The following is a 44,545-nucleotide window of genomic DNA, read 5'->3' as shown; positions in this document are numbered from 1 at the left end:
TGTGGCGGGGGGAGAAATCCATGCCCCACACTGTTTTAAAATAAATTAGCTCGAAAGCAAACCATCCAGAGCCAAATTCACCTTTAAAACGTTGACGGCCGGTTCGCCGATCACCCCAAGGAAGGGTCCGCTTGTATAGGTCTGAATGATACGCCTGACCTCTTCTACCGGCACATTTCTGGCGGCGGCGATTCTGGCCGCCTGATATTCCGCCGCCGCCGGAGAAATATTGGGGTCCACGCCGCTGGCGGAGGCCGTCACCAAATCCATCGGGATATCCGCTGTGTTGCCGGGGTCGAAGGAATGCCACCAGTCAATGCGCTCCTCCACCAGCTTTTTCTGCTCCTCGCTCGTGGGGGACAGGTTCGTCACACCGGCAGGTCTGCCGACCAGGTATTCCGGCCTGGTAAATTCCTGCGCGATCAGCTCGGAGCCGTATTCTTTTTTCGTTCCATCCTTGAGGGTAACGGTAATGATGCTGCCGTTCGCCTGATTGGGGAACAAGAGCTGGGCTGCGCCCGTGATCACCGCAGTGTAAAGAACACCGCACAAGAGCGTCATCAGGGCAAAACACACGAGCGCGGGCCTGAGTAATTTCATGCTTTTCATCGGTTCTCTCCCCCTTTTATGCCAGACCGCAAACGGTCAGAAGAATGTCGATCAGCTTGATCGCGAGAAAAGGAGCGGTAATCCCGCCCAGCCCGTAAATCAGCAGATTCCGTTTCAGCAGCTTTCCGGCGGGCAGCTCGCGGTATTTTACTCCCTTGAGTGCCAGGGGAATCAGCGCGACAATAATGAGCGCATTATAGATGATCGCCGACAGCATGGCGCTTGCGGCGCTGGTCAGGCCCATAAAATTCAGGGCTGCAAGCTGCGGATAAATCCCGAAAAACAGCACCGGAATAATAGCAAAATACTTGGCCACGTCGTTGGCCACGCTGAAGGTCGTCAAAGAGCCCCGGGTCATCAAGAGCTGCTTGCCGATCCGCACGATGTCGATCAGCTTGGTGGGGCTGGAATCCAAATCCACCATATTGCCCGCTTCTTTGGCGGCCTGCGTGCCCGTGTTCATCGCGACCGCCACATCTGCCTGCGCCAGTGCGGGCGCGTCATTCGTACCGTCGCCCGTCATGGCGACCAGATGCCCCTTGGACTGATAGTCCCGGATGAGAGAGAGCTTCGCTTCCGGCGTGGCCTCCGCCAGAAAATCATCTACGCCCGCTTCGGCGGCGATTGCCGCGGCGGTCATGGGGTTGTCGCCGGTGATCATAATGGTTTTGATACCCATCCGGCGCAGGTCCTCAAAGCGCTCTTTGACGCCGTTCTTCACAATATCCTTTAAATAAATCACGCCCAGCACCTGATTGTTCTTCGCAACGACGAGCGGCGTGCCGCCCGCGCCCGCCACGCGCTGTACCAGCTGCTCGCATTCCTGCGGGTATTCGCCGCCCTTTTGCAGCACAAACGCTTTGACGGTATCGGCGGCGCCTTTTCGGATCTCATTCCCCTGATAGTCGATGCCGCTCATTCTGGTTTTTGCCGAGAATTCCACAAAGTTTGCTCCCAGAGTGGAAAGTTCGCGGCCGCGGATTCCAAACCGCTCCTTGGCCAGCACCACAATGCTTCTGCCCTCCGCGGTTTCATCCGCAAGGGAGGAGAGCTGCGCGGCGTCTGCCAAATCCCGCTCCGAAACGCCGTTCACCGGCAGAAACTCGCTGGCTTGGCGATTCCCCAAGGTAATGGTTCCGGTCTTATCCAGCAGAAGCACATCCACATCCCCGGCGGCTTCGATCGCGCGCCCGCTCATGGCCAGAACGTTGGCCTGATTCAGGCGGCTCATGCCCGCAATGCCGATGGAGGAAAGCAGCGCGCCGATCGTGGTGGGCGCAAGGCACACGAGAAGCGCAATGACGTTGGTGATGGAAATCGCCGAGCCCGCGCCGGCCTGCGCGCTTGCAAAGCTGGTAAAGGGCAGCAGGGTCGCCGTGACCACCAGAAAAATAATGGTGAGGGTAATCAGCAGAATCTGCAGGGCGATCTCGTTGGGCGTTTTCTTTCTGGCGGCGCCCTCCACCATCGAGATCATTTTATCGAGAAAGCTTTCTCCGGCCTCCGCCGTCACCCGGACGATCAGCCAGTCGGACACCAGGGTCGTTCCGCCGGTCACCGCGCTCCGGTCGCCGCCGGATTCGCGGATGACGGGCGCGGATTCCCCGGTGATGGCGCTCTCGTCCACGGAGGCTGCCCCGTCAATCACTTCTCCGTCCATCGGGATCTGCTCGCCCGCCTTCACGTACACAATATCTCCCTTTTTCAGCGCGTTGGAGAGAACTTCAGTATATTCCTCAGTATTGGCCGCAGATTTCAGCTTTTTGGCCTTTACGTCTTTTCTCGCGCTGCGCAGGCTGTTGGCCTGGGCGCGGCCGCGCCCCTCGGCTATAGCCTCCGCAAAGTTGGCAAACAACACGGTAAACCACAGGATCAGCGCGATGGCGAGGGTATAGCCCGCATTTTCATCTTTGAGCCCTGCAAACGAGAGAAAATACAATACAGTCGTCAGGATCGCCCCGATATAAACCACCAGCATCACAGGATTTTTCACCTGCACGCGGGGAGAAAGCTTCGCAAAGGATTGCCGGAGCGCATCCGCAAAGATGTTTTTATCTACATTCTTCTTTTCCATTTGAATCCCCTTCTAAGATCGCGTCGTAAAGAAATCGGCAATCGGGCCGAGTGCCAGTGCGGGCAAAAAGCTCAGCGCGCCGATGATCAGGATCACTCCGATCAAAAGCCCGACAAAGGTGCCGTTGCTGGTGGATAAGGTTCCTTCCCCCGCGGCCACCGTTTTCTTCTGCGCCATATTTCCGGCAAGGAAGATCACCGCCGTCATGGGAATGAACCGAACCAGAAGCATAATCACCCCGCCCAAAACATTGGTGAATACGGTATCCGCACGAAAACCGGCAAAAGCGCTGCCGTTGTTATTCGCCATGGAGGAGAAAGCGTAAAGGATCTCTGAAAATCCGTGAGCGCCCGAATTGGTCAGCCACGAGACGGCGCCGGGACTGACGACGGCGGCCGCGGTGCCGAGCAGCGTCAGCAGCGGGGGCGCCAGAACAATCAGGCACACCATCTTCATATCGAACGGCTCTACCTTTTTGCCCAAATACTCCGGTGTGCGGCCGACCATCAGACCCGCGATAAACACCGTAAGCAGCACGAACGCAAGCATGCCGTAAAGCCCGCTGCCCACACCGCCAAACACGATCTCCCCCAGCTGCATCAGGAACATGGAGACCATCCCGGCCAGCGGGGTCAGGCTGTCGTGCATCGCGTTGACTGAACCGTTGGAGGCTGCCGTGGTGACAGCTGCCCACAAAGAGGAAGCGCCGACGCCGTGGATCACTTCTTTCCCCTCCATACTGCCGGAGGCCGCCACCCCCTGAAATGCAGGGGCGGCAAACTGTTCGCTCACTGTGGCGGCTACAAGCGCCGACGCAAAGAAAATCATCATGGTAATATAGATCGTTCTCCCCTGCTTCCCGTTCTTTACGGCTTTTCCAAAGCTGACACAAAGAGCAGCCGGAATCAGCAGGATAGACAGCGCCTGAATGAAGTTGGAAAAGGGCGTGGGGTTTTCCAGCGGGAACGCGGAGTTCATCCCGAAAAATCCGCCTCCGTTTGTGCCAAGCTGCTTAATGGCGATCTGGCTGGCCGCGGGGCCCAGCGGAATTGTCTGCGCGGCCCCGCTTTCGAGCATGGCAGCCTCGTGATAAGGGCCGAAGGTCTGCACCACTCCCTGAGAAATCAAAAGCAGAGCAACGACGAAAGAAAGCGGGATGAAAATATAGAGAGTCGATCTTGTCAGATCGACCCAAAAGCTGCCGAGGGTCTTTTTCTGCTTTAAAACAAAGCCCCGGATCAGCGCAAAAAGAACCGCGATTCCCGTTGCGGCCGATACAAAATTCTGAACGGTAAGCCCTAAAAACTGCGTCAAATAAGACAGTGTGGATTCGCCCGCATAGGCCTGCCAGTTTGTATTGGAAACAAAGCTGGCGGCTGTATTAAACGACAGGTGCCAGCTGGTGCCGTTCATCCCTTCGGGATTCAGCGGCAGAAAGCCTTGAATCAGTAGCAAAAGAAACAGGAAAAGAAAGCCGGCCGCACTGAACAGAAGAACGGAAAGCGCATATCTTTTCGCGCTCATTTCTTCGTCCGGCGCAGCGCCCATCATCCTGTAAATTCCCTTTTCCACGGGGGCAAGCGCCCGCGTTAAAAACACCTTCTGCCCTGTCATCACCTTATAGATATAGCTGCCCAGCGGAACGGACAATCCAATTAAAATAGCGATATAAAGGATGTCCTGCAAAACCATACGACTCATAACTCATCACCTCGAAACAGAACGTAAAACAGATAGACCAACAGGGCCACGCCGATCAGCCCTACCGCGATAAAAACGATCCCCATTCTTTCATCTCCCAATATCTCTTTCTTTGCACACATAGACCATCTAAATCCTTTCAGGCATTTTCAACCACCAGGATTTCAAAACCGGATGAACAATGACCCGAATTTCGGAGGCCTTAAAATCTGATTCGACTGTCTCTATTGTTCTACCCTCACATCCTCACTATTCCGGTAGTTTCCATCCTATCAGAAAAGGAATCAAAACGGTGTCAAGATGAAAACGCCCCGCGTCAAGAAATTGGCAAGATGGTGTTTCAAGAGATCGTTCTATATCAAAAGCGCTGTTCATAAACTCGCGAAAGCCGGAGCAGACGACCCGAAAAGGATCGCTGCCCCGGCTTTTGTCTTAGACTTTTTGTGAGCTGAAATCAGAAGTTTTTAGAACGCAGAAAATTCAAGAGCAGGTCTCAACAGCTGACATGCCTCATAAATATAGGACAGGATGATCCGATACGGCGAGCCGGGTAACGCTGACCGAACCACACCCTTTGCAGTCATTTTCAATGACAGCATGGGGCTGCACCCCGCAGAGCCAGTTGAACCGGTATCCAGCCGATTCATCCTCTCGTATTGAGAAAAACAGGAGGGAAGTATTCATGAAAAAACTGTTGGGAGTCCTGATGACTTTGTCCTTGCTGATGTCCGTTACCGCGTGCGCATCCGGCGGTTCGGCGGCAGGCGCTGCTTCTTCGGGGGGCTCTTCCGGAGGAGATTCTAACGCCCCGATCCGTATTGGGTTTTTCACACCGGAATCCGCCGCCGCTGCCGCCGCCGATGGCCAGAGCGCGCGTCAGTCCGCCGAACTGGCTGTGAAAATCGCCAACGACGCCGGTGGCATCAATGGCCGCAAGCTTGAGCTGGTGGCCTATGACGACGGTCTGGACAACACCCAAGCGGCGAATATCGCCGAAAAACTCTCTACCGCCGACAAGGTGGACGCTGTTGTCTCCGGCTCTTATTCCGGCCCCACTCGCGTTGCCGCTCCCATCTTTCAGGATGCGGGAATCGTGATGGTCGCCGCCTACGCGATTCACCCCGACGTGGTCAATGCCGGCGATTTCATTTTCTCGCAGTCCTTCCCCGGCTCGGTACAGGGGACTGCCGGCGCCAAATTTGCCGTGGAGAACCTGAAAGCGAAGAAGATCGCGATTATCGGGGTGGATTTGGATTTCGGCAAGGAGCTTTCGAAATACTTTAAGTCCTATGCCGAAGCCAATGGCGCAAAAATCGTTTCGGAAGACTATGTGGCAATGTCCGACAATGATTTCACGTCCATCATCTCTAAAATCAAAAGTCTGAATGTCGACATGATTTACAGCGCCAACTACTATGCGCACGCCTCCGAAGTGGTGCGGCAGGCCGCGCTGCAGGGCCTGAAGGTTCCTGTTCTGGGCACGGAGGGGGCCGACTCCTGGCAGCTGCTGCAAACAGCCGGCGAGTATGCCAACGGACTGTACATCACCACCAATATGAACCGCGACGACAAGCTGGAAAGCACGCAGAAGTATATCGAAGAATACGAAGCCGCGTACAAAATGCAGCCCGACATGGTAGGCGCATCCGTATATGACGCCTTTCAGGTGCTGTTTGCCGGCTTTGAGTCAGTGGGCACCGGCGACAGCGCCGCACTGCGCGATTACATCAGCAGCATGAAGGACTTTGAAACGGTTACCGGCAAGCTGCTCTACTACACCAAATCCCGCTCGGCCGTAAAGACCGTTCAGATTCAGCAGGTGCAGGAAGGCGCATTCCATGGATTTGCTGTGATCGATGATTCCAAGATCATTGACCCGACCAACTATTAAACCGAAATCGCTCCCATAAACCAAAATGGAGAAAGAGGCGTCGCCAATCGCGGCGGTGCCTCCTTTTTGTAAAAAATCTCCCAAAGAGAAGTGGTGCACGAAAATGATTACGCAACAGTTAATTAATGGACTGATGATCGGCAGTCTCTATGCTCTTACCGCTTTGGGCGCGACACTGATCTACGGTATCCTCAGAATTCTTGATATTGCGAACGCGGCCGCTTACCTGATCGGCGCTTATGTGGGCTGGTACATCTACCTTTCTACCGGCAACATTATCCTGACCTTTCTCGGCGCGATCCTGCTGGCAGGGGGGCTCGGCGTACTGCTGCAGAAAACAGTTTACAGTCCGATTCTTGCGAAGCCGCAGGTGATTGCGATCATTCCTCTGGTGGCGTCGGTCGGCCTGTTCACCATCAGCAACGATTTGGTTCGCCTCATTGCGGGGCCCGGAACCAAAGCGTATAACTTTTCTTTTCCTGTAGAGTCCTACCGCATCGGCGGTCTGGTGATACTGCCCAGCTGGATCCTGATTTTTGCGCTCACGGCAGCCCTGCTGCTGATCCTGTGGTTTATTCTGAACAAAACCAAGCTGGGTCTGGCCTGGCGCGCTACCGCGCAAGACAGCGAGATTGCCAGAGCGGTCGGTGTGGATACCAGTTCGGCAATGGCGCTCTCTTACGTTCTCGGTTACGGGTTTGCTGCCGCCGCGGGCATCATGGTCGGTATTCTTTACAATTCGATCACTCCCGCTCTGGGCGAGGTGCCTTCTTATAAGATGCTGGCCATCATTGTGCTGGGCGGACTGGGAAATCCCTTTGGAACCGTCATTGCCGGAATCTTCATCGGCCTGACCGAGGTGCTGGCCTCCGTATATACCCAAATCCCCATCCCGAAAGATGCCATTGCCTTTGTCGTATTAATCATCGTGCTGTTGATCAAGCCCTCCGGTCTGATCAGTCAGAAAAACAAAACATAAGGGGGTGGGGAAATGACCAACTATCTGTTTTCGATCGCCTCAAATGTCGCCATTTTCAGTATTTTGGCGCTGTCGCTCAACATCATCACCGGCTATGCCGGGCAGGCCATGATGGGCCACGCCGCCTTTTTCGGCATCGGGGCCTATTCCGCCGCACTCCTGACGAACGCAGGGCTCAATTTCTGGCTTGCGCTGCCCGCCTGCCTGATCATTGCGGGAATCTGCGGCGCCATACTGGGTATCGCCAGCCTGCGCGTGCAGAATGACTTTCTGGCGATTACCACCATCGGCCTGAACTTCGTCATGGTGGCGCTGTTCAACAATCTGGAAATTTTCGGAGGGTCTTTGGGCCTTGCCACCAAGAAGCCGTATTTATTCGGGCAGCGCATGGGCAACCGGGAGTTTTTCTTCCTTGCAGTCCTGGTTGTAATTGCCGTATGCTTTTTGATCGTCAAGATGAGGCGTTCCTGGTTCGGCATCGCATTGGCCGCCATCAACAACGACGAAAAAGCGGCCAGCTCCTTCGGCGTCAACGTCAGCCAATATAAAATCCTCAGCTTTATCCTCGGCACCGCCATTGCCGGACTGGCTGGAGGAATCTACTCGCACCGTATGGGCTTCATTTTCTCTTCGGATTTTGCTTTCGTGATTTCCATCCAAATTCTTTCCATGGTGGTAGTAGGTGGTCTCGGCACGATCCGCGGCCCCCTGATGGGCGCGATTTTACTGGGAGTGGCGCCGGAGCTGCTGCGCTCCGCCTCGGATTACCGCAATCTGCTTTACGGCGGCCTTCTGGTGCTGATGGTGCGCTTTATGCCGGAGGGTCTGCTGGGCGACGGCAGTCCCCTGATGCGGGCCTTTGTGAAAATCAGGGTCTCCCTGTTCCCAAAGAAAGGGGGGCAGAGCCATGGATGAGCTGCTGCGCGTGGAAGACCTGAAAATGTATTTCGGCGGTCTGAAAGCCATAGACGGCCTTACTCTTTCTGTGTATGCCGAAGAGGTGCTCGGTATCATCGGGCCAAACGGAGCGGGCAAAACCACACTGTTTAACGCCATCTGCGGCGTGTATAAGCCCACCGGGGGTAAGGTGCTTCTTCGCGGAGCGGAGGTGCAGGGCCTGCCCGCACACGAAATGGCGCGCAAGGGCATCGCCCGTACCTTTCAAATCTCGAAGCCCCTGAAGGACCTGACCATTCTGGACAACGTGGTGGCCGCAGCCGGAATCCACGAATACACCGGTGTACGCTCTTATTTCAGGAAAAGCCATACCCCCGAAGTGGTGGAGAAGGCTGAGTCTGTACTGGAGCTGGTCGGGCTGGAAGAGCTGCGCGACAAAAAGGCCCGCGATGTATCTCTGGGCTACCTGCGCCGCCTGGAAATCGCCCGTGTTCTGGTCACCGACCCTCTTCTGATCATGCTGGATGAGCCTGCCGCCGGTCTGTCCAACTTTGCGATCAACCAGATCACGGAGCTAATCCTGCAGCTCAAGGAACAAAAAAAGACCATTGTCCTCATTGAACATAACCTCCCCATCACGATGAAAGTCTGTGACCGGATCGCCGTGCTGAACTACGGCAAAAAAATCGCTGAGGGCATTCCTGCGCAAATACAGGGTGACCCGCAGGTGATTGAAGCCTATTTAGGGGAGGAGGATGACTGATGCTGGAAATGAAAGATTTGTATGTTTCTTACGGGATGATGGAGGTCATCCATGGAATCAACCTGAAGGTCGATTCGGGCGAACTGGTGTCGGTCATCGGGCCCAACGGCGCGGGAAAAACCACGCTGATCAAAGCCACAATGGGTCTGGTTCCGCTTCATTCCGGCAGCATTTTGTACGACGGGCAGGACATTTCAGCACTGCCCGCACACAAACGGGCGGAGATGGGCATCGGTTATGTGCCGGAAGGCCGGCGCGTCTTCGGGGACCTGACGGTGGAGGAAAATCTGCGGATCGGCGCGTACCGTCTGCCGGATACCAAGCAGATACGGCCCAATCTGCAAAAGGTGTACGAGATGTTTCCCCGGCTGGGGGAACGTAAAAATCAACTGGCGCGCACAATGTCCGGCGGGGAACAGCAAATGCTGGCCATCGGCCGCGCTCTGATGCTCTCCCCTCGCCTGCTGCTGATCGACGAGGTGTCTATGGGGCTGATGCCCATTATGGTGAATACCTGCTTTCAGATCATCAAGGAATTGAACGAGTCGGGCATCACGATCCTGATGGTGGAGCAGAACGCCAACAAGGCGCTCAAGATCGCCAACCGCGGATATGTGATCGAGGCCGGCAACATCACTCTCGAAGGCACCTCGGAAGTACTGCGCAGCAACGACATGGTGCAAAAAGCGTACTTAGGGAGCTGAGATTTTAAAGTATCATCAAATCCGATATACCGATTAAGAATAAGGCCATTTGTGTTTATTTCCTTCCAAGCGCATATAAAAGCGGCTCCCCATATGGGGAGCCGCTTTTATATCAGACTTACTCTGCTGATGAACTGTTAAAGTTTGACTGGCGCAATATCGGCCTGCGTGCTATGGCGCACTCTGGTTTGCGGCTGCAAGCAACTAAGGGATCAAGCGGTATTTTTTCATTTTCCTCCAAAGCGTTGTGGTGCTGATATTCAGTTCTGCGGCAGCCTGTGCCCGGTTGCCGCCGCTGCGTGCCAAAAGCTCCTGTATTTTCTCCCGTTCATACTCCATTACGGATTCTCTGGGGGAAGGCGGCACCACAGCAGCCCGTGTATCACTGACCGCCGCGGGGCGGCGCCGGATCACTCCCTCCAAACAGTCCGGCCCGATACACGTGCTTTCGGACAGAGTAATCGCCCGCTCAAGAAGATTAAAAAACTGCCTGATATTCCCCGGATAGGCGCCCTCCTGCAGCAGCGTGACCGCTTCTTTGCTAAACGTGATCTCCGGGCAGTTTTTTCTGGTATAATGCTCGATCAGGCGGGGAATATCCTCTTTTCGTTCCCTCAGCGGCGGCAGATACAGCTCCAAAACATTCAGGCGGTAAAGCAGATCCTCGCGGAACTTTCTCTCCTGAACCAGCTCTTCCAGATTCTTGTTGGTCGCGCTGATGACCCGCACATCGATCGGAACAATCTTGTTATCGCCCAGTCGGCTGATCTCCTTCTCCTGCAGCACACGGAGAAGCTTTGCCTGAACATCGATATTCATTTCGCCGATTTCGTCCAGAAACACAGTCCCGCCGTGGGCCAGCTCAAACAGCCCCATCTTCCCTTCTTTGTTGGCCCCGGTGAACGCCCCTTTTACATAGCCGAACAGTTCGCTTTCCAGAATGGATTCCGGTAGGGCCGCGCAGTTGATCGCCACAAAAGGCTCGTTGGCCCGGCCGCTGGCGTTATGGATGCTTTGTGCAAAAACCTCTTTCCCCGTGCCGGTTTCACCGGAAATCAGAATTGCACTGTTACTTGCCGCATATTTTTTCCCGAGCCGGATCGTCTCTTTGATGGGAGCACTTTCTCCCACAATATCCAGGAAGGTATATCGGGCGGCCGGATATTTTTCACTCAGCTTCATGCGGATCTGTTTTTCCGCGGATTGAATTCGGTTTCCGCTGCCGACAATGATAACCACGCTTTTCAGCTGCGCATTCACAATGATCGGCCTGCAGTTCACCAGATACACGCGAGAGAACAGATTGACAATCGACTTCTGGATGGGTTCCTTTTGATTCAGGACCCGATCGGCCTCCTTCTCCGGAAAGAGAAGATGTAGAATTTCTTCCGATGACCGGTTGTGGAACAGGGCTTTGGCATTATCGTTCAGAAAAAGAAGTTCCCCTGTGGGGGAATAGTTCAAAATTGCGTCGGGTGTTCCGTTGATGGTGGCCAGAATCGTCTGAAGGTACTCATCCTTTGCCTCCATCGACATCAGAATATTCAGCGCCCGGTCAATGGCCGTTTCCACATTGCCGGAGTGAACCCGCAGCATCACATGGCGCAGCTCGTGAGCATCGGCGGCCTGCTTTACGGAAAATCCGCCGATCAGCAGGCGGGTACCGGGGCGAAGCTCGCCAATGATATCCTGCTCGACGGTATCCGGGGATTTGGGATCGATCACCTGCACATCCATGCCGGAAATCCGGCGGAAGCGCAGCATGGTATCATAGGCACTGTCGAACCCGATCAGCGCAATTTCCTCCGGCGCACAATCGCCCATCTGAACGGATTCATAGATTTCTTCGTAAAGATATGGAACATCCACCACCGGAATGGGCACATTCTCCTCCAGAAGCCGCACGTTGCGTCCTCTGGCAATCAGCACCTTGGCCCCGGCGGAAACAGCTTCTTTGGCATTGCGGATCGTATGCTTTCCGGTCGCCTCAATAATCCCCACCCGGCTGGTCAGGCGGCGCTTTTGGATAATCTGCCTTGCAACAGAGGTAAAAACATCGGATGCGGCAAATATCATAATGTCGCGAATCTCTTTCACGGGCAAGCCCTCCATTTCATATGAATTTCAAAAGTGAAATTCATATGAAAATGATACCACGATTTTTTAAAATGTTCAATCAGAAAATAAAACCTGTTTTTGTGTCCGAAAAGAAAAAACATGCAGATTTCATCCGCCTTTTCAGCGTTTTGTCAATATTTTTTAAAAATTTAAAATCAGTTGGCATAGAAATTGCGTTTCTATTGGAGTGTAACAAGAAAGGAGGCTACACAATGGCCTATCAGGTACTACTGCCACAACCTATTTTGAAAGAGGGATACGATTACTTACTCGAACATGGTTACGAGATCGTCGAGGGGAAAGGCCCCGGCGAAGAAGATATTCTCTCAGACATTGAAAAGTGTGACGCCATGATTGTCCGCACCGCAAAAATAACCGCCAGAATTTTAGATGCGGCGCCCAACCTGCGTGTCATCGCCCGGCACGGGGCAGGATATGACGGAATCGATCTAGAGGCGGCACGCCGGCATAACGTTCTGGTGATGAACGCGCCTGGTGTAAACAGCATTTCGGTGGCTGAGCTGGCGATCTTCTATATGCTCTACTGTTCCCGCAACTTTAAGACGGTGCAGAAGCTCTATCAGGAGGATTACAGCTACGCGAAATTTAAGGTTCCGAAAACAGAACTGAATCAAAAGACGCTGGGCCTCGTCGGTTTGGGGAATATCGGCAAGCTGGTCGCAAAAAAGGCCGCCATGGGGTTCGATATGAAGGTAATCGCCTTTGACCCCTTCCACCGCGGAGAGCTGCCGGATTACATCGAGATGACGCAGGACAGGGACGAGATTTTCCGCGTCAGCGACTATGTATCCCTTCATGTACCGGCTACAGAGGAAACGGTCAAAAGCATTGGCAGCCGTGAGTTTTCTTTGATGAAAAAAACCGCTTTCCTGATCAACACCGCCCGCGGCTCGATTGTAGACGAACCGGCTTTGATTCAGGCGCTTCAGGAAAAGCAGATCGCCGGGGCCGGGCTGGACGTGCTTTGGGATGAGCCTTTTCAGAAAGATAACCCCCTGCTGCAAATGGACAATGTACTGACCGCCCCGCACATTGGTGCAGCCACAAAAGAAGCCTCCAGCCGCGCTTCTGTGGCCTGCGCGCAGAACATAGACGATTACTTCTGCGGACGGCCTCTGCACGCGGTCGTCCCGGAGCTGAGAGATTTGATACAGGCAGAAAAATAAATTCTGATACAATGAGAGGAGAAAGAGAACATGAGTGTAGGAAACCGAGTTTTTCTGGAACGTGATTTACCGGATGCAAAAGTGATGGAGGGCTTTCGTGCTCTGCCCGCGGCAAATGTAGCGGACACCATGGGACGCTCCTGTGCACTGAATTCCCAGATTCACCTGATCAGCAGCCCGGAAAGGCCCATTATGGCAGGCGCAGCGTTGACCGTGAAGGCCCGCCCCGGCGATAACCTGATGCTGCACAAGGCTCTGGATATGGCCGGCCCTGACGACGTCATTATCGTATCCAACGAAGGAGACCGCACACACTCCCTGATGGGGGAAATCATGGCGGTTTACGCACAGTGCACCCGCAAGGTACAGGGCATTGTACTGGATGGCCCGATCCGTGACATCGAGGAGTTGTCTCAGATGGAGATGTTCCTGTATGCAACCGGATCTACCCCCGGCGGCCCGTACAAGGAAGGCCCGGGTGAGATCAACGTGCCGATTTCCATTGGCAATATTGCGGTAAATCCCGGGGATATTGTTCTGGGCGACCGGGACGGCGTCATCATCATTCCCAGAGCAGACGCGGCTCAGATTCTGGAGGATGCGAAAAAATATGCGGAAGCGGATGCCAGCAAGGTGACCGCCGCAAAAAATGGCACTGCAAAACGCCAGTGGGTAGAAGATACTTTGGCGAAGAAGAACGTGGAAATAATTCAAGGAAAATGTACAGGATAAGTTCTGAGAAGGAGGGAATGATTCATGATTTTGGGAATCGGAATCGGCATCTGGGCATTCATCATTTACATCGCAGCGATCATTATCTGGATGCTTGTATTGAAAAGAAACATAGCCGAGTGCATGGGCATCGGTTTTCTTATCGTCGCGTTATTCAATGGATTTTCTGCTTTTCCGGGCACTTTGGGCACCGCTTTGCTCTCAGCCTCGAAAGAGAGTTCTTTTCTCGCGACCATGCTGTTCTTGCTGATGTCGGTCATTATGACAAAGACGGGAATGATCGCTCGTCTGGTTGAACTTTTAAACTCCATTATAGGCCGCATAAAAGGCGGCGCGGCCTATGTTTCCGTATGCGCGAGCTTTTTATTCGGCCTGGTATCCGGTAATGCGATTGCCAACTGTGCAACGGTCGGCGCCATTACAGTCCCGTGGATGAAGGAAAGCGGCTGGCCGAAAGAAGTATCCGCTACCATGAATGCGGGCAATGCCGGTGTTGGGCAATCCATGCCCTCCTGCACCGCCATGTTTCTTCTGTTAGGTCTGGCCCCGGTTGCAGCTGCAATGACGGTCGGGCAAGCTTATATTGCCGTGCTGTGCGGCGGCGCGTGGACATTCGTGTATCGACTGATCCGGGTATGGCTGTATGCGAAAAAATACAATGTACAGGCAGTTCCGGAGGATCAGATCAAGCCGTTCGGCCAATCCTTCCATGATAACTGGACTTCTTTGCTGATGCTGGCCGGTATCGCGATCCCCTTGCTATTGACCATGGGCCCCATCGCAAAGTTCCTGACTGCTGCGGAATCCTTTGCCAAAGCGGGCGTTTCTTCGATCAATATCGTTCTGTGGGTTCCCGTCGTTGTCAGCGTGATTTGCCTGATTGTCGGCAGAAAGAGCCTGCCCCAGACAGGCAGTGAATGGATCGGCCTGCTCAAGGGCTGCCAGCCGACCTTTGCAACCGTCGGAGGCGTACTTCTGTTTGCTCTGGCCGCCAGCAATGTGCTGACCATGGTCGGCTTCGACCAGGACCTCAAGGTGCTTCTGGAAGCTCTTACCCTGCCGAATCTGGTTATGATTATCCTGACCTGCATCATGATCGTGCTGGTAGCCGGGCCCCTGAGCGCCGTTGCCACAACCGCTGCCGTGGGTTCCGTTGCGTTCTCTGTTTTTGTGGGCGCGGGAGTAAACCCGATTGCCGCAGTCGTTGCGTTTATGATCTGCATTTCTACGGAAGGCGCCTCTCCCCCCAGCTCGTCTCCTATCTTTATTTCGTGCGGATTGGCCGAGGTAGATGACCCCAAGGTTATTTTTGTACCGCTAATCACCGACTATGTCCTTCCGTTGATTGGGGTAGCCACTCTGGTAGCAGTCGGAGTACTGCCTATTATTCAATAGTCTGTAAAAGGAGGATTCCCATGAAAACGGCAGAGAAAATTTTAGACGCCCTTTGTGTTATCACCACCATCATTTTCTTTGTAGCAGTTACACTGATGGTCCTTGCGCAGGGATTTGCTGTTATTACATTGAATGGAGCGCTGTCCACTTCGCTATATAAAGCGATTGCAGTACCGGCCAGTATGGTTTCGGCCGTGTCTTCCATTATTGCTATTCTATTGGCTTATATGAGAGGTCAGATGAAAGCGGACTGAGTATTCACCGACACAGCCGTACAGGAATACGGAGAAATCCGTATTCCTGTACGGCGAAATTGCATCAATGAAAAAGGAGGAAAGAAATGCTGGATTTATTAATCATCAACGGCCACGTGATCGACCCGCTCAATCAGGTCGACAACATTCAGCCGGTTGCCATTTATAACGGAAAAATCACAAAATACGAAGAAGGAGAACCGGCAAAGCACACGATTGACGCTGCCGGACGTTATGTTTTCCCCGGACTGATCGATGCGCATGCGCATATGTTTGCGGAAGGAACAGATATCGGAATCTACCCGGATCTCGCTTATTTGCCAACGGGAGTAACAAGCGCTGTGGATGCAACCGCGGGCGTTTCCAATTACCGGATGTTCCGCTCCGCAGTGATCGAGAGAAGCAAGGTGACCATCAAAAGCTTTCTGCAGATGTGCTCGGCAGGACTCGTTACCACCAGTTACCACGAGTGCATCGACCCCAAATACTTTAATGCAGAAAAAATTGCCCGAATCTATGAAGAAAACAAAGACAATATTCTGGGACTGAAAATCAGGCAGAGTGAAGAACTGGCTATGGGTCTTGGAATTGAACCGCTGAAAGCTACGGTCGCCATTGCAGATAAAATCAACTGCCCGGTAGAAGTACACTGCACCAATCTTCCGGTTCCCACCTGCGAAGTGCTGGAGGTACTGCGCCCCGGCGACATTTTCGAACATGTCTATCAGGGTGCAAAAAACACAATCATCGACGAAAACGGAAAGCTGTATGAATGCGTTCGCAAAGCACGGGAACGCGGCATTTGGTTTGACACTGCCGAGGGCCGCAAGCATGGCGACTACGATGTGATGAAAGCCGCGATGGCACAGGGCTTTATCGCTGATATCTGCAGTACAGATTTAGTGCTGGGCAGTATGTATCGGCGCACGATTTTTTCTTTGCCGAACCTGATGTCCCGCTATATTTGCATGGGAATTCCCATGCGGCAGGTGGTGCAAATGGCAACAAGCACGCCGGCCCGCCTGATGAAGATGACTGGAGAAATCGGCTGCCTGTCCGAAGGGGCAAGAGCAGACGTCGCCATTTTTGACTGGAAAGAATTCCACCAGACATACCGCGATTGGAAAGGAAGCGCATTTGAGGCCGATCACATGCTCAAGCCTGAGCTGACGATCAAAGACGGTGATATTGTCTACTGCGCTGCCGACTATATTTACGAACCCGAGTACCAGTAAATTCAATTGTTCATTAAAAATCCAAACAATTCATTTGGCCTCCCGGTCGGCGCGAAAATGCGCCGACCGGGAGGCTTTATATTACAAGTATTGACTAATAGGCAAGTCGTCAAAAAAACTTGTACCTGTTCATGAGGATAAAAGAAATTCTTTGTTATAACAGCTCTTTCTTTCATGCGGCGCGTTGTTTTCTGCTGATACTAGGGTTTTCTGACGCGCATGCTGCATCTGATTTACTTTGCAAATTTTCAAAAGCGATTATGACAAACTGCGGATCAATGCGATTCCCGATAGCAAACCAACGAATGCTTCGATTGATATTTTGGAGTAATCAATCTCAGGAAAAGATTCTGCAAAGTTCACATAAACAAGGATTTCTGTTAACCTATAAAATCTATTATTTATTTCAGATACTACAAAAACCACTGTAATAACCGGAGTTTATTCACAACCCCTTATAAACATTATGTAAATTTTTTGTTACTTATGTTGACTTAGTTCTTTATTTGTTTTATACTCAAGCCAAATAAACCCAAAACAACCAAATAATAGTAAGGAGGTCACATGATGAACGCTTTTACATCAAAAGAAACTGAAGAACGTATCAACAGCACCGTAGATCAGCAGGTTCAGGAAATTGGGATTCCAAACAATGAAGATACGACCTTTGAAGGCGCAGCCATCATCACCGAATATCCGGAAAAACGGACGGAAACCTCCAAGACCTTTTTGATGAGTGACGGCACATTTTTGGCCGCCTCGTATGATCAGCCGATTCATTACAAAGACGATTTGGGTTTATGGCAGGATATTGACAACACGCTCAGTGTAACAGACGCGAAAGCACCTGAAACATCTCAGCGGCTTATCAACAAGGCAGGCCGCACTTCCATCAGTATGGAAAAGGTAATCAAGCCGGAGGGCATCGTCGCCCTGAAAACAGATAAGCATTCGATCCGCTGGGGATTGGACGGTGCAAAGAAAGTCGCTTCTGAATTGGTGACGAAAAAAGCGCCAGCCGCTGAAAGCCATAACGATCAGTTCTTATGGCTGAAAAAATTGAACAGTGAAGTCATGTATCGTAACGTGCTTCCTGAAGTTGACGTGCAGTACCTGATTTTTGCTTCCTCTGTAAAAGAAAATATTATTTTGAAATCCGGGGATGCGCAGAGGAAATTCACGGAAACCTACCAAATCGGCTCACTGATTCCAAAGCAAAACAGCGATCAAACGATTGCTCTGTACGAAGCAGAAGACGCAAAGCAGGAAAACCCGATCTATACCATCAAAGCGCCTTCCATGACTGACTCTAAAGGTATCATCAGCACCGCGGTTTCCATGCGCATCCTAAAGCAGGATTCGGAACAGCTGCAAATTGAAATCGCTCCCAATGAAGAATGGCTGAGCGATTCCTCCAGAGTCTATCCTATTACGATCGACCCAGCCATTGGTTCTGGCGGCACTGTCCGGGATACCTTCGTCAGCTCCGGCGCCCCAAATAACAACTTTGGCTATATGGGGAGCATGTACATTGGAAATGAAACCGTAACCTATAAAACCTGCCGGATTTTGATGGACTTTGATCTTCCTAAAATGGATAAGGGCGACATGGTGGTGCAGGCTCAAATGAATCTGGTACAGTTCAAAAATGGGATGGATCCTTCCACCGGTTCGATGCTAATCAACGCATATGAGATGGGTTCCGCCTGGAATGAACATAGCGACACATGGAACAACACCCTTTCGGCAGTTCAATCGGCAATGAATGGGCCAATCCTTGATTATGCTGTAACTTCTCAAAGCACAAACGAAAAGGTCGTCTCCTGGGATTTGACAAAACTGGTCAAGGGATGGTATGACGGTTCCAGAGGCCATAAAGGTGTTCTGCTGGCGGCAAACAATGAATCCGCGGCGGTCAGAAACCAGTTTTATTCCTCTGATTATCCGTCGGGTACCGGTCTGTACCCTACCCTTACAATTCGTTATGTCAACAACACCGGATTGGAACCATACTGGAGCTATCACCAACAGTCTGCCGGCAGAGCAGGAACCGGCCATGTCAATGACTATACCGGAAATCTGGTATTCACCATTCCACTTACCGGGACTACCGGAGAGCTGATGCCGTTGAATTATGGATTGGTGTTTAACAGCAGCATGTCCGGCACGCAGTTTAAAGACGGGAAACGCGGCGGAACTTTTGGCATGGGGTTCCAAAGCAACCTGAGTCAGCGGATTGACAGCACCGCCGAATCTAACGCGACAAATGACGCGGAAAAGGAAAAATTCAGGCTGCTGACCGCCGCCGGATACAAATTCCTGTATCTGGACGAAGACGGAACTGAGCACTTTTTTTGTGACGGATCCTTCCAATTCTTCCAGGTATACGGATGAAGACGGTTATGACATGATCCTCACCATCGGGGGCAGCACCGATGAGTATTATACGCTCAGCTATCAGGATGGTTCTAAAAAAACATTTACACAGTCGGGCTATCTCAGAAAGATATACGATATCAATGGAAATGCACTCACTCTGGCTTACAGCGGTGTAAAGCTCTCCACCATTACGGACGGTGCAGGCCGGGTAACGACTCTTGGCTACACCAGCTATGGAAACTTGGATTCCATTACGACGCCGGATGGAAAACGGACGCAGCTCCGCTACGACACCGATAATAAGCTTCTGACTTCCATCACCTTTTTTGACGGTAAAATCACACGCTATGCCTATAACAGCGGGAATCTACTGACTTCGGCGACAGACATTGACGGGAGCCGGATGGAATACGCCTACGAGCTCAATGGTTCGGACTGGATGATTCGGAATCGCGTAACCAGTGCCAAGGAGTATTCCGAGTCCGGTGAGATTGGAAATACGGTTAAGATGACTTATAAAATAGACAACACAACCGATTTTCAATATCTCTCTGCGCTGGGAAAATCACAGAATGAAACCTACGGCTTTGATCGGTACGGCAGGGCAGTCAGCGTGGTAAACGCAGATGGTTCCGCCAGTGCATACGGCTATACCGTAAATCCCGAGAAAATTCCTCAAAGAAATAAAATATCCGCTCAGGCGGCAACGATCCGGTCTGTTGTAAACCTGCTGACGAATCATAGTGCCGAGCTGACAGAATCGCCCCCTTCCTGGACTCTTTATCGGCAAGGCACATCTACCGGGCAGATGACCATAGCTTCTGACAATGCTTTTCTGGGGAATAACTCTCTGAAAGTAACGCAGACACAGTCCGGAACCGGCATGGTCGGCGCAAGGCAGGTGAAAACAGATTTAGTGCCGGGGGATACGTATACGTTTTCTGCCTATGTCAAAACAGAAGGGGTTAGCGATGGATTTGCCAATCTGTTTGTACAGGCGATCGGCGATAATCCGGCAGAATTCATCGGTCAAGGCGGAATCAACGGAACCTCCAGCGCTTCGAGCAGTCTCCCCGATGGCTGGAACAGGATTGCCCTGACCTTTACTGTTCCGGCAGGAACAACCGAGGTCGCCCTCAATGCCGGGCTGATCGGCGCAACTGGAACCGCATGGTTCGACTGCCTGCAGCTTGAAACCGGAAATGTGGCCAATCTTTATAATATGCTGGAAAATTCGTCGCTGAAATACCCCACCGACGGCAGTTCTTATATCCCAATCAATTGGACTGGCAGCGGGCTGGAATCCGGCGACGGAATTTCCAATGAAGAGATGCACATCAAGGGAAATCCGACGATAAACAAAAGCTTAAGCCAAAAAATTCCGATTAACAAATCAGCAAGAACAATTGCATTTGTGATGTCCGGAAAAGCGCGCGGGAATTCCATTCCGACAGACGCTACTCTCGGCCGGTATTTTGCTCTTGACCTTGGTTTGATCTTCAAGGACGGTACAAAGCAGTGGACAGTCGTACCGTTTAATCCGGATTCAAGTGGAGAGCAATACACCACCGGTCCTGTTTATACACTGGAGGACAATCTGGACAAAATCATTGATCGAGTAGAATTTTATATCATCTATTATAAAAACGCGAATTCCGCTTACTTTTATGATGTGCAATTGAATCTGGATGAAACAGGCTCTACGTTTACCTATGACCCAAACGGCCAGCCGATTACCTCCAGACAAAACGCATACAATAATGAAACGTACACATATACCAATGCCAAAGAGCTTCTCCTTGCAAAACAGCGCAATAATGATTCCTATGGATACTTTTATGGAGATCAAAACAATCAGGGAAATCTTCACCGCTTAAGATCCGCTCAGTCCGAACAAACCAAAATCGGTATGTATTACAGCTACGATGGCAAGGGGAATGTGATAGATACTAAAATGGGTGTCATTAATGATTCCGGTGAAATCAACACCACAGTTTCCGCTAACCCTTACCTGCAGACCATACAAGGATACAGCAGTAACGGGAATTACAGAACCTCTGCTTCCGATCAGCGCGGAAACATCACTACTTACAGCATCAATGCGATTACCGGTCTCATTCACTCTGTCACTGATCCCAAGGGATATCAGACAAGTTACACTTATGACTCGGACAATTATTTTTTGACGGAAGTCAGTGCACTGAGCAGTGCCGGTACCGTAACGGTCAGTTATGAGTACGATGAGGCCGACCTGCTGTCTAAGATCACCCACAACGGGTTCGATTACTATTTTGGCTATGACGGCTTTGGAAATACCGTCAATATCAAAGTTGGTACCAAGAACCTGATCACTCACGTTTACGAAACCGGAAACGGAAACCTGCTGTATTCCCTCTATGGCAATAATTACAAAATCAGCTATGGATATGACCCGTATAACCGTGTCATCTCCGTACAAAAGAATAACGCGCCGACGTATCAGTATGATTACGATGCGCGCGGGAATCTGGCCAGAGTAACCGATACCTCTGAGGCAACTCCTAAAATCACGAACTTTTTCTATGACATGGCAGACCGTTTGGTACGAAAAACGTTTGGAGTGGATACCGAAATTCGTCAGAGATATGATGACATGAATCGTATTATCAGCCAGTATTTCCGGTTCAAAAACCAGACCCGCCTCACTTCGTTCACCTATACCGTGGATAACCGGAAAAAGGAGACCAACCTGTTATCCGGTGGAAAAATGACATTCAGTTACGATACGCTCAACCGAATTTTCATCACTGATGTGAATCATGTTGCAAGCACCGATCCGACTCTTCGCACTCAGGTGGAGTTTGTGAACCTCCCCGCTGGAAACCGTACAACCACCTTAACGAAAAACCACTTTAATTACAAGAGAGTAGGAAATACAAACGTCGCCACTCTTTCCTCCTGCGCCTACACCTACGACAACAATGGAAACATCAGTACTGTAACGGATGCTGCCGGAAACCTCACCACCTATACCTACGACCAGTTAAATCAGCTTGTCCGTGTGGATGACCAGAAGGCCGGGAACACAATCACCTACGACTATGATGTGGGCGGAAATATTACTCGGGTCAGATACTATCTCTATTCCACCGGTCAACCGGGAAACGCATTCCTCAATGTTTCTTACTCCTACGATAATGACAACTGGAAAGATGTACTGACCAGCTATGACGGCCAATCCATCACTTATGATCAAATCGGTAATCCTCTTACCTACCGCGACGACATGAGCTTTACTTGGGCAGGACGCCAGTTGGCTACCGCCACGGTGAATGGAGAAATCACCAGCTATACCTACAACAGCGACGGTATCCGCACCAGCAAGACAGTGGATGGCATCACAACAGATTATCTGGTGGATGGCAGCACCATTCTGGCACAAAACACTGTCTATGATACCCTGTGGTTTATGTATGACAGTGACGGCACCAGAGTCGGCTTTACCTACCACGACGACGCCTATTACTACTTGAAGAACGCCCAAGGCGACGTGACTGGCATTGTTGACAGCAACCTAAATGTCGTTGTAGAATACAGCTATGACGCATGGGGCAAGCTGATTGAAACCACCGGCAACGAGGCCAATTTCATCGGTAAACTGAATCCATTCCTGTACCGCGGGTATTACTATGATGTCGAGACGGGGCTGTACTACTTGAACAGTAGGTATTATGACCCGGTGACAGGGCGATATTTGAATGCGGATACTATTTTAGGATTAAACAGAGATGTACTGGCGTACAATTTGTTTGCTTATTGCAGTAATAACCCAACTAACTTCCATGATCCTATGGGTTTGGGAAAAGTTTGGGATTGGATTAGCAATACTGTTAAATCAGTTGTTAATTCTGTAAAAAGTTTTGTTAATAACTATTTAACTGATCCCAGTAATGTTTATGGTCTTGTAGCAGATGGACTATCGATCGGAAGTGCCGGAGGCTCTCTTGCACTTGCTAATTCGGTAAATAGTGCTCCGCGTCCTAAAAATATTGGAGCCGGCACATGGAAAAAGACTGTTTCGCAAGATCTAAGAAAAATCAAAAAATTTGAAAGCACTTCAAGTAAAGTTCTTGGTAAAGTCGGTTATGGCGCTGTAGCTCTTGATACAGGTATTGGTATCTACGATAATATCCAAAATCATGCTTCTCAAAAGAAAATCTTAATAGATGCCACTGTAGATATAGCAGTCTCTGGTGGTAGTATATGGGCTGCTGGAGCGGCTGGTAGCGCTTTGGGTGCAGCAGTTGGCACAGTTGCTCCAGTTTTCGGAAATATTGTCGGAGCAGCAGCAGGATTTGTGATAGGAACTACAATTTATGTGTTTACTGATGGGATTTCAATTCAAGGCAATACTATCAGAGGACATGTAAAAGATTTTGCAAACAGTTGGTGAAAAATGAGAATTGAAAAAGAAAGTATCGTGTCTTTTATTAACTACAATTACACCCCAATTAAGAAGAAACAGGTATTCACGCGTGTTTTGCTCTCTTGGGGACTTAGTGTTATCATTTACTTGATTAACCAATCTTTGATTGTGATTTTATTTACTGGAAATGTCCTTGTTACTGGTTATGCTACAAAGTTAATTTCAGCTAGTAAAATTACATTAAAACAGCAGAATTTATTTGTTGGTATCCAATCAATTAACTTATCTGTCATCTTAGTAGTGGCATCATATCGATTCGCAATATTAAATTCTAAAGATAATATGCCATTACTATTAATATTACTCGCACTGATAGTTGTTAATATAGGGTTCCTTTTCGTATTAGTTTTTCATTTAATAAAAAAGGGTGCTTACAACAGAGAGGCCAGCAATAATACAAGTATTACTAGGTGGTCATTTATTGGTAGTTTTTCTGGATTCATCGCTGCAAGGTTATTTATTAACGATACCTCTCAAGACCCAAACGCTATATTCCTTTCAGTTATGTTAATGATTATCGCTTTTTTAGAAAACTTTGAAAGCATGTTTTTATTAAAGTATTTATTGCAAGTGTATCTAGAAGAACAGAACAAACTATAAGTCACTCAAATTAAATCACGAAACAAAGGGACAGCACCGTTTTCAGTGCTGTTCCTTTGTGCTGATATAATCCACTAGTAACACTCATTTTAATCCTCGTTGATTTCATATTGCTCTTGCCTGTGAGCAGGCTAACGGCAAATAAGTTATGACCGTGTCGATGCTAGAGTAGACTTTACCTACCACGACGACACCTATTACTACATGAAGAACGCGCAGGGTGACGTGACGGGCATTGTTGACAGTGAGATGAATGTCGTTGTAGAATACAGCTATGACGCATGGGGCAAGCTGATTGAGACCACCGGCAGCGGGGCTGATTTGATCGGCAAGCTGAATCCCTTCCTGTACCGCGGGTATTACTATGATGTGGAAACCGGGCTGTATTATCTCAACAGCAGATACTACGATGCACAGACTGGTAGGTTTTTGAATGCGGACAGTAATATTTCTATTGGAGAAGATTTAGCTGCTGCTAATTTATATTTGTACTGTGGAAATAATCCTGTAACAAGAGTGGACAGCGATGGTCTCATCTGGGAAAAGTTAGCGTCCTTGGGTCAGGCAATTTGGAATATTCGGGAGAACAATTTAAGAGCTGCTGAAAAAATCCAGATTGAATCAGCAATTAAATATGCAAATATGTACGCTGCCAAATTTGGAAAAAATAATGATTTCAGTTGGGAAATGTACTTTTATGCATTTTTATATGGAGATTCTTTAGCTGCTAATTATGCTTACGGAATTAGTGGGGGAATCAAGGTTCAGGGATGGATACAACGGTCTACAATGAATCAGGTAGGAAATCGATTTGGGCAAAAAGGTCGGACTGCATTTGGTAATGCATTAGCAAAAGGTATTGTTGGAAAAGAAGGTAGCGGAATTAAAAGATTAGCACCTGGAACTAAAGTGGCTGGAAAAGCATATCAATATGAACTAAAAGTCAAAGCAGATTATGGAGATTGGAGAATATATGGAAACATGAATGATAAAGGTCAAATTATTTTTGAATTGTTCGAGAAGGCATTGCACTAATAAGAGAGGACCAAAATATGGATACCAAAGAATTGAAAAGCTGGGTAATTAATAATAATATTGAGGAGAAAATCTACAAATATTTTAATCGGGAGTTCACTTCATACCAGACAGAATATGCAGAGGAATTTCATCAACAATTTCCGAATTATGATGAAAATTTATTAGTTCCTAAATTTTATAAGGCAGCTTTGACTCTTATATCATGGGCAGAATCAGAACAAGAATGTATTATCGTATTCTTAAGATTTTATTATGAAAATAAATATGCTGGGGAATACAAGCTTGTATATTCTTTGGAAGGAGAATTGATTGACGATTACTTTGTGATTGATTATAAGTAAATCATTGTTTTCATTGCACCCATCTGAAAAAAGTTTTTATACTATTGACACAATTTGTAAAATATGTAAAAAGAAACAGAAATGCTTATAAGCATTTCTGTTTCTTTTTATGACTTCCTTGTTAAAATTTAAAGAGGTATCCCCAATAACCGTACCAGATCAGCTCGATTTACGAGGGACAAAGTCACTGGAACAGTTTCTCAGTTTCTGCAGTAATGATATCTCCTGACGAACTACGACGGCCAATTTCTCACCTACGACCAGATCGGAAATCCCCTCACCTACCGCGACGGGAAGAACTTTACCTGGGTAGGCCGCCAGCTGGCTACCGCCACAGTGAACGGAGAAATCACCAGCTATACCTACAACCATGATGGTATCCGTATCAGCAAGACCGTGGACGGTACCTTAACTGATTATCTGGTGGACGGCAGCACCATTGTTGCGCAAAGAACCGGATATGATACCATATGGTTTATGTATGACAGTGACGGCACCAGAGTCGGCTTTACCTACCACGACGACGCCTATTACTACTTGAAAAATGCGCAGGGCGACGTGATGGGTATTGTTGACAGCGACCTGAATGTCGTTGTAGAATACAGCTATGACGCTTGGGATAAGCTTCTTACTAACACCAGCAGCGACGACAAGACCAACTTCATCGGCAAGCTGAATCCCTTCTTGTACTGTGGGTATTACTTTTCAACTAGAGGTCTTTATGTTAAAAAAATTTATAACTATCATTTTTCTACTTGCCTGTATTTGTTCATTCGTTTCATGTGAGGAAACGACCGAATATCCTATTGGAGGTAGAGATACTCATGATTATTTCGGACATGCTCGATTTGTTGTTTTACTTGGATGGGATTCGTCGAACAATAAAAAGTATTATGATTTATATGATCAAAGCTCATACAATTCCATAGATGTTATTACTGATTATAAGGATATAAAACCATATGTATATGCTATCGGAGAAAGGGGATATACAAAGTTAAATTATGAGACTGGCGAATTAACTCAATCTTTAAGCGTATTGGATTTTTCAAAAGATGATCAAAGCGTTTTTAAAGAGATTCAAAAAAATAAAATTTAATATTTTAAAAACTTCTATAAATCCTAGAAACTATTGTTGAGTGCAGAAGAACCCCGCTTCTATGAAGCGGGGTTCTTTTACACGCAAAATCAAAATCCAGGTGAAATTGGCCTTATAAAAACGGGAAGGTGCACAGACTGCACTAAAAAAAACACGATAAAAAGTCAAGTGCTTTCTTACGCAAATCCTACAAACAAAGGTAAAAAAACCGGCTATGAATTGACTGCTCTTCCTTCCATTGTTATAATTCAATCAAAGAAAGAAACGTGGCATTTGTCACAATGCTTCTGTTTTACAGGAAAAAGGCGAAATGTAGAAAGGGAGGGAGAGTATGAGGAACCGTCAGTCATACGAAAAAGTATGAGCAAAATCCGATATGGGTGCCAAACCTATCCGTGGAAAATGAATCAGAAAAAGTTTCAGGGCCAGATGCCCCATATCATTCAAGTTGCTTCGCAGACAGGATTTGAGGGAATTGAAGCAGAAACCGGGATGCTGGGGCCTTATTTTCACCAGCCGGATCAAGTGGCAGAGCTTTTGGCACAGCAGCACATGGAGCTTGCCGCATTGGTGCTGCATCAGCCCTGGCAAGGAGCCAAAGAAACACCGGAGGAAAAGAGTTTTTCTGATCAGGCGATCGCGTTTGTGTCCCGTTTCCCCCGGGCCAAGCTGATGTTGTCCCATCACGCCGGAGACATCCAGCGGGGAACCGGAGAGGCGCTATATGAAAGAAGGCAAAATCTGATCCGCTGCATGGAGTCGGTGACGCGCCGGGCGGGAGAACAGGGGATCGTCTGCTGTTTTCACCCCAATTCCGGCAAAAATTCCTTGTTCCTCACAGAAGAGGATTACCGTATCCTATTTGATTTTTTGCACCGTACCGATATCGGGTATGCTCCGGACATCGGACATATTGCAAATGGGGGGATGGATCCCCTCGCGATTCTGCGCCAATATCAGGACAAAGTACGCCATGTGCATTTTAAAGATCGTCTGGGGCCGAATGAATGGGCCATTATGGGAGAAGGCACGATTGATTATCCCGCGATTGTCCGTTATTTGGAAGAGCAGGAATATCGCGGCTGGGTGATGGTAGAGGATGAATCCCCCAGAGCGCTGCAGGATTCGGACGAAGTGGTTCGCTTGGATGGCCTCTATATGGCTCAATTTCAGAACAGGAGATGACAAGTTCAGTGAAACGGTATACAGTGGCTGTTTTAGGCTTGGGTGTACGGGGAAAAATCCATTTGCGGGGCCTTTTGGAAAACCCGGACCAGTATCAGGTGGTTGGCCTGTGCGATCGGGACGAATCCGTGGCGCAAAAGGTTGCGGAGGAATACGGACTGACGCAGATTCCTCTGTTCACAGACGCGGAACAGCTGCTCTCCACAGTGCGTCCGGATATTTTTGTGTTTGTCACCTACCCTTCTGATCGGCTAAATATGGTCGAGCTGGCGGTTCGGTACGGCGTCAAGGGAATCTCACTGGAAAAGCCGATGGCCGAATCTCTGCAGGAAGCAAAGGCTATGCGGGATTTATGCCATCAGCATGGAATCAAGGCCGTGGTGTGCCACCAGCAAAAATATCTGTCGCAAATGCGCCGGATGAAGCAGAGAATTGAAGCGGGAGAAATCGGAGAGATCCGCAAGATCCATGTGGAGACACAGGCGTGGTTTTCACAGCTGGGCACCCATTATGTGGATTACACCTTGTGGATCAACGGCGGCTACCCGGCAAAATGGGTGGTGGGACACGTTCACGGCCCCGCTACCCTGGAGGACTCCCACCCCGCTCCCGATTATCTGCTGGGGACAATGGAGCTGAAAAACGGAGTGCGGGCTTACATAGAGTGCGGTTATTTGAGCGAAGCACATAACCCGCCGGAATATGCCAGCAGCGACAACCGTCTGACCGTTTATGGAACGGACGGATATGTGTATGCCGAAACGGACGGCTTTTGGGGAGCATGCACCAAAGCGACCAATGGAAGATTGGTGGAGGGAAAGGATCCCGGCTGGCGGAATCATCAGCAGGTGCCGATTCAGACGCCGTATTATACCGAATTCGCCGAATGGATGGACGATGATTCCAAGCCGCATTCCTGTAACATCGATATTTCGTACCATGGTTATGAGATTCTGGAAGCCATGTGTCTGAGCGCTCTGAATCATACCCGGATAGACCTGCCGATTCAGGAATTCAGCTACGCTCCCGTTCTGGAGCGGATGAAAACGATGCTGCCACCCTGCGGAACCCAGCGGATGAAGCTGTATGACGGAAAAATCCCGAGAAAAGAAAGGGATTAGGCTATGAAAAACACGACTGAAAAAGAGCTTTTGGTCAATGGAAACTCCTTTCATGTAGAAATCACCGGGCAGGGAACGCCGCTGGTTCTCATTATGGGCTTAGGGGCTCCCGGTGAAAAATGGAACCAAAATGTCAAGGTATATGCCCAGCATTTTCAATGCATTACACTGGATAACCGAGGGGTGGGGCGCTCCGATAAGCCGAAGGCAGAAGCCTACTCCACCATAGAAATGGCGGAGGACGTCCTGGGAATTATGGACGCTTTAGAGATACCGCAGGCCCATGTGAACGGTGTTTCCATGGGCGGAGCGATCGCCCAGCACCTGGCGGCCCGGCATCCCCACAGAGTCCGCTCTCTTGTTCTGACCAGCACCTTTGCCAGTGTCAGCAACAGCTTTCGCCGAGCCATCGAAGCTCTGAGGGACAGTGTGGAGCAGCTCGACAAAACCACGTTTAAACATCTGAATCAGTGGATGACCTTTTCTCAAAGCATTCAGAACACCTGTGAGGACATGCTTTGGAAGGCGGAGCGTCAGGACGCTCTGTATCCGTATCCCATGCCCGCTTATGCCTATCGGGCCCAGTGCAATGCCTGCCTGGCCCATGATGCTACGCTGGAGCTGTGCCGCATCACTTCCCCCACGCTCATTGCCGCGGGTTCCAGAGATCTGTTTGTGCCAATCGAAAAAACGATGGAACTGTATGAAGGGATCGCTGCCAGTGAATTGTATCTGTGTAAAAACGGCGGCCATGTTCATCAATGGGAGCAGCCGGAGGCTTATAACCGGGCGACACTGGACTTTTTCCTGCGGCACGATCAATAGAAACAGAGGAATCAAAAAGGGAGAGAATCTAAGATTCTCTCCCTTTTTGATTCCTCTGACCAATGCGGATAAACAGAAGGAAATATCATCCAATTTTGATGAAAAAAAGGATTGTAAGCTGATCAAATAAAGGCTTTTCAAAGAAAGGTAAGACGTTTGTGTGGTCTTATCTAATAAAATTCGCAAAAATAATTGCACGTTTCATAGCAAACCAGAAGGCGCCATGTTAAAACTATACAAAAAATCATAACAATATTTACACTTTATTGACAAGTGTAATAAATATAAAAAAACAAATAAATCGACAAATTTTATATATAGTTTTACTTCTGCTGACAGCTTCTTCGCAGATAATATGAATTTATTCTAGGGCAGATAAAAGATGACAGGAGGATGTCTTATGCAGGACAAACCAACCAAGCATTCCTTATCCGTCAAAGTTGCGGAGCAGATCAATGATTTGATTATCCGAGATAAACTGAAACCCGGAACAAAGCTTCCCAATGAGGCGCAGCTGGCGGAAATGTGCGGCGTCAGCCGCCCCACGGTACGAGAGGCAATGAAGATGCTGAAGGCACAGAACATTATCGTAATCCGGCAGGGCGACGGCACCTATGTTTGTGACTTTACGGGGCTGGGGGATGATCCGCTGGGCTTTCGCTACATTGACCGGGCAAAGCTTACCGAAAGCGTATTTGAAGTAAGGCTGATCATTGAACCCCAAATTGCGGCTCTGGCGGTGGAGAGGGCCACTCCCGAAGAAATTCAGCAGATGGAGCAGATTGTTCAGAAGATGTACACCATCAATTACCGGGACCCGGCCCGTCTGGAGCTGGATATTCAGTTCCACACCCTGATTGCCAAGTGCTCTAAAAACGCGGTGTTCAATCAGGTCATCCCCGTCATTTACGAAACGATCCAGAAAGGGATCGTCATTTTGGCGGAATCGGAAGAGAGCTTCAGCCTTTCCCAGCATATGCATAACGATATTTTTCAGGCGTTTGTGCACCGGGACAGCTGTCGTGCGCAAAACGCAGTCACCACTCATATTTACACCTCGCTGGATAACATCAGACGACTGAAGAAAGGAAAGGCGTAATATGAAAGTAAAACAGGGTCACTGGATTTGGCCGTATTTGCTGATCGCTCCCGCATTGCTTACAATGCTTTGTGTGGTTTTTATTCCTGTGGTACAGGCGATCGTTACCAGTTTTCAGTATTACGATCTTCGTTATCCAAGCAAGACACAATTTCTCGGTCTGGGAAATTATATCGAAATTTTCACCCAGGACCCGCAGTTCTGGCCTTCCATTTTCCGTACCCTGGTCTGGGTCGTATTCGGCGTGGGTCTGCAATTCCTGTTCGGTTTCATTCTGGCCCTGATTTTGAACCGCAAATTTTTTGGCTGCGGTGTTGTGCGCGCTCTGTCCATGGTTCCATGGGTTACCCCCGGCGTACTGATCGGCCTGATGTGGCGGTGGCTGTATGATGGAAATTACGGCGTCATCAACGACGTTCTGATCCGATTGGGGATTTTAGAGCACGGAATTTCTTTTTTGTCCCGGCACGAGGCCGCAATGCCAGCGGCAGTTGTTTCGGTAGTGTGGCAGGGGATTCCGTTCTTTGCCCTGATGCTTCTGGCCGCTTTGCAGGGTGTATCCAGTGACATGTATGAGGCGGCGGATATTGACGGCGCGTCCGGCGCGCAAAAACTCTTTTACATAACGATTCCATCCATTAAAAACACCCTGTTTGTCACCGTGCTTCTGCGGATCATCTGGGTGGCCAATTCGGTAGATATTATCCAGAACATGACTGCTGGCGGCCCGGCCTACGCAACCCAGACACTGAGCATTTACGTGTATCAGAAGGCCCATGTACTGAATCTGGGCTACGCTTCAGCAATGTCGGTCATTTTGGCTGTGCTTCTTCTGGTAGTGGCCGTGCCGTATCTGCGGTTTACGTTTCAGAGCGAGCGGAGTTGAGGGAGGGATTGAGATGAAAGTAAAGCATCACTCCGCAGAGGCGGTCAAATTCACACTGACACTGGTTCTTCCCGTTTTACTGTTCCTGCTCTTTTTGCTGTTTCCTTTCTACTGGATGTTTATTACCTCCGTAAAACCGGATGCTGAAATTTATGCCAACCCTCTTTTGTATTGGCCGCAGCACTGGACCTGGATGACCTATGAAAAGCTGTTCGGCTATTTCAATTTTATCAAATACATGAAGAACAGTCTGACGGTAGCGGTTGCCACCATGGTGGTCTCTCTGGTGTTTTCTACTCTGGCCGCGTACGCCTTTTCCCGGTTCGAATTCAAAGGGCGCAAGTTCCTTATGGGACTCTTTCTTTCCAACAACATGTTCCCCACCGTGCTTTTGATGATCCCGCTGTACTCCATTATGCGGTCGATGAATCTGCTGTATACGCCCACCGGTCTGGTTCTGGCATACACTACGTTTACTATTCCGTTTTCGGTCTGGCTGATCCAGGGCTTTATCCGGGACGTTCCCTTTTCCCTGGAAGAAGCCGCTCTGATTGACGGGTGCAATCGAACCGGCGCGTTTGTCCGGATTTTCCTTCCCATTTTGACCCCCTGTCTTCTGGCCGCCGGCGTATACATTTTCATGCAGGGGTGGAACGAATACACCTTGTCCTCTATGTTCACGAATCCCGCAACCCGTACCATACCCGTGGCGTTGAACAGCCTGATCGGCCAACTGGGTGTAGAATGGGACATGCTGTGTGCAGGCGGCACGATCACGGTGCTCCCGGTTTGTATCATGTTCTTCTTTGCGCAGAAAAAGCTGGTTTCCGGCCTGACAGCGGGAGCTGTCAAAGGATAGGCCTTGTTTGGCAGTGGCCCATATTTCCTAGAAAAGATGGGGAATTTGTAATAAAAGGAGAATAGAGAAATGAAAAAGGTAATAGCGACGTTCCTGGCAGGCGTGATGCTCATCTCTTCTTTGGCCGGATGTGGCGGCAATAACTCTTCTTCCGTATCCTCCGGGTCAGATCCTTCCGGTAAGCAAGCAACAAAGCTGTCCTATTGGTATTGGGCAGACAATACAGAACAGTCCGATCTGATGCAGAGCATTGTCAAACAGTACAACGAAACCAACGACAAGAACATTCTGGTCACCGCAGAGGAATATCCCTGGGACAGCGGCGGGTTTACCGATTCGATTTTCACGGCGATTATGGGCGGCGGCGGGCCGGATCTCTCCACCTTTAAGCTTCAGGCAGGCAAAAATTTTGCAGCCAATCACCTTTTGGCAGACATGAGCTCTTATGTGGATGCGTGGCAGGATAAATCCCAGATCAATGACGGAATCTGGCAGATGATGAAGGCCTCTACCGGCGATGAAAAGCTGTCGGTTCTGCCGTGGACACTGGAAGCTTTGTATGTCTATTACAGACCGTCTTATTTCCAGAAGGCCGGCATAGAAAAGGCCCCCACCACCTTTGATGAATTTCTGGACGCCATCAAAAAAGCAACGATGGATACCAACGGGGACGGAAAAACGGATGTTTACGGCCTGGGCCTGCGCGGAGCCGGAGGCGGACATGAGCATTTGGGCAGCTTTTTGTATGCCTATGGCGCAAACTGGGATGATTTGACCACTCCGCAGGCTGTGGAAGCTTACAATGCCTATCTGAACATTTTCAAGAGCGGCTATGCGCCCGATTCCGCGCCCAATGCGGCTTACGCCGAAACAGTGGACGGCTTTAAAAGCGGCCTGACAGCGATGATCATCCATCATATCGGTTCCAGTGCCATCTGGTCCGAAACGTTTGGCGATGATGTGGCGGCATTCCCTGTTCCGGCAGGTAAGGGCGGACAATGGACCTGCACCGGAGATACGTGCCTCACCGTTTATGAGCAGTGCGAAAACAAAGAAGCTGCGTTTGATTTCTATCAGTACATGACCACGGGCGAAGGCGGAACCACGTGGTTCAAATCCACCGGCAAGGGCCTGGGGACCGAGAACGTAGTTGCCACCAGCGAATACAAGGACAATAAGTTCCAGACCGTTGCGGCCGAAAGCCTGAAGCACGCCGGCGTACTCCCCCCCACAGATACCCTGACGGAATTCATCAACAGCACCTGGGCCAACACCAATCAGCAGGCGCTGTTGGGGCAGATTTCTGCAGAAGACGCTTTAAAAATCATGCAGAAATCCCTGCATGCCGAATAGGAAAGAAAAGCAGCACAGTCACTGATCAGGATCATGGAAAAGGGAGATCTCGCGAAAAGCCAACGTGTTTTCAAAGCATCTCCCTTTTTCAAAAGAAAGAAGGAGCAAAAATGGAAATCGCCTCTTATGAGTTTACCGGCGAAGGAATGCGCCGGATGTACGAGAATGAAAAGTGGACGGTAGGCATCAAAAATTGGAAGCCGGCAAATGACATCACCGGCTTGGATATGCTGGAACGGCACAATGGGACAGACGAGCTGTTTGTACTGCTGTCGGGTTCCTGCACACTGATTTCCGCAGAAGAATTGGAAAATGGCTGGGCGTTTGACAAAGTAGAAATGCAGCCGGGGCGGGTATATAACATTCCGCGCACTCTGTGGCACAACACGATCACCCAAAAGGATACCAAAATGATTCTGATCGAGGATTCCAATACCGGAGAAAGCAACAGTGATTTTCACCGGCTGACAGCAGAAGACCTTAAAGCAATCCGGCAGCTGGTGCAATCCAAATAACCGTAAGAAAATGTATTGCCTGATGATGGCAGACTGAACATAGAAGATGGAGGATGTCATGAAATACGGTGTGCATCGGCTGACCTGGGGAAAGCACTTTGATCAGAATGACCTCAAAACCTTCTTCCGGCAGGTAAAAGAAACCGGCGCCGAAACAGTAGAAATGCGCCCGCCGGACGAAACCTTGCAGGGCGACCGAAAAAAAACAGCGGAAATCAGAAAATTGGCGGAAGAGATGGGAATCCAGCTGCTGTTTTGTTATGGGTATCCCAAGGGGATGGACATGCGGTCATCCGATCCTTTTATCCGGCAGTACGCCGTCGAGCATTTAAAGCGGGCGGTAGAAGCGGCTTATTACTTGGGCGGTACAGAAATCGGGGGTATTTTGTATTCCACATGGCCAACGGATTACCAGAACGATATGATTACTCCCGAAGTAAAATATGAGCGGACACAATACAGCCTGGAATGCATTCGTAAGGTCATTCCAACGGCGGAGGACTACCATATTCAGCTGAATATGGAAATCGCCAACCGGTTTGAAAATTATATCATCAATACGGTACAGGAGGGTCTGGATTTTATCCGTCAGGTAGAAAGCGATCACTGCGGCCTTCTGCTGGATGTCTTCCATATGAACCTGGAGGAAGACGACGTGCTTCAGGCGATCCGCTGTGCAAAGGGGCATATCGGACAGTTTCATGTATCGGAGCCTAACCGTCAGATCCCTTATCAAAACAAGCGAATCAACTGGCAGGAAATCGGCAGAACCCTGCGGGAAATCGGGTACGACGGCACAGTGACAATGGAAGCCGTGGTGGCCTTTGACGACGAAGCTTCCTATAACCTGCGCATGTGGCGCAACCAGATCGCAGACGCCGGCATGGAAGCACGGATCGCCGCGATGAAAGCAGGATTGATCTTTTTAAAACAGCAGTTTGAGCCGTCAGAGTTTTTAGAAAAGGCTCGGGCTTAATTTAAAAAAGAAAACGGACAAAAAACAGCAACTTTTTCTTGTTGCAAGAAGGGCTTACCCGATGCAGCCTTGGAACGCGTTCCCGGGTATGCCGGACGAGCAGCGGAAAAGGGGGGAGATCTTTTGCCCATTTTCCCGACGGATGAAAACCGGCAAGCTGACAGGAAAAGGAGAAATAGTATTATGAAATTCTTTATTGATACCGCCAATCTGGCTGAAATTGATGAAATGGTACGAACCGGCATCGTAGATGGCGTAACAACGAATCCCTCCATCATTGCGCGGGAGGGGAAGGATTTAAAAGAAACTCTGCTGAAAATCTGCGACATGGTGGAAGGTCCGGTCAACGGAGAGGTTCTGGCTCCGGATGCGGACGGCATGGTACGGGAAGCACAGGAAATCGCAGGATGGCATGAGAACATGGTGGTGAAAATCCCGATGACACAGGAGGGCATTACCGCTGTGTCCCGACTGTCCAAAATGGGAATCAAAACCAATGTGACCACCGTGTACGACGCCGCACAGGCCCTGATTGTCGCAAAGGCGGGCGCTACTTACGTCAGCCCCTTTGTGGGACGCTCTGACGATGTTTTGATGGACGGCCTGAAAATGCTGGAGGATATTGCGGAAATTTACCGGATCTACCATATCAAGACCCAGATCATCGCCGCCAGCATGAGAACCCCTACCTATGTGGTGGGTGCGGCGAAGGCAGGCGCGGATATTGCCACGATTCCCTACGAATGCATGAAGAAAATGTTCTGGCATCCCATGACCGACGTCAGTCTGGAGGGCTTTATGTCCGACTGGCAAAAAGCGATGGGCGACAAGAAGATTCTGTAAGCAAAAGGAGTAACAATGATGCGCAATATCGAGTATTTGGAGCAGCAGGCAAAGCAAATCCGCAGGCTGATTATCCGGTCCATCGGGAAAGCGGGCTCCGGGCATCCGGGCGGTTCCCTGTCCTGTGCAGACCTGATGGCAGCGTTATATTTTGACGTGATGAACATCAAGCCGGAAGAGCCCTTATGGGAGGATCGGGATCGGTTTGTGTTATCCAAGGGACACGCCTGCCCGGCGCTGTATGCCGCGCTGGCCATGAAAGGCTATTACCCAATGGAAGAGCTGGATCACCTGCGGGAGCTGGGTTCCATTCTGCAAGGGCATCCCTATTCGGGGAAGACCCCCGGTGTGGATGTTTCTACCGGTTCCCTCGGCCAGGGCCTGTCGGTGGCCAACGGCATCGCTCTGGGCGCCCGGCTGGATGGAAAGGACTATTACGTTTACTGCCTGATGGGAGATGGAGAAACCGAGGAGGGGCAAGTGTGGGAGGCTGCTATGAGCACCGTCCACTACCGTTTGGATCATGTGATCGCCTTTGTGGATTACAACCATCTTCAGATTGACGGTACCATCGAAGAAATTATGGGAAACGTGAATGTGGCAGGGCGTTTTGAAGCCTTCGGCTGGAACGTGCTGACGATTGACGGCCATAAGATTGAGGAAATTCTGCAGGCAATTGATTCTGCGAAAGAGACCAAGGGGATTCCTACGATGATCGTCATGAATACCGTAAAGGGCAAGGGCGTATCGTTCATGGAAAATCAGGTCGGATGGCATGGCAGTGCGCCATCTGTCGACCAGGTGGCTCAAGCGCTGAAAGAACTGGGGGAATAACGGATGAGTGAGCTGATCGCGACAAGAGACGCCTTTGGACAGGCTATCATAGAATTCGCAGAGAGCAATGAAAAAGTTGTGGTGCTGGATGCCGACCTGGCAAAAGCCACCATGAGCTGCAAATTTAAGGACGCATATCCCAACCGCTTTTTTGATATGGGAATTGCGGAATGTGATCTGGTAGGAACCGCCGCGGGCCTGTCAACCACGGGAAAAATCCCGTTCGCCTGCACGTTCGCAGTATTCGCAGCAGGCCGTGCGTTTGAGCAGATTCGCAATTCCGTAGCATATCCCCATTTGAATGTGAAAATTTGTGGAAGCCACGGCGGAATTTCAGTAGGCAAGGACGGCGCGACCCACCAGGCAGTGGAGGATTTGGCCGTAATGGCAGCCGTACCGAACATGGTTGTCCTGAATCCCGGTGATGCAGTGGAAATGCGGGCCGCAGTCAAGGCAATGATCGACTACGATGGCCCGGTGTATATCCGTCTGGGGCGCAATCCTGTTCCGGTGGTGTTTGATCCGGATACCTATTGCTTCCAAATCGGAAAGGGTATCAAAGTAAGAGAGGGCAAGGACGTGACCTTGGTCGCCACGGGAAGCCTGCTGGACATCGCCAATCAGGCGGCGGAAAAACTGCTGGCGGAAGGGATTCAGGCGGAAGTCATCAACATTGCGACGATCAAGCCCTTGGATAAGGATTTGATTGTGGAGTCCGCCAGAAAGACACAGCGGGTCGTCGTGCTGGAGGAAGGAATCATTGTGGGCGGGCTCGGTTCAGCAGTGGCTCATGCGCTTTCCGAGCAATATCCGGTTCCGATGCGTTATATTGGAATGGATGATTGCTTTGGCCAGTCGGGCGATTCTGCCGCTTTGATGGAATACTATGGCATGACGGCGGAAGAAACCGTTCGCAAGGTGAAAGAACTGCTGTGAGCCAGCAGTAACCGGAATATCAAATATTTTATCATTAGATGTTAGATCATTAGACTAAACAGAGAAAAGAGGGGTTGCCCGATCGCTGGGCGGCCCATCTTTTCTCTGTTGTATGTAATAAAACGTCCCGTACTTTCTGAAGCAATTGACGCAAGGTCGACGGAATCGACTGTATTCTCTTAGAATACGGGTATGAATGATTGCAAGGATATCGACGAGTTGGTCACTCATCACGGTAAAAGGATTGTTCTGATGGCAGTTGTTCCCGCAGGGTATTTTGTCAGCAATAAAAAACAGTCCATCCTATAGGATGGACTGTTTTTGGTGAACCATCGGGGATTCGAACCCCGGACACCCTGATTAAAAGTCAGGTGCTCTGCCAGCTGAGCTAATGATTCATCTGAGTTGAGAACTTGTATATTATAGCAATTGAACCGGGGCTTGTCAACACAAAACGGGATTTTTTTCATTTAAAACGCGTTTTGACCCGAAAAATAGAATTCCCCGCCGTGCTCTCATCATACGTCCGGGCGGGGAATCATTCCCCCGCCCGGAACATCTGAGTTTGCGTTTTAAAATTTATTCTTCGTCTTTTACGATCGTGCCGCTTTTTATCTGAAAGCGCTTCATCAGCTCTTTCAGCATTTCGGACTGGCTGGAAAGCTCTTCGCTGGCCGCCGCGCTTTCCTCTGCGGTTGCAGAGTTCGTCTGTGTAACGGAAGAAATCTGCATCATGCCGTTGTCCAGCTCTGTAATCGCTTTGGCCTGCTCGTTGGAAGCCTCGGCAATCCGATTGATCAGCTCGTTGACCTGACCGCTCTTTTCTACAATCTGGTCAAGCGATTTCGCGGTCTGATCTGCGATTACCATTCCCTTTTTCACAGAATCTATAGCTCTTTGAATCAGGTCAGAGGTAGTCGTGGTCGCCTGGGCACTCTTTGAAGCCAGACTGCGCACCTCGTCCGCTACCACGGCAAAGCCCTTGCCGGCTGAGCCTGCACGCGCCGCTTCTACGGCCGCGTTCAGCGCCAGAATATTCGTCTGCGCCGCAATATCGTCAATCACCTTGATGATATTCAAAATCTCCTTTGCCGCATGATCGATGTCGCGCATGGACTGCAGCATTTGGTTCATCTGCTCATTGCCCTGCTGCACGAACCGGATCGTTTCATTTGACAGCCCCTCCACAGAGGTAGCGTGGGACGCATTGTTCTTGACATGCTCAGAGACATTCTGCAAAGACGTATTCAGCGATTCCACCGTGCTGGCCTGCTCTGCAGAGTTCTGCGCCAGATTCTGCGCACCCAGAGCCATCTCTTCAGCGCCGGCGTTCACCTGGTACGCCGCCTGCGAAATTCCCTCAAAGGTTTCGTTGAGTGAATTCAAAATCCGGGCCAGCGATTCCCGAATCGGGGCGAAATCGCCGCGGTACTCCACACCGCTTTCTGTGGCCAGATTATTGCGGGACACCTCGTCCAGCACGTGGGAAATATCCTGAATATACAGTCGAAGCTGCTGCACGGTATGGCCCAAGGCACTGGAGAGGCGGGCAATTTCATCGCGGCCCTTCACCTGCGGCACATCGGTCTGCAGGTCGCCCTGCGCGAGCAGCTCGATTCTCTCGGTGGCTTCCTCGATCGGCTTGGCCAAACGAGTCGCAAACATCGCCGCGGCTACCAGAGTGATCAGCTGAAGCAGCACCGCAATGCCCACGTTGATCAGCAAGGTGCGGTACAGATCCTGCATGATCTGGCTGATCGGACGGGAAACCGCGATCGCCCATTTTTCAGGGCCGGAAATCTGTGTAAAGCCCACTTGTCTTTTCTGGCCCTGATAAACCGTGTACTGGATGCCGGTTTCTCCGGTTACTGCACGCCGGTACAGCTCCGCCACGGGCGCTACGCTTGGGTCCGTTTTAACCTTTTCGGCGTAATCCACCGGATTTGCTACCGTGTCTTTGGTGGGGTGCAGCACGGTTTTTCCGTCCTGGCTGATGACAAAAGCATACCCCTCGCCGCCGATTTTAATGGAATCGAGCATTTTGGCAAACGAGTCGTATGTCATTTCGCCATACATTACCTGGCCGCCGCTTGCCGGCGCACCGATGGTCACTGTCAGGTCGTCGCCGCGGCGGCTCTTGACCGGGTCGGCGATATAGGCCGCTCCGCCTTTCGCGGACTGGAACCATTTTTCCTGTGACACATTTCCATCCTGCTGTGTATTGCCCTGACTGTCGGCCAGCGCGAAATACACAAAGCCCTCCTGTCTGGCCTGCTCCTGCAAATACTGCTGCTGCACCGCCGCATCCGCAGAGTTTAACATTGCAGATTTCGCAACCTCCTCTACCTCTCTCCGGTACTCGTCCAGCTCAGAACCCAAGTACTGCTTGTAGGATTCCGCCAGATATGACGAGGTCTGCTCGGCCTGCGTCATGGAATTGAGGTAGGACAGCCAACAGGTAATTCCCGTAGCCATTATGTTGGTGAACAGCACCAGTATCATTATGAAAAGATGCAACTTTCTTTTTAAAGATTTCACAGCGTCTATTCTCTCCCTTGCGAAAATTTAACCGGGTCGAAAAATAATAGCCGGCACCCGTATTTCGGCTACTGACAGGGCTTTCTACCTTTTACAATATACCTAATTATAATTATCGGCCGATGTGTGCTTTTTTTGAATGAAAATAGCATGAAAAACGAAAAAAGATGGAGAAATTACGAGCTATTAAAGAATAACTGTAGAATTTTGTCAGTTTGCGAAATTTGCTGTATTTTTCAGAAAAAGCATCAAAACTCTATAGAAGCAACTTGGAATACACTCTAGTTCAAAAACGGCGATTCTGTTCTTCTTCTCCTCCGGTGAAAAGGAATCAACCTTTTTTTGAGGGATAGGACGATACGGAAAAACCTTTGTCACATCGGCGAAAAATTCCGGATTGCGGAAAGGAAAGCATATTCTCCATAAAAAAAGATCCTGCCTTCCGGCAGAATCTTTTTAAGTCAATTATTTCGAGAGTTTATCCATTACGCCGATAATCTCATCGATTTTTTTCTGCTGCTCTTCGCTGCCCAGTGCCTGACTGACGCAGCCGGTCAAATGCGCATGCAGCACCTCGCGGTTAATACTGCGCAAAATCGCCTGTGTGGCCATCAGCTGGTTGGAAATATCGATACAGTACCGATTCTCCTCAACCATGCGGATCAGGCCGTCGATCTGGCCACGGGCCGTTTTGAGCATCCGCAGCGTTTTTTCTCTGTCTGCCTGCATCCTTACCACCTCCCTATTCGGAGCCGGATCAGCCGAACAGCCCCTTCTTCTCTTTCACAGAAACCAGCTTGTAGCCGGCATCCTCCACCACTTTCGAAAATTCCTCGTCCGGCACGTCGCGGCTGAGGGTAACAGTGGCCTCTTTGTGCTTCAGGTTTACCTTGGCCTGTACGCCCTCGATTCCATTCAGAGCCTTTTCCACGCGCGCCTGGCAATGCTCGCAGGTCATTCCTTCAATTGCAAGTAACTTTTTCATAGTACCGTTTCCTTTCTGATTTGTCAAATTTCCGTTTCCCCGTCAAACCGGCGGCGGGGCTTAAAGAATTTCAGACGCAGGGCGTTCGTCACCACGCACACGGAGCTGAGGCTCATCGCCGCCGCCGCGAACATGGGGTTCAGCTTCCAGCCCAGCAGCACGTAGAACACGCCGGCTGCCAGCGGGATGCCGATACTGTTGTAGAAAAACGCCCAGAACAGATTTTCTTTGATATTGCGAATGGTCGCGCGGCTCAGCTGAATCGCTGTCACCACGTCCATCAGATCGCTCTTCATCAGCACAATGTCTGCGGATTCGATGGCGATATCGGTACCGGCGCCGATGGCGATGCCGACATCGGCCCTAGCCAGTGCGGGGGCGTCGTTGATGCCGTCGCCGACCATGGCCACACGCTTGCCGGACTCCTGTATGGAGCGGACTTCTTCTTCCTTATCCTGCGGCAGCACCTCCGCTACTACGCGGTCGATGCCCATTTGCCTGCGGATCGCTTCGGCCGTGCGTTTGTTATCGCCGGTCAGCATGATCACATCGATGCCCATTGCGGTAAGCTCACGCACCGCCTGACGGCTGGTGGGCTTGATCACGTCGGCCACGGCGATCACGCCGAGAAGCTGGCCGCCCTTTGCGAAGAACAGCGAGGTCTTCCCCTGCTCGGAGAAGGCTTCGGCCTGCTGCTGCAGAGCGCCGGTATCTACCTTCTGCTCCTGCATCAATGCAAGGTTACCGGCCGCATACGGCTCGCCGCCGATGCTGGTGAGGATTCCGCGGCCCGAAACAGCCTGGAAGTCCCCGACCGGCGAAAGCTCCAGAGTGAGCTCGGCGGCCTTTTCGACGATCGCTTCCGCCAGCGGATGCTCCGACGGCTTTTCGATCGACGCGGCGGCGGTGAGCAGCTCCTGCTCCTGGATGCCGGGGGCGGGAAGAATATCTGTTACCCGGGGCTTGCCTTCGGTGATGGTGCCCGTTTTATCGAGCACCACAGCGCCCACGGTATGCGCAGTTTCGAGCGCTTCGGCCGATTTGATCAGGATGCCGTTGGAAGCGCCCTTGCCCGTACCGACCATGATGGCCACAGGAGTCGCCAGACCGAGCGCGCAGGGGCAGGAAATCACGAGCACCGCAATCGCGATGGAAAGCGCGAACTCAAACGACTGCCCCAGCACCAGCCAGACGACAGCGGCCAGCAGGGCGATCACGATAACGATCGGGACGAACACACCGCTGATCTTATCCGCCAGCTTTGCGATCGGCGCTTTGGAAGAGCTGGCTTCTTCCACCAGCTCGATAATCTGCGCCAGAGTGGTGTCGCCGCCTACCTTTTTGGCTTCCATCTTGAAAAATCCGGTTTTGTTCAGCGTAGCGGCGATGACGGAATCGCCCACGGTCTTTTCGACCGGGATGCTCTCGCCGGTAAGCGCGGACTGGTCAACCGCGGAGGAGCCCTCCACGATCACGCCGTCGACCGGGATGCTCTTTCCGGGGCGGATCAGCACGATGTCGCCCACTCTGACCTGCTCGACGGGGATTTCCACTTCTTTTCCGTCGCGCAGTACCTCCGCCGTTTTCGGCGCCAAATCCATCAACTTTGAAATCGCTTCAGAGGTTTTGCCCTTTGAGCGCGCCTCCAGATATTTACCGAGGGTGATCAGCGTTAAAATCGTACCCGCGGACTCAAAATACAAATCCATCAGGTAATGGTCAGCCATCATCATATCGCCCATGCCCAGCGCATAGCCAATTTTATAGATGGCGAAAATGCCGTAGGCAATCGCCGCCGTGGAGCCAATGGCGATCAGCGAATCCATGTTGGGCGAACGCTTCCACAGCGTTTTGAAGCCAACCTGGAAATATTTGCGGTTCACGTACACGATCGGCATCAGCAGAAGCAGCTGGGTAAACGCAAACGGAATCCCATTCTCTGCGCCGTGGAACGCGTTTTTGATCATATCCGGCACCGGCAGGCCGATCCACTCTTTCAGCATGTGGTGCATCGCCAGGTACATCAGCGGAATCCAGAACGCAAACGACACAATCAGCCGCATGCGCATGGATTTCAGCTCTTCCTGAACCGGGTCCACCGTTTTCTGCGCGGCCGGAGCCGCCCCGTGGGTAAAGACGCTGGCGCCGTAGCCCGCGCTTTCCACCGCTGAAATAATGCTGTTGTCATCGAGAATACTTTCATCAAAATGAACCGTCATGCTGTTTGAAAGCAGGTTGACGTTTACGTCCTCCACGCCCTCCAGCTTTTTTACGCTCTTCTCCACCGCGGCGGAGCAGGCGGAGCAGCTCATTCCGGTCACATTATATTTTTGATTCATATAGCCACCTCCCTATACCCCGGGTGGGGTGTACCTATACTTTACTCCCTCCGTGCGTGTTTGTCAAGAGTAACAGAAATTTTTTCTTTAAAGATAGCCTGCCCGAATTCTGATCTTTCTATTTTTTTGAAAATTTTTGTTTTTTATATGGCGGCTTTTATGCGGGGATTTCTGCGGGAGCCGGGCGTTTTTTCATGCCAGGAGAATTTCCTTATCTTCTTTTTATTATGGTACAAATTTCAAATGGTTTTTTTCTTTATCGATTTGCTGCAGAGATCGCTTTTACTGGTGCAGAGCCTAATTTTTAGGTCGGGCGGGTAGTTGTTTTCTTTTTGGTCGTTGCATTGAAAGAGTGAATTTTTCTGCGGGTTTCCCGCGGTGTGCGTGCGGGCACAGCTTGCCTGCGGGTGCCCCCGCGTGGGGTTTCTGCTGGCGCAGGGCTTGCCCCTCGTGCCGGGGCGGGCACTTCCTTTCGTGAAAGGACGAAAGGAAGCAAAGGCCTTCCAAAGGGCACCTTTGGAATCCGTTTTTGGGGAACGATCCCTGACTGCGGAAACGAAAGCTGCCCGTAAGGCGCTCCATTGAAAATGACCACTCTCCGGGTTTCATCTGGAAACAAGTCTTACTGTCCCGTCTGTCGGCGGGCATTTTCAGAGCGCTCTCGCTGGCTCGGTGTTTTTTGTGCGGCTTCGCCGCGTGTTTTTGCTGGCGCAGGCTTGCCTGCGGTGCTTTTTTTGTGAGTTTCTGCTGGCGCAGGCTTGCCCCTCGTGCCGGGGCGGGCACTTACTTT

At 50.4% G+C, this 44,545-nt stretch carries 38 protein-coding genes and 1 tRNA gene; 29 read left to right on the top strand and 10 right to left on the bottom strand.

Features of this window, described 5'->3' with window-relative positions:
- Positions 1-45 precede the first annotated feature (45 nt).
- From kdpC to HMPREF1141_RS04790, 4 genes are read right to left on the bottom strand one after another with little or no spacing between them, the layout of a single operon-like run.
- Entirely contained in the window at positions 46-600 is a 555-nt protein-coding gene (kdpC, locus tag HMPREF1141_RS04805) for a potassium-transporting ATPase subunit KdpC (RefSeq protein ID WP_196795025.1), read from the bottom strand.
- Positions 601-625: 25 nt separating this feature from the next.
- Positions 626-2,683 carry a potassium-transporting ATPase subunit KdpB gene (kdpB, locus tag HMPREF1141_RS04800; RefSeq protein WP_009061607.1) on the bottom strand — a complete coding sequence of 686 codons (2,058 nt, stop codon included), beginning with the start codon at positions 2,681-2,683 and terminating at the stop codon, positions 626-628.
- 12 nt (positions 2,684-2,695) lie between these two features.
- Complete coding sequence (gene kdpA / locus HMPREF1141_RS04795) at positions 2,696-4,384, bottom strand: potassium-transporting ATPase subunit KdpA (RefSeq protein WP_035316567.1); 1,689 nt, start codon at positions 4,382-4,384, stop codon at positions 2,696-2,698.
- Positions 4,381-4,470, bottom strand: a complete 90-nt coding sequence (locus tag HMPREF1141_RS04790) for a potassium-transporting ATPase subunit F (protein ID WP_081487978.1) — start codon at positions 4,468-4,470, stop codon at positions 4,381-4,383. Before HMPREF1141_RS04790 ends, kdpA begins: the two co-directional genes overlap by 4 nt.
- A gap of 596 nt (positions 4,471-5,066) precedes the next feature.
- Here HMPREF1141_RS04790 and HMPREF1141_RS04785 point away from each other — a divergent pair.
- The 5 genes from HMPREF1141_RS04785 (at position 5,067) to HMPREF1141_RS04765 (ending at position 9,618) form a co-directional block, all read left to right on the top strand.
- The gene (locus HMPREF1141_RS04785; RefSeq protein WP_009061610.1) at positions 5,067-6,275 is read left to right on the top strand and encodes an ABC transporter substrate-binding protein; all 1,209 of its coding nucleotides are present in this window, start codon (positions 5,067-5,069) and stop codon (positions 6,273-6,275) included.
- A gap of 103 nt (positions 6,276-6,378) precedes the next feature.
- Positions 6,379-7,254 (top strand): branched-chain amino acid ABC transporter permease, encoded by an 876-nt coding sequence (locus HMPREF1141_RS04780; RefSeq protein WP_035316566.1) that lies wholly within the window; start codon positions 6,379-6,381, stop codon positions 7,252-7,254.
- Between the two features lie 12 nt (positions 7,255-7,266).
- Positions 7,267-8,169 carry a branched-chain amino acid ABC transporter permease gene (locus HMPREF1141_RS04775; protein ID WP_009061546.1) on the top strand — a complete coding sequence of 301 codons (903 nt, stop codon included), beginning with the start codon at positions 7,267-7,269 and terminating at the stop codon, positions 8,167-8,169.
- Positions 8,162-8,914, top strand: coding sequence for an ABC transporter ATP-binding protein (locus HMPREF1141_RS04770; protein ID WP_009061592.1), 753 nt, complete (start codon positions 8,162-8,164; stop codon positions 8,912-8,914). The genes HMPREF1141_RS04775 and HMPREF1141_RS04770 overlap by 8 nt, the downstream gene beginning before the upstream one ends.
- A complete protein-coding gene (locus HMPREF1141_RS04765) occupies positions 8,914-9,618 on the top strand; it encodes an ABC transporter ATP-binding protein (protein ID WP_009061588.1) in 705 nt (234 codons plus the stop codon). The genes HMPREF1141_RS04770 and HMPREF1141_RS04765 overlap by 1 nt, the downstream gene beginning before the upstream one ends.
- 204 nt (positions 9,619-9,822) lie before the next feature.
- Here HMPREF1141_RS04765 and HMPREF1141_RS04760 read toward each other — a convergent pair whose 3' ends face one another.
- Positions 9,823-11,715 carry a sigma 54-interacting transcriptional regulator gene (locus HMPREF1141_RS04760; RefSeq protein ID WP_009061555.1) on the bottom strand — a complete coding sequence of 631 codons (1,893 nt, stop codon included), beginning with the start codon at positions 11,713-11,715 and terminating at the stop codon, positions 9,823-9,825.
- A 233-nt stretch (positions 11,716-11,948) separates the two neighbouring features.
- On the opposite strand from HMPREF1141_RS04760, the gene HMPREF1141_RS04755 reads away from it, so the two are divergent.
- From HMPREF1141_RS04755 to HMPREF1141_RS04645, 24 genes are all read left to right on the top strand, one after another.
- The gene (locus HMPREF1141_RS04755; protein ID WP_035316563.1) at positions 11,949-12,923 is read left to right on the top strand and encodes a hydroxyacid dehydrogenase; all 975 of its coding nucleotides are present in this window, start codon (positions 11,949-11,951) and stop codon (positions 12,921-12,923) included.
- Positions 12,924-12,953: 30 nt separating this feature from the next.
- Complete coding sequence (locus tag HMPREF1141_RS04750) at positions 12,954-13,655, top strand: RraA family protein (protein WP_009061574.1); 702 nt, start codon at positions 12,954-12,956, stop codon at positions 13,653-13,655.
- A 24-nt stretch (positions 13,656-13,679) separates the two neighbouring features.
- Positions 13,680-15,050, top strand: coding sequence for a TRAP transporter large permease subunit (locus HMPREF1141_RS04745; protein WP_009061559.1), 1,371 nt, complete (start codon positions 13,680-13,682; stop codon positions 15,048-15,050).
- Between the two features lie 20 nt (positions 15,051-15,070).
- Positions 15,071-15,304: a hypothetical protein gene (locus tag HMPREF1141_RS04740; protein ID WP_009061596.1), complete on the top strand. Its 234-nt coding sequence runs from the start codon at positions 15,071-15,073 to the stop codon at positions 15,302-15,304.
- Between the two features lie 86 nt (positions 15,305-15,390).
- Positions 15,391-16,539, top strand: coding sequence for an amidohydrolase family protein (locus HMPREF1141_RS04735; protein WP_009061602.1), 1,149 nt, complete (start codon positions 15,391-15,393; stop codon positions 16,537-16,539).
- A gap of 567 nt (positions 16,540-17,106) precedes the next feature.
- Positions 17,107-18,933 (top strand): DNRLRE domain-containing protein, encoded by a 1,827-nt coding sequence (locus tag HMPREF1141_RS04730; protein ID WP_035316562.1) that lies wholly within the window; start codon positions 17,107-17,109, stop codon positions 18,931-18,933.
- 13 nt (positions 18,934-18,946) lie between these two features.
- Entirely contained in the window at positions 18,947-23,350 is a 4,404-nt protein-coding gene (locus tag HMPREF1141_RS16820) for an RHS repeat-associated core domain-containing protein (protein WP_009061565.1), read from the top strand.
- A gap of 3 nt (positions 23,351-23,353) precedes the next feature.
- Positions 23,354-23,983, top strand: a complete 630-nt coding sequence (locus tag HMPREF1141_RS04720) for a hypothetical protein (RefSeq protein ID WP_035316561.1) — start codon at positions 23,354-23,356, stop codon at positions 23,981-23,983.
- Positions 23,984-24,187: 204 nt separating this feature from the next.
- Positions 24,188-25,018, top strand: coding sequence for an RHS repeat-associated core domain-containing protein (locus tag HMPREF1141_RS16815; protein ID WP_051044270.1), 831 nt, complete (start codon positions 24,188-24,190; stop codon positions 25,016-25,018).
- A gap of 17 nt (positions 25,019-25,035) precedes the next feature.
- Positions 25,036-25,362, top strand: a complete 327-nt coding sequence (locus HMPREF1141_RS04710; protein WP_009061556.1) for a hypothetical protein — start codon at positions 25,036-25,038, stop codon at positions 25,360-25,362.
- Positions 25,363-25,698: 336 nt separating this feature from the next.
- Positions 25,699-26,148: a hypothetical protein gene (locus tag HMPREF1141_RS04705; protein ID WP_009061570.1), complete on the top strand. Its 450-nt coding sequence runs from the start codon at positions 25,699-25,701 to the stop codon at positions 26,146-26,148.
- Complete coding sequence (locus tag HMPREF1141_RS17280) at positions 26,084-26,461, top strand: hypothetical protein (RefSeq protein WP_155863495.1); 378 nt, start codon at positions 26,084-26,086, stop codon at positions 26,459-26,461. Before HMPREF1141_RS04705 ends, HMPREF1141_RS17280 begins: the two co-directional genes overlap by 65 nt.
- Before the next feature lie 402 nt (positions 26,462-26,863).
- Positions 26,864-27,646, top strand: coding sequence for a sugar phosphate isomerase/epimerase (locus tag HMPREF1141_RS04700; protein ID WP_196795024.1), 783 nt, complete (start codon positions 26,864-26,866; stop codon positions 27,644-27,646).
- Between the two features lie 8 nt (positions 27,647-27,654).
- On the top strand, positions 27,655-28,767 hold the full coding sequence (locus tag HMPREF1141_RS04695; protein ID WP_009061584.1) for a Gfo/Idh/MocA family oxidoreductase: 1,113 nt from the start codon (positions 27,655-27,657) through the stop codon (positions 28,765-28,767).
- A gap of 3 nt (positions 28,768-28,770) precedes the next feature.
- The gene (locus HMPREF1141_RS04690) at positions 28,771-29,592 is read left to right on the top strand and encodes an alpha/beta hydrolase (protein ID WP_009061611.1); all 822 of its coding nucleotides are present in this window, start codon (positions 28,771-28,773) and stop codon (positions 29,590-29,592) included.
- Between the two features lie 400 nt (positions 29,593-29,992).
- Positions 29,993-30,691, top strand: coding sequence for a FadR/GntR family transcriptional regulator (locus HMPREF1141_RS04685; protein WP_009061552.1), 699 nt, complete (start codon positions 29,993-29,995; stop codon positions 30,689-30,691).
- A 1-nt stretch (position 30,692) separates the two neighbouring features.
- Positions 30,693-31,577: a sugar ABC transporter permease gene (locus HMPREF1141_RS04680; RefSeq protein WP_009061576.1), complete on the top strand. Its 885-nt coding sequence runs from the start codon at positions 30,693-30,695 to the stop codon at positions 31,575-31,577.
- A 13-nt stretch (positions 31,578-31,590) separates the two neighbouring features.
- Complete coding sequence (locus tag HMPREF1141_RS04675; protein WP_009061563.1) at positions 31,591-32,436, top strand: carbohydrate ABC transporter permease; 846 nt, start codon at positions 31,591-31,593, stop codon at positions 32,434-32,436.
- Positions 32,437-32,505: 69 nt separating this feature from the next.
- A complete protein-coding gene (locus HMPREF1141_RS04670; protein ID WP_009061590.1) occupies positions 32,506-33,789 on the top strand; it encodes a sugar ABC transporter substrate-binding protein in 1,284 nt (427 codons plus the stop codon).
- Between the two features lie 110 nt (positions 33,790-33,899).
- The gene (locus HMPREF1141_RS04665; RefSeq protein WP_009061549.1) at positions 33,900-34,304 is read left to right on the top strand and encodes a cupin; all 405 of its coding nucleotides are present in this window, start codon (positions 33,900-33,902) and stop codon (positions 34,302-34,304) included.
- 58 nt (positions 34,305-34,362) lie between these two features.
- Entirely contained in the window at positions 34,363-35,280 is a 918-nt protein-coding gene (locus HMPREF1141_RS04660) for a sugar phosphate isomerase/epimerase family protein (RefSeq protein WP_009061604.1), read from the top strand.
- 183 nt (positions 35,281-35,463) lie between these two features.
- Positions 35,464-36,123 (top strand): fructose-6-phosphate aldolase, encoded by a 660-nt coding sequence (gene fsa / locus HMPREF1141_RS04655; RefSeq protein ID WP_009061619.1) that lies wholly within the window; start codon positions 35,464-35,466, stop codon positions 36,121-36,123.
- A 15-nt stretch (positions 36,124-36,138) separates the two neighbouring features.
- The gene (locus tag HMPREF1141_RS04650; protein ID WP_009061609.1) at positions 36,139-36,957 is read left to right on the top strand and encodes a transketolase; all 819 of its coding nucleotides are present in this window, start codon (positions 36,139-36,141) and stop codon (positions 36,955-36,957) included.
- A gap of 3 nt (positions 36,958-36,960) precedes the next feature.
- Entirely contained in the window at positions 36,961-37,893 is a 933-nt protein-coding gene (locus HMPREF1141_RS04645) for a transketolase family protein (protein WP_009061594.1), read from the top strand.
- 322 nt (positions 37,894-38,215) lie between these two features.
- On the opposite strand, the gene HMPREF1141_RS04640 is transcribed toward HMPREF1141_RS04645, so the two are convergent.
- From HMPREF1141_RS04640 to HMPREF1141_RS04620, 5 genes are all read right to left on the bottom strand, one after another.
- A tRNA-Lys gene (locus HMPREF1141_RS04640) sits at positions 38,216-38,291 on the bottom strand.
- Between the two features lie 181 nt (positions 38,292-38,472).
- Positions 38,473-40,431 carry a methyl-accepting chemotaxis protein gene (locus HMPREF1141_RS04635; RefSeq protein WP_009061586.1) on the bottom strand — a complete coding sequence of 653 codons (1,959 nt, stop codon included), beginning with the start codon at positions 40,429-40,431 and terminating at the stop codon, positions 38,473-38,475.
- A gap of 465 nt (positions 40,432-40,896) precedes the next feature.
- A complete protein-coding gene (locus HMPREF1141_RS04630) occupies positions 40,897-41,160 on the bottom strand; it encodes a metal-sensing transcriptional repressor (RefSeq protein ID WP_009061547.1) in 264 nt (87 codons plus the stop codon).
- A 28-nt stretch (positions 41,161-41,188) separates the two neighbouring features.
- On the bottom strand, positions 41,189-41,416 hold the full coding sequence (locus tag HMPREF1141_RS17830; RefSeq protein WP_009061578.1) for a heavy-metal-associated domain-containing protein: 228 nt from the start codon (positions 41,414-41,416) through the stop codon (positions 41,189-41,191).
- A 23-nt stretch (positions 41,417-41,439) separates the two neighbouring features.
- Complete coding sequence (locus HMPREF1141_RS04620; RefSeq protein ID WP_009061598.1) at positions 41,440-43,755, bottom strand: heavy metal translocating P-type ATPase; 2,316 nt, start codon at positions 43,753-43,755, stop codon at positions 41,440-41,442.
- Positions 43,756-44,545: the final 790 nt, after the last annotated feature.

This window comes from Clostridium sp. MSTE9, from assembly GCF_000277625.1.
Taxonomy (GTDB): domain Bacteria; phylum Bacillota; class Clostridia; order Oscillospirales; family Acutalibacteraceae; genus Faecalispora; species Faecalispora jeddahensis.
This window is presented reverse-complemented; position numbering and strand designations above follow the sequence as displayed.

Coding starts and splice junctions, on each gene's coding strand:
- HMPREF1141_RS04660 (WP_009061604.1), top strand. CDS start 34,363: ATGAAATACGGTGTGCATCGGCTGACCTGGGGAAAGCACTTTGATCAG.
- HMPREF1141_RS04785 (WP_009061610.1), top strand. CDS start 5,067: ATGAAAAAACTGTTGGGAGTCCTGATGACTTTGTCCTTGCTGATGTCC.
- HMPREF1141_RS04790 (WP_081487978.1), bottom strand. CDS start 4,470: ATGGGGATCGTTTTTATCGCGGTAGGGCTGATCGGCGTGGCCCTGTTG.
- HMPREF1141_RS04620 (WP_009061598.1), bottom strand. CDS start 43,755: ATGAATCAAAAATATAATGTGACCGGAATGAGCTGCTCCGCCTGCTCC.
- HMPREF1141_RS04765 (WP_009061588.1), top strand. CDS start 8,914: ATGCTGGAAATGAAAGATTTGTATGTTTCTTACGGGATGATGGAGGTC.
- HMPREF1141_RS04675 (WP_009061563.1), top strand. CDS start 31,591: ATGAAAGTAAAGCATCACTCCGCAGAGGCGGTCAAATTCACACTGACA.
- HMPREF1141_RS04690 (WP_009061611.1), top strand. CDS start 28,771: ATGAAAAACACGACTGAAAAAGAGCTTTTGGTCAATGGAAACTCCTTT.
- HMPREF1141_RS04775 (WP_009061546.1), top strand. CDS start 7,267: ATGACCAACTATCTGTTTTCGATCGCCTCAAATGTCGCCATTTTCAGT.
- HMPREF1141_RS04740 (WP_009061596.1), top strand. CDS start 15,071: ATGAAAACGGCAGAGAAAATTTTAGACGCCCTTTGTGTTATCACCACC.
- HMPREF1141_RS04645 (WP_009061594.1), top strand. CDS start 36,961: ATGAGTGAGCTGATCGCGACAAGAGACGCCTTTGGACAGGCTATCATA.
- HMPREF1141_RS17830 (WP_009061578.1), bottom strand. CDS start 41,416: ATGAAAAAGTTACTTGCAATTGAAGGAATGACCTGCGAGCATTGCCAG.
- HMPREF1141_RS04735 (WP_009061602.1), top strand. CDS start 15,391: ATGCTGGATTTATTAATCATCAACGGCCACGTGATCGACCCGCTCAAT.
- kdpB (WP_009061607.1), bottom strand. CDS start 2,683: ATGGAAAAGAAGAATGTAGATAAAAACATCTTTGCGGATGCGCTCCGG.
- HMPREF1141_RS04680 (WP_009061576.1), top strand. CDS start 30,693: ATGAAAGTAAAACAGGGTCACTGGATTTGGCCGTATTTGCTGATCGCT.
- HMPREF1141_RS17280 (WP_155863495.1), top strand. CDS start 26,084: ATGTTAAAAAAATTTATAACTATCATTTTTCTACTTGCCTGTATTTGT.
- HMPREF1141_RS04650 (WP_009061609.1), top strand. CDS start 36,139: ATGATGCGCAATATCGAGTATTTGGAGCAGCAGGCAAAGCAAATCCGC.
- HMPREF1141_RS04710 (WP_009061556.1), top strand. CDS start 25,036: ATGGATACCAAAGAATTGAAAAGCTGGGTAATTAATAATAATATTGAG.
- HMPREF1141_RS04780 (WP_035316566.1), top strand. CDS start 6,379: ATGATTACGCAACAGTTAATTAATGGACTGATGATCGGCAGTCTCTAT.
- HMPREF1141_RS04755 (WP_035316563.1), top strand. CDS start 11,949: ATGGCCTATCAGGTACTACTGCCACAACCTATTTTGAAAGAGGGATAC.
- HMPREF1141_RS16820 (WP_009061565.1), top strand. CDS start 18,947: ATGATCCTCACCATCGGGGGCAGCACCGATGAGTATTATACGCTCAGC.
- HMPREF1141_RS16815 (WP_051044270.1), top strand. CDS start 24,188: ATGAAGAACGCGCAGGGTGACGTGACGGGCATTGTTGACAGTGAGATG.
- fsa (WP_009061619.1), top strand. CDS start 35,464: ATGAAATTCTTTATTGATACCGCCAATCTGGCTGAAATTGATGAAATG.
- HMPREF1141_RS04745 (WP_009061559.1), top strand. CDS start 13,680: ATGATTTTGGGAATCGGAATCGGCATCTGGGCATTCATCATTTACATC.
- HMPREF1141_RS04750 (WP_009061574.1), top strand. CDS start 12,954: ATGAGTGTAGGAAACCGAGTTTTTCTGGAACGTGATTTACCGGATGCA.
- HMPREF1141_RS04685 (WP_009061552.1), top strand. CDS start 29,993: ATGCAGGACAAACCAACCAAGCATTCCTTATCCGTCAAAGTTGCGGAG.
- HMPREF1141_RS04630 (WP_009061547.1), bottom strand. CDS start 41,160: ATGCAGGCAGACAGAGAAAAAACGCTGCGGATGCTCAAAACGGCCCGT.
- kdpA (WP_035316567.1), bottom strand. CDS start 4,384: ATGAGTCGTATGGTTTTGCAGGACATCCTTTATATCGCTATTTTAATT.
- HMPREF1141_RS04700 (WP_196795024.1), top strand. CDS start 26,864: ATGAATCAGAAAAAGTTTCAGGGCCAGATGCCCCATATCATTCAAGTT.
- HMPREF1141_RS04730 (WP_035316562.1), top strand. CDS start 17,107: ATGAACGCTTTTACATCAAAAGAAACTGAAGAACGTATCAACAGCACC.
- HMPREF1141_RS04720 (WP_035316561.1), top strand. CDS start 23,354: ATGAGAATTGAAAAAGAAAGTATCGTGTCTTTTATTAACTACAATTAC.
- kdpC (WP_196795025.1), bottom strand. CDS start 600: ATGAAATTACTCAGGCCCGCGCTCGTGTGTTTTGCCCTGATGACGCTC.
- HMPREF1141_RS04770 (WP_009061592.1), top strand. CDS start 8,162: ATGGATGAGCTGCTGCGCGTGGAAGACCTGAAAATGTATTTCGGCGGT.
- HMPREF1141_RS04665 (WP_009061549.1), top strand. CDS start 33,900: ATGGAAATCGCCTCTTATGAGTTTACCGGCGAAGGAATGCGCCGGATG.
- HMPREF1141_RS04670 (WP_009061590.1), top strand. CDS start 32,506: ATGAAAAAGGTAATAGCGACGTTCCTGGCAGGCGTGATGCTCATCTCT.